This is a genomic window from Staphylococcus devriesei, from assembly GCF_002902625.1.
Lineage (GTDB): Bacteria > Bacillota > Bacilli > Staphylococcales > Staphylococcaceae > Staphylococcus > Staphylococcus devriesei.
In genome coordinates, this window is sequence record NZ_PPRG01000027.1 from 1 (window position 1) to 45,996 (window position 45,996).

A 45,996-nucleotide genomic window follows, 5' to 3' on the forward strand; every position below is an offset into this window, starting at 1 on the left:
CCTATTTATACTCAAAATTTGATATTTTTAAAGAAAATAGTTAATAAATTACTGCTAAATTTGATAATTCATAAACTTTTGTATAATTTAAAATAATTTGGGGATGTGAGAAAGTGAAAACGTTTAAAGCGGTACGCTTCCAAATCATAAATGAAAATGGTAGGGTAACTGAATTTGAATTAGAAGATGGCGTTATTATTAATAAAGAAAATAGTGGCACTGGCTGGCTATTAGAAATTGTAATTTCAAATGCCCATTATGAAACAATGCAGAAATACTACGATGAACAAACATTATTAGATATACGAGTAGTTATCACAAGACCTTCTAATGATCCAGCCTTATTTGATGCTACAATTAGAAATATCTCAACTTATGAGAAAACAATGTCGATTGTCTTTGACTGTCATATTTATACTTTACGCCAAGTTTATGCTGAAAGTTTATTAGAACAATTGATTGATGAAGGTTTGTCAGGTGAAGAATTAAAAGTTACTTTCAATCGCATGATGCAATCTAAACCTAAGCTAAAAGAAGAAAAATTTGATCGAGAATAACATTAATTAAGCCTTAGCCATAAAAAATGGCTAAGGCTTAATTTTAGCTTATAACTAGTTAAAATCACTCTAATTAGATACATTTATGCATCTTGAATAGCAAAAGTAAGTTCACAACTACACGCTAGTTGTCCATCGACTGTTGCTTTAGCTGTACCCTTACCTATAGGTCCTTTAATTTTAGTAATTTCTACTTCTAGCATTAAAGTATCCCCTGGAGTAACTTGTCTTTTAAAACGGCATTTATCAATTCCAGCAAACAAAGCTATTTTACCTTTATTCTCTTCACTATTAAGCATTGCTACAGCTCCTGTTTGAGCTAATGCTTCTGTAATTAGAACACCGGGCATTACTGCATAGTCAGGAAAATGACCTTGGAAGAAAGGTTCGTTACCTGAAACTTGTTTTAAACCCACGCAACGCTTTCCTTCTTCATACTCAACAACTCTATCGATTAATAAAAAAGGTTGTCTATGCGGGATGATTTGTTTGATTTGATTATAATCGAAAATTGTTTCCATAAATAATAACCTCCAAAAGTAGAGGATGAGACGTTTAAATCATATTCTAGGTGTTGATCCAAATTGCCTCAACCTTTTTCTAAATCATATATTTAAGCATTATGCTCATTAGAATTAATCATTTACTCTTTGAATATCGGCACCTAGCGATTTTAATTTTTCATGGAAATTAACGTAACCACGATCTAAATGCTTTAATTCAGTTACTTGAGTAGTGCCTTCAGCTACTAATCCAGCTAAGATTAAGGCCGCTGCTGCTCTTAAATCAGTCGCTTTTACTTGAGCACCTTGAAGTTGGCTCTTACCTTCAATCTTAGCGCTTCGTCCTTCGACAGTAATATTAGCGTTCATACGTCTAAATTCAGCAACATGCATAAAACGATTTTCAAAGACTGTTTCCGTAATCACTTTATGACCTTCAGCAGTAAGTAATAAAGCCATCATTTGTGATTGCATATCAGTTGGAAATCCTGGATGAGGAAGTGTCTTAACGTCTACAGGTTTTAATTCATCATCAACCGTTACACGCACGCCTTCCTCTTGAAAATCTAATTTAACACCCATTTCTTCTAATTTGTAAATTAGACTAGTCATATGTTCTTTAACAGCATCACGTACAAACACATCGCCTCTGGTAATCGCAGCTGCAATGATTAATGTTCCGGCTTCAATTCTATCTGGAATAATAGAATGCTCAACGCCTTTTAATTTTTCTACACCATGAATGGTAATCGTATCAGTACCAGCACCAGTCACTTTACCACCCATTTCATTAATGTAATTGGCTAAATCAACAATTTCAGGTTCTTTAGCAACATTTTCAATAACTGTTTTACCTTTAGCTAGTGATGCGGCCATAATAATATTTTGAGTAGCGCCTACACTAGGAAAATCTAAATGAATACTTGCGCCTTTTAAGCCATCTTTAGTGCTAGCATAAATATTTCCATTTTCTAAATGGATTTCTGCGCCTAATGCCTCAAACCCTTTAATATGTTGTTCAATAGGACGAGCACCGATTGCACACCCTCCAGGAAGCGCAACGATAGCGTGGCCTAAACGAGCTAATAAAGGTCCCATCACTAATACACTAGCTCTCATTTTACTAACATATTCATATGGTGCTTGCTCGTTAAGTGTTGAAGAGGCGTCTACTGTTACAGCGCCATCCTCTTTATGGTATTCAACTTTAGCATTTAAAGTTTTTAATACATTATTAATTGTTACAACATCGCTTAAATCTGGAACGTTTGTTAATTTGCTTGTTCCTTCAGATGCCAATAATGATGCAGTTAAAACAGGTAATACTGCATTCTTTGCACCTTCGACTTTAACTTCTCCAGTAAGGCGATTGCCTCCATTTATTACTATTTTATCCATTTTAATCCTCCACTTTAACTCCTATTACTTCTATCATTTCCCATTTTTCAAATAATTATTTACTAATTATATCCATTTTTTAAATTATTTTACAGTTATCAAAATAAATATTTTACTTGTGTAGAATACTGTAATAAATCAACTAAAAAGTTGGTTACTGCTGTTCCTAATAAGATTGCTAAAAAAATCAAGCAAACTTGAACTTGAGTAGTATACCCTTTTTTAAAGAGATTATCCAACTTAAGAGAGTTTAATGCCCAATAAGCAATACAAATACAAATCACATATAAAATTAAACGTATAACTGCAAATTGTCCAATATAATCCATATCTTACTCTCCTTAGAGATTACTGTATTATATTGTACCTTAAATAGGTAGAGAATGATACTAATGATAATCATCAAACATACAAAAAAAGCGAGATAATTTCTATTATCTTTTCGTGAGTTTTGTAGTCTAATCTTAGTTATTTGGATTTAATAAAAGGTAAATTGGAGTTTCAACGCATAGGGAGTTTATACAATTATTTACATACTAAAAAGAGACTAAGCCACTTTATATAAATGACTTAGTCCCTTTATTTATTGGCAATAGTTGATTGAAACAAAGAGAAGTTCGAGTATCTCTTTCTTTACCTCTATTCAACATTGCTAGTGCGAGACTATGAAATCTTTAAAAATTTATAAAGTTTCTGTCTCGCTCTTTTATTTAATTTATTTCAATTCAGCTACACGTAAGCGATTTTCAGCTCTGGCTAATGCTCGCTGAGCTCGGTAAATATCACTGTTATCTTCATCTTCCAAATGAGATTTTGCTCTTTGACGGGCTAATTTTGCTCTTTCAACATCAATCTCACTAGCAGTTTCAGCTGTTTGGACAATAACACTTACTTTATGATGTCTAATTTCAACAAAGCCACCACTAACAGCTATATATTCAGTGCCATTTCTAAAATTAACTTTTACATGGCCTGTTTTTAATGCGGCAACTGTCGGGATGTGTCCACTCATGATACCCATTTCACCAGCTGTTGTTTGAAAGACAACTAGTTCAACTTCATCTTTTTCGTAGACTGAACCATTAGGAGTGACAATATCAAGATTTAATGTACTCATTATCTATACCTCCTAATTATTTTAGACTTCAACACCCATATCTTTTGCTTTAGCAATTACATCATCCATGCTTCCTACTAAACGGAACGCATCTTCTGGAATGTGGTCGTATTTACCATCTAAAATATCTTTGAAATTAGCTACTGTAGTTTTAACTGGCACGTATGATCCTTTTTGACCAGTAAACTGTTCAGCAACGTGGAAGTTTTGAGATAAGAAGAATTGAATTCTACGTGCACGACTTACTGTAAGTTTATCTTCTTCAGATAATTCGTCCATACCGAGAATAGCAATGATATCTTGTAATTCTCTATATTTTTGAAGTGTAGATTGAACGTCACGAGCAACCTCATAATGTTCTTGACCAACAATTGATGGTTCTAAAGCTCTTGAAGTTGATGCTAACGGATCTACCGCTGGATAAATACCCATTTCAGTTAATTTACGCTCTAAGTTAGTAGTTGCGTCTAAGTGGGCGAATGCAGTTGCTGGCGCCGGGTCAGTGTAGTCATCTGCTGGTACGAATACTGCTTGGATAGACGTTACAGAACCTTTATTTGTTGATGTAATACGTTCTTGTAATTGACCCATTTCAGTTGCTAATGTTGGTTGGTAACCAACGGCTGAAGGCATACGGCCTAATAAAGCTGAAACCTCAGAACCGGCTTGAGTAAATCTGAAAATATTATCGATAAATAAAAGTACGTCTTGGCCTTGTTCATCACGGAAATATTCAGCCATTGTTAATGCTGATAAAGCCACACGCATACGAGCACCTGGTGGCTCGTTCATTTGGCCGAATACCATTGCTGTTTTCTTAATTACACCACTGTCTTTCATTTCATAGTATAAGTCATTACCTTCACGTGTACGTTCTCCGACACCTGCGAATACTGAAATACCACCATGTTCTTGAGCGATGTTATTAATTAATTCTTGAATTAAAACGGTTTTACCAACTCCGGCACCACCGAAGAGACCAATTTTACCACCTTTAATGTAAGGTGCTAATAAATCTACGACTTTGATACCTGTTTCAAGAATTTCTACCTCTGTAGATAATTCGTCAAAATTTGGTGAAGGACGGTGAATAGGATCACGTCTAACAGTAGTATCTAATTCTCCATCTAAATCAATAGTATCTCCTAAAACATTAAATACGCGACCTAATGTTACTTCGCCTACAGGAACACTGATATCTTTACCAGTGTTCTTAACTTCCATACCACGTTGAACGCCGTCTGTTGAATCCATGGCAATCGTACGTACCACGTCGTCCCCTAATTGTAAAGCTACTTCTAATGTTAATTCGAAAGTGCCATCTTCTTTAGGTACGTCAATGATAAGGGCGTTGTTTATTTCAGGTATTTCATTATGTTCAAAGCGAACGTCAATTACAGGACCCATAACCTGAGTTACACGGCCAATACCCATGTTGTTTCCTCCTTTAAATATTAATCAAATGCTGCGGAACCACTTACAATTTCAGTAATTTGTTGTGTGATTTCGGCTTGTCTTGCTCTATTGTATTTTAATGATAAGTCATCAATAAGTTCAGTTGCATTATCAGAAGCATTTTTCATAGCAGTCATACGTGCTGCATGTTCACTAGCTTTTGCGTCAAGAATCGTTCCATAAATTAAACTTTCAACATATTGTGGAAGAATAACACTTAGGATTGATTCTTTATCTGGTTCAAATTCGTATGAAGACATTTGACCTTTACCTTGGCTAGAATCTTCTTGAGATAATGGAAGAACTTGTTTAGTAGACGGTTTATTTTCAAGAACACTAACATAATGACTATAGTAAATCTTCAATTCATCAATATGTTCTTCACTGAAAAGGTCAACTGCATGTTTTGCAACAGCTTGTATTGATTTAAATGAAGGTTGATCAGGAACATCAACAAGTGAATTCTCTATTTCATAACCTCTATTTTTAAGGAAATCAACACCAGTTTGACCAAGCACAATAATGCTATATTCATCACTACTTGAATGTTTTTCTTTAATATCTTCAATGAGTCGTTTGAGTACATTTGAACTATATGCACCTGCTAAACCTTTATCACTTGTAATGACTAAATAGCCACTACGTTGAACTTGTCTAGGTCTTAACATTGGATGACTAGAGTTTTTACTTGCTCCAGCTATAGCTGTAATAGCATCTTGCATCTTTTCCATATATGGTTCAAATTGATTAGTATTCTTTTCAGCTCGACGTAATTTTGAACTTGATACCATGTTCATTGCTTTGGTAATTTGTTTCATCTTTTTAGTCGATTTAATACGACCATCAATTTCTTTTAGAGAAGCCATTATCTCACCACCTTTTCGATTTAAAGTTTAATTATTCAGATTTGCTAAAACTTTTCTTGAATTCACTAAGCGTTGCATCAAATTTATCGTCAGATGGTAAGGCACCAGTTTCTCTGATTTCACTTAATAAGTCTGAACCATTTGATTTAGCCCAACTATTTAGTTCTTCTTCGAAACGGCTGATATCTTCTACTGGAATATCATCTAAGTAACCTTTAGTTAATGCGTAAATAATTAAAACTTGATTCTCAACTGGTAACGGTTTGTTTTGATCTTGTTTTAAGACTTCAACCGTACGTTTACCACGTTCTAATTTCTTAGCAGTAAATTCATCTAAATCTGAACCGAACTGAGCAAATGATTCTAATTCTCTGTAAGAAGCTAAGTCTAAACGTAGCGTACCGGCTACTTTCTTCATAGCTTTAATTTGTGCTGAACCACCTACACGTGATACAGATTGACCTGCGTTAATGGCTGGTCTTACACCAGAGAAGAATAAATCAGATTGTAAGAAGATTTGACCGTCAGTGATAGAAATAACGTTAGTAGGAACGTATGCTGAAATATCTCCAGCTTGCGTTTCAATAATAGGTAATGCAGTAATTGAACCGCCACCTAAAGAATCATTCAATTTAGCCGCTCTTTCTAATAGTCTACTATGTAAGTAGAATACGTCACCTGGATAAGCTTCACGACCTGGTGGTCTACGTAATAATAGTGATAATTCACGGTAAGCAGCCGCTTGTTTAGTTAAATCATCATAAACCACAAGAACATGTTTACCATTAAACATAAATTCTTCGCCCATTGTTACTCCTGAATATGGAGCAATATAAAGCAATGGTGATGGTTCTGATGCTGATGCTGAAACAATAATTGTATAATCTAGCGCACCAGCTTGACGTAACTTTTCAACATTAGCTCTAACTGTTGAATCTTTTTGACCAATCGCAACATAAATACAGATTGTGTCTAAACCTTTTTGGTTTAAGATAGTATCAATACCGATTGTTGTTTTACCAGTTTGTCTATCCCCAATGATTAACTCACGTTGACCACGGCCAATTGGTACTAAGGCATCAATTGCTTTAATACCTGTTTGTAACGGTTCGTCTACTGATTTACGAGCCATTACTCCAGTTGCTTTCTGTTCAACTGGACGTGTTTTAGTTGTATTGATTGGTCCTTGACCATCAATAGGTTGACCAAGTGGGTTAACTACACGACCGATAAGTTCTTCACCTACTGGTACTTCCATGATTCGTCCAGTACGTCTAACTTCATCGCCTTCAGTAATTTCACTATAAGGTCCTAGAATAACTACACCCACATTTGATTCTTCAAGGTTTTGTGCTAAACCAAGAACACCATTTGAGAACTCTACAAGCTCACCAGCCATACAGTCGTTTAATCCGTGAATTAATGCAATACCGTCACCAATTTGAAGAACGGTACCAACATCAGTTACAGACATTTCAGACTCATAATTTTCAATTTGTGAGCGTAGTAAAGCACTGATTTCTTCAGCTTTTATGGCCATCTATGTCACTCCTCTTTTATTTTAGTTAACTCTTTTAAATTTACGTTCAATTTGTTCTAAATCTTTTCTAACACTACCATCTAGTACCGTTGTACCGACTTTCACTCTAAATCCACCAATTAGATTAGGATTAATTTTAGTCGTAATATGTACTTGAGCTAGTTTTGTTTTATTAATGATTAATGCTTTAATTCTTTCAAGTTCTTCGTCGCTTAGTTGATAAACTGATTCAACAATAGCCGAGTCTTGATTGTAATGTTCATTATATAGACTTTTAAACTCTTTAAAGATTGAATTAATAAGTTCTAAATGACGGTTGTTAGCAAGAATCATTAACATATTTTTTAAATAGCCATTCGCCTCGCCAAATACATGCTCAACAAACTGACGTCTTTGAGATGCCGGTTGATTAGGATTTGAATCTATGGCTTTTAAATCTTTAGTATAGTCTTGAGTAGCATGATTCACTACTTCTAATTCTTCATACATTAAATCCAAGTTTTCTTTCTTAAGAGATACGTCAAATAATGCTTTAGCGTATTTATTTGCTACGTTTGCCATTATTTATCGCCTGCCTCTTTAAGATACTTATCAACTAGTGCTTTTTGATCTTGTTCAGAAATTTCTTTTTGTAAGACTTTAGAAGCGATCAATACTGATAATTCAGAAACTTGGTTATTAATATCTGCAAGTGCTCTTTCTTTTTCACTATTGATTTCACTCTGTGCTGTTTCAATCATGCCGTTTGCACGAATATTAGCCTCATGTAGAATATCTTCTTGTTGCTTACGTGCTTGCACTCTAGCATCTTCGAGAATACGTTGAACTTCATCTTGTGTTTCTTTAAGTGTCTTTTTATTTTCTTCTTCAAGTTTTTGAGCGTTAAGTTTTGCTTCTTCAGCTTCATCAATATCTCTATTAATATCACGTTCACGTTTATCCATTACTTCTTTTAATGGACCCCAAGCAAATTTCTTTAATAACGCTAATAGAATAATAAAGGTAGCTAAAGTAACGAATACTGTACCCCACTCAACGCCACCACTTGCTGCGCCTAAAACGAATGAATTAGTTAATGCATTCACTGGTATATGACACTCCTTTCATTATTAATCATCACTATGTCATTAAATAAAACGAACGGCGAAGGTCCAAGAGACTTCGCCATGAAATTTTCTTATTGGAAAAGTGTCATGAATGCGATTACAACACCGATGATTGGAAGTGCCTCAACTAAACCAATACCAATGAACATAATACTCATTAATTGACCACGAGCCTCTGGCTGACGTGCTACACCTTCAACTGTTCTAGATACGATAAGACCGTTACCGATACCTGCGCCTAGTGCTGATAAACCGATTGCAATTGCTGCTGCTATTAAACCCATATTAATAATTCCTCCTAAATTTTTTTAAATTAATGTGTGTCCGCTACTTTGTGGGACATGTAAACCATTGAAAGCATAATAAAGATATATGCTTGGATTGAACCGACGAAGATTGAGAAACCTTGCCATACTAATAAACCTGGGATACTAATTATCCAACCCCAGCCGCTTTGGAAAAATAAGCCTGCTAGTAATGAAAGTAATAATTCGCCGGCGAAAATATTACCATATAAACGTAGACCAAGCGTTAATGTTGAAGAAAACTCTTCAAATACATTAATAATCGCTAATGGCCAGAAAGGTTTAAAGTAATTTCCTACATATGCTTTAGTACCACGCATTTTCACACCGTAATAATGTGTCAGCAAGATCATCATTGTTGATAATGTCAATGTTACCGTCGCATCAGCGGTCGGTGATTTCCACCATAAATAATGATCATGCGTCACTATAGCAAAGGGTAAACCTAGCATATTTGCTACAAAAATGAACAGAATCAATGTGACCGCTAAAAAGTGGAACTGACCACCCTTTTTCCAAGCCATATTACTTTCAATAATTCCTCTTACAAAGTCAAAGATCCATTCAATAAAGTTTTGTTTACCTGAAGGTCTCTTTTGCAAATTACGCGTACAAATAATAGCAATTAAAAAGACTATAACTGCAGTAATGACTAACATTAGGATACTTGCCATGTTGAAAACAATATCAAACCCGAACAAATTAAAACTTGTGAGTGGTGATTTGTGATCCATATACTCACCTCTTTCTTCATAGAATTTTACTCCCTGTGTAATAAGGGCCGTACAATGATTATTACATAAGAAATCATGAGACCAATAATTATTCCAATAATATTCACATAATCTTTAAAGAAAAACCATATTAAGCACGCAATAATTGCGACTAAGTATCTCCAAATATTGCCCGTAGAAATATGTAGATTATCAGGTTGTTTAGCCCGAGATAAGTAAAGCTCAAAGATGTATGTATTAATTAAAGAGCCTAATGATCCTATTATTAATCCCAATATGAAAGGATTAGGAATAATAACGTACAAAACAGCCAATAATATTATAAAGTAAATATAGTATTGAATGAATTGTTTAAATATGATGCTGAAACGCCCCATTATTTATGCCTCCAAATTTACTTATGACAACCACGTAAACCGTCCCACTCATACAATTTCAATAATAATATAGGGGATATAGTGTGTCAATTTTATTCAAGTTATTGCACAATTTAAAAGCTATTTCGTCACAAGTTGTTCTTATTTTTAATTAGCTTTTATCCTTTAAATTCTTTAGGTTGTTTATTTGAGAGGCCTAAATAATATTTAATACTATCACATATTCTTGTTGAAGCTTCCCCATCACCATAAGGATTTTGAGTCATCGCCATAGTTTGGTAGATAGATGTATCATCTAATAATTTCTTAGTTTCAGAGTAGACACTATCTATGTTTGTACCTATTACTTTTAACGTGCCCGCTTCAACACCTTCAGGTCTTTCAGTAACATCCCGAAGCACTAGTACTGGTTTATTCAGTGATGGTGCTTCTTCTTGAACTCCACCTGAATCCGTCAAAATTAGATACGCTTTACTAGCAAAATTATGAAAATCAACTACATCTAAAGGTTCAATTAATTTAATACGTGAGTGTTCACCAAGGAATTCTTTAGATAATTCTCTTACTTTAGGATTTAAATGGATGGGATAAACTACCACTACATCCTCATAATCATCTACTAATTTTCGAATTGCTTGAAAAACATTAATCATTGGTTGCCCAATGTTTTCTCTGCGATGTACTGTTAATAAAAGAATCCTTTTATTATTGTGTTCATCTAATACTTTAGAATTATAATCATCTTTTATTGTTAGATTTAAGGTATCGATTGCTGTATTACCGGTAACTATGATTGAATCTTGAGGTTTTTGTTCATTAATTAAATTCATCGCTGCACGAGCAGTTGGAGCAAAATGTAAGTCAGCGATGTTACTCACCATTTGGCGATTAATTTCTTCAGGAAAAGGTGCGTACTTATCTCTTGTTCTTAATCCTGCTTCCACATGCCCTACTGAGACTTGGTTATAAAATGCAGCAAGCGCTCCGGAAAATGTAGTTGTTGTATCTCCATGTACTAATACCATATCTGGTTGTTCCTCTTTGATAATTAGTTCAAGCTGATTCATTGCTCTAGATGTAATTTCTGAAAGTGTTTGCCCTTTTTTCATAACATCTAAATCATAATGAGGTTTGATATCAAACGTTTGAAGTACAGAATCTAACATTTCTCGATGTTGAGCAGTTACAACAATCATTGGCTCCAACACTGAATCATTTTCTAGTGCTTTTACCAATGGTGCCATTTTAATCGCTTCTGGTCTTGTACCAAAGACTGTCATAATCTTTCTCATATCTTATTTCTCCTAACACTATTTAGTGCCGAATAGTCTGTCTCCAGCATCACCCAATCCAGGTGTAATGTATGCTTTATCATTAAGTTTCTCATCTAGTGCTGCTATATAAATATCTACATCGTCATGAGCTTCTTTCATTTTTTCTACGCCTTCAGGTGCTGCAATTAGGCACATGAATCTAATGTTTTTAGCGCCACGCTTTTTAAGTGAATTAATCGCTTCAATTGCTGAGGCTCCAGTTGCTAACATTGGATCAACTACAATAATTTGTCTTTCGTCAATATCTTGTGGAAGCTTCGCAAAATATTCAACGGCTTTTAAAGTTTCAGGGTCACGGTATAGACCAATATGACCAACACGTGCTGCTGGAACTAAGCTTAATACACCATCCGTCATTCCTAAACCTGCTCTAAGGATAGGCACGATAGCGAGTTTTTTACCTGCTAATCTTTTAGCAGTCATAGTAGTTACAGGGGTTTTAACTTCAACGTCTTGTAGTTCTAAATCTCTAGTTACTTCGTAAGCCATTAGCATGCCTACTTCGTCAACGAGTTCTCTAAATACTTTAGTCCCAGTATTTACGTCGCGAATATAACTTAATTTGTGTTGAATTAATGGGTGATCAAATACATGTACTTTGCTCATTATTACTTTTCCTCCAATTTAAATACAATTATTCATATAATGGGTGTTTCGAAGTTAAACTAGTTACTCTTTCTCTAGCTTCTTTTAATTTTGAGTCATCATTTGGGTTTTTCAATACTAGACTAATAATACGCCCAACTTCTTTAAAAGCTTCTTCATCAAAACCTCTTGTAGTTGCAGCTGGAGTACCTAATCGGATACCACTTGTAACGAAAGCTTTTTCTTGGTCAAATGGAATAGTATTTTTATTGCATGTTATACCAATCGAATCTAACGTTGCTTCCGCTTCTTTACCAGTTACATTAACAGAGTTTTTAACGTCAACTAATAATAGGTGGTTGTCTGTTCCGCCAGAAACAATTCTGAAACCTTCTTCTTGTAAAGTTTCTGCTAAAACTTTAGCGTTTTTAATAACTTGTTCTTGGTAAGCTTTAAAATTTTGTTCTAACGCTTCACCAAACGCTACTGCTTTGGCAGCTATAACATGTTCTAAAGGTCCACCTTGGATACCAGGGAAAATTGTTTTATCAATTTCTTTTTTATATTTCTCTTTACAAAGAATTAAGCCACCACGAGGCCCTCTTAATGTTTTATGAGTAGTTGTTGTTACAAAGTCAGCATATTCAACCGGATTAGCATGTAAACCAGCGGCAACTAAGCCAGCTATATGTGCCATATCGACCATTAATTTAGCACCAACTTCATCAGCGATTTCTTTAAACTTTTTAAAGTCTAATTCTCTTGAATAAGCTGAAGTACCTGCAACGATTAGTTTAGGTTTGTGCTGTTGTGCTAATTTACGTACTTCTTCGTAGTCAATTCTCTCTGCTTCTTTATCTACACCGTACTCTACGAAATTATAAAATTTACCACTAAAATTTACTGGTGAGCCGTGTGTTAAATGGCCTCCATGGCTTAAATTCATACCTAGTACTGTATCGCCCATTTCTAATGCTACTAAGTAAACTGCCATGTTAGCTTGAGATCCTGAATGTGGTTGTACGTTAACATGTTCAGCTCCAAACAAAGCTTTTGCACGTTCAATCGCAATTGTTTCAGAAACATCTATATAGCCACAACCACCATAATAACGACGTCCAGGGTAGCCTTCAGCATATTTATTAGTCATTACAGAACCTTGCGCTTCCATAACTGCTTCAGAAACAAAGTTTTCAGATGCTATAAGTTCGATATTATTGTTTTGTCTGTTGTACTCATTTTGAATGGCCTCATAAATAACTTTATCTTGATTTTTGATATATGACATAAAAATTCCCCCTATTTTTAGAAACTACTCATATTTAGCTCGTTCACCGCCGACTTTTTTAGGTCTAGAAGTGGCAATAGTAACAATAGCTTCGCCCACTTGTTTAACACTAGTTCTAATCGGCACGCAAACATGTTTAATATGCATTCCAATTAGTGTTTGGCCAATATCAATACCCTTAGGAACAGTGATATGCTCAACAACTACTGGATCTTTCATATGTTGATACGCGTATGTTGCAAGACTTCCACCAGCATGAACATCGGGAACAACTGTGACTTCTTCCATCGTTAACGGATTAAAATCTTCTCGTTCAATAGTAATTGATCTATTGATATGTTCACAACCTTGGAATGCAAAAGAGACGCCTGTGTCTTTTTTTACCTTTTCTAGTGAATTAAAAATATCTTTAGCAACATCCATTGAACCAACTGAACCAATTTTTTCACCTATAACTTCAGAAGTCGAACATCCAATTAGGCAAATTTCACCTTCTTTAAAAAATGATTGTTCTTTCAATTCATTTAACAAAGTTGTAAGTTCTTGCATATTCATCTCTCCCTTGATTACATATTAAAAGAAGCATAGCAAACTAACTATACTTCTTCATTATAACGTATTTAGGACGTTACATATACTATTTGTATAATATTTCGCTTTATGAAACATGAGTTAATCTATCAATTAAGTAATATAATTGATTAAAGGTTTCCCGATACGTATCAATACTACCTCCGAATGGGTCATCAATGTCCATTGATTCCCCAACATATTCACTTAGTTGATATATATGTTTTTGATTTCCATAGAGATGTTGCAACTGTAATTTATGATTTTCTGTCATCGTAAGAATTAAATCACTTTGCAAGTCGTCTTCACTAAACTGTTGTGCTGTTGAAGGTTCTGGCAAGTCATTTTTCAAAATAACTTCCAATGCTTCGGGAGTAATTGCTTGACCATTAGAAGCAAATAATCCTCTAGAATTAACTTCGTCGTTCTTCAATAATCTCTTTGCTATACTTTCAGCAATCGGACTGCGACAAGTATTACCGGTACATACAAATGTTATTTTCATAAATCTTCACCTCTAACTATATGATTACCTGTAGCTTTGGTCATACGATTCATAATTGCTTCTGATTCAATTTCATCGTTAAAAGCATAAATAAACGCCCTATGAATTAAAGGATTCTCATCAATAATATGAAGAATATGATATAAATTATGATTAGCCTCTTTAACGTCAGTTTCGTCCTCGCATAAAGGAATGAAGAAAGCCTCTTGCGGAGCAAATTGTTTTAAGGTTCTCGGCAAAATGAAAGCTACATTACTCCAATTTTCACCATTTTCAATGGGGTGGGCTATGTTGGTCACCATAGAAATAGGTGTTTCTGGAGAATAATGCTTATACTTCATGCCTGGTGCAATCGGTTTATCGATAGAATTATAATCATAATAAATAACACTATCAGGTATGACTTCATTTAACATAGCTTGAGTAATCGCTCCAGGGCGCGCGATTTTAAAAGGATAACGGGTACAATCAAGCACTGTACTTTCTAAACCTTCTTCGCTTTGATCGCCATTTACAATTCCTTCAATCTTCTCATTGAGATCATTATACACATGTTGAAACGTCGTAGGTGATGGTCGGCCGCTTAAGTTAGCGCTAGGAGCAGCGATAGGCAAGTTAACATACTGTAAAATAGCTCGCCCAATGGGATGACTAGGCATACGCACTGCTATAGAGTCTAATCCTCCTGTGACTTTTTCGCACAAATAGCCTTTTTTTAGCGGTAAGATAAATGAAATTGGTCCAGGCCAAAATACATCCATAAATTTCTTTGCTTCTTCAGGAATCTCAGCCACAAAATCCTTTAATTGTTGTTGACTATGTATATGTACAATTAATGGATTATCTGATGGTCGCCCTTTCGCTTCATATATACGAGATACCGCTTGCTCATCTCTAGCATTGGCTCCCAGTCCATATACTGTTTCAGTGGGAATCGCAACTAAACCGCCATGGTTATAAATTTCTTTTATAGTTTTTAATCCTGCAAATGTTAATGGCATGTCTTTATATTCACGCATATCCCAAATCATTGTTTTCATATTTTGCGCTCCTTTCCTCACATATTGTTAATTAATATAACAAGAAGTTACTCACCCAACCTTTTCAATTAGATAAGTAACTTCACTCTGTTTACCATTTAAATGACACAATTCTGTCGATGCCATTAATATCTTTAATCACGTTCACAGTAATATTTGGATATTTATTTAAAATGATTTCTTTTAATTTCTCGCCTTGATTGTAACCAATCTCAAATGTTACATAAGCATTGTCATTTAATACTTGTGGTAAATCATCTAGTATCGCTTCATAAATAGCATAGCCTTTATTTTTCGCGAATAAAGCCACATGTGGTTCATATTTAACTACTGTATCGACCATATCATCTTTGTCATCAAAATTAATATAAGGGGGATTGGAAATTAAACCATCTAATTTAATGTTGCGCTTAATCAATGGTTTTAGTGCATCTCCCTTTAAAAATTCAACATCTACATTTAAATGGTAAGCATTATCTATTGCTAAGTCTAACGTCTCTTGAACTAAGTCTGTGGCAATAACGTTTAAACTAGGGTTTAATTTTTTTAAAGTAAGCGCTATTGCACCACTTCCTGTACCTATATCAGCTATAGTCGCTTGATCTTTACAATTTTCAAGAAAATGAAGCATTACTTCTTCAGTTTCTGGACGGGGAATTAAGCAATGTTGATTCACTTGAAATTGATAGCCATAAAATGATTGAAATCCAACGATATATTGTATAGGCTCACCTGTTAACATACGTTCTAAAGCAAGTGAAAACTTCGCTTCTTCAGCTTTAGTCATTTCATCATACATATGAATCAAATAGTCAGTTCTAGACCATCCAAATAAATCTAGCATTAACCATTCTGCTCGAGCTTGTTCATAACCTTTTTCAGTAGCTAGATCAATGGCTTGATGCAGTTTATCTTTAAAGCTCGCCATTATTTAGTTCTTTCAATTTATCAGTTTGTTCTGAAAGTGTTAATGCATCAATAATTTCATCTAACTTACCTTCCATAATTTGATCTAACTTTTGTAATGTTAATCCAATACGGTGGTCTGTTACACGACTTTGTGGATAATTGTACGTTCTTACACGTTCAGAGCGATCACCTGTACCTACAGCTGACTTACGTTGTGCGGCATATTTCTGTTGTTCTTCTTGTAATTTCATGTCATATAAACGTGCTTTTAATACTTTTAATGCTTTTTCTCGGTTTTGAATTTGAGATTTTTCAGATGATGTTGCAATAACGCCCGTTGGTAAGTGGGTGATACGTACAGCAGAGTCTGTTGTGTTGACGTGCTGACCACCCGCACCGCTAGAACGATACGTATCAATTTTTAAATCTTCATTGCGAATTTCAATTTCAACATCTTCAACTTCAGGTAATACCGCTACTGTAGCAGTTGATGTATGAATACGGCCACCCGATTCAGTTTCAGGTACACGTTGTACTCGATGTGCGCCATTTTCAAACTTTAGCTTACTATAAGCGCCGTTCCCAGAAACTGAGAAACTAATTTCTTTGTAACCGCCATGATCACTTTCAGCCGCTTCTACAATTTCTGTTTTGAAATTTTGAGATTCAGCGTATTTTGTGTACATTCTTAATAAATCACCAGCAAAGATGGCCGCTTCGTCTCCACCAGCTGCTGCTCTAATCTCAACGATAACATCTTTGTCGTCATTAGGATCTTTAGGAATTAATAAGAATTTAAGTTCTTCTTCTAACTCAGGAATAGCTGATTTCAAGCTTGAGCTTTCTTCTTTTAACATATCAATTTCTTCTTTATCGTCTGTTTCATTCAACATTTCTTCTATTTCTTCAAGCTCTTCTTTTTTACTTTTATAATCTCTATAAACATCTACCGTTTTTTGAAGATCAGCTTGTTCTTTAGAATATTTGCGTAATTTATCAGAATCATTAACGACCTCTGGGTCACTTAACATTTCATTTAGTTGTTCATATCTTTCTTCAACAATATCTAGTTGATCAAACACTATAATTCCTCCTCATCGTTAGTACTTGGTGCAACAATATGATGTGCTCTACATCTAGGTTCATAACTTTCGTTAGCACCAACTAAAATTGTCGGATCATCTATTTTAGCAGGTTCTCCATTGATTAATCGTTGAGTTCTACTTGAAGGAGCACCACACACGGCACATACAGCTTGTAACTTAGTAACTTGTTCACTGACGGCCATAATTTGTGGCATTGGTTCAAATGGTTCTCCGCGGAAATCCATATCCAATCCAGCTACAATTACTCTATGTCCATCATCTGCAAGCTTTTCAACTATATTAACAATTTCTTTATCAAAAAATTGAATTTCATCTATACCTATAACATCTACATGAGCTAAATCATGAAGCAAAATATCTTTTGCAAATGAAATATTAATGGCTTCTAGCTCATTACCATCATGCGAGACTACTTTTTCTTTATGGTAACGATTGTCGATAGCCGGCTTAAACACTATTACTTTCTGTTTGGCATAGATTCCTCTACGTAATCTGCGAATCAACTCTTCAGATTTACCACTAAACATACTTCCAGTAATGCATTCAATCCAACCTGAATGGTAAGTTTCATACATTATAAGTTCCACCTTTATCAAAACATAATCGCTTAATTATATCATATTTCTATATATTATAAATTACTTTATGTATAACTCATTCAGACCGAAAATATAATAAAATAAATTGAATATTTTAACTTAGCATATTTTTATAGTTACATAATGCTTTCAAACAAAAGTATAGAAAATAAAAAAACTGCCTACACAATTCTATATACAATAGATTAGGCAGACAGTTTAAACTTACAATTAATTGTTGTTTGATTTGAGACCAAACTTTTTGTTGAAACGTTCCACACGACCATCCGCCGCAGCGAATTTTTGACGTCCAGTGTAGAATGGATGTGAATCAGAAGATACGTCTAAACGAATAACTGGGTATTCATTTCCATCTTCCCATTCCATAGTTTCTGAAGATGTTTTAGTTGAACCACTTAAAAACTTAAAGTTAGTTGTAGTATCTAAAAAGATTACTTTGTGGTATTCAGGATGAATTCCTTGTCTCATTTTATTTTCAGCTCCTTTGCCCTGAACCATCCGGAACAGAGTTGTTTGTGAGTTTTTTACCCAATACTTGGTAATTATAATCGTTATTACTTTAAAACGCAACCCTCAAACCGATATTCATTAGATAATCGGTTTGCCAGTTTTAGTACTTTCTTTTGCTGCTTTTTGTAACTGTTGGAAAAATTCTTTATTATTTTCTGAACGTTTTAATTTTCTAATAAATCTTTCAGTAAAGTCTGTAGAATCAGTGAACATGTTTCTTAACTGCCATAGTGATTCAAGCTCAGATTTACTAATAAGTAATTCTTCTTTACGTGTTGAACTTCTACCAATATCAATTGCTGGGAAGATACGGCGTTCTGACAACTTACGATCAAGATGAAGTTCCATGTTACCTGTTCCTTTAAATTCCTCATAAATCATATCGTCCATACGAGAACCAGTTTCTACTAAGGCAGTCGCCAAAATAGTTAAGCTCCCTCCAGCTTCAATGTTACGAGCAGCCCCAAAGAATGCTTTAGGCTTATGTAGTGAAGCTGGGTCTAATCCTCCTGATAAGGTTCTACCACTTGGAGGAATAACAAGGTTATAAGCACGTGCTAAACGTGTAATTGAGTCCATTAAAATAATTACATCTTGGCCTATCTCAACAAGACGCTTAGCTCTTTCAAGTAATAACTCCGCTACTTTAACATGGTGTTGAGGTGGTTCATCAAACGTAGAGTGCACAACTTCGGCTGATTCTACTGAACGTTCAATATCAGTTACCTCTTCAGGACGCTCACCAACTAATAGAATAAATAATTTTGCATCCGGTTTATTGGTACTAATAGCATTGGCAATTTCTTTAAGTAGTGATGTTTTACCGGCTTTTGGAGGAGCTACTATAAGTCCACGTTGACCGAGACCGATTGGAGTTACTAAATCCATAATACGTGTTGAATAATTTTGGGGATCTGTTTCTAATACGATTCTTTCCTCAGGATAAAGAGGTGTTAAAGCTTGGAAGTGAGGACGTTTTTTGACTACTTCTGCATTTTCGTCATTTACAAAGTCAACTTGAAGCAAGCCATAATATTTCTCGTTATCTTTAGGCTTACGTACTTTACCAGTTACTTTATCTCCTCGTTTAATTTCAAAACGTCGAATTTGGCTAGCGGAAATATAGATATCTTTTTCACCTTTTGAATAGTTTACAGTTCTTAAAAATCCGTAGCCATCAGGTTGAATATCATCTAATACGCCTTCCATATAGTAATTTCCATCTTTTTCCATCTGCGCTTCCATAATAGCTAGAACAAGTTCACTTTTATTCAATTTACTATAGTTTGTAAGCTTTAGTGATTTTGCTTTTTGTGTCAGTTCTTTAGTTGTGTAGTTTTTATATAATTCATGAAACGATTCATATTGTGGAGATGTACGTTCTTTTTCAGGCATAAACTGCACCCATTTCTTAGTTTTTTCTAAAGACTTATTGATAATTCAGTAAGTGTTTATTCTAATTGTCTTTTTATGAAAATGCAAAATCGAATAACGCACAGTACGATTTTTTAATTATTAAAAGTCTTAAATACTAGAATTAATATAGCAAATTTTCAATTTAAATACAAAATGATTTTAATAAATTTCAAAAAATAAAACAGCACATGGAACTATTTAGGTCCCATGCACTGTTATATTTGATATATTAATTAATTGCTTAAATTATTTAAAATATCCAGCTATTGATTTTACTTCTAAGAATTCTTCAATACCATAGTCGCCCCATTCACGACCAATACCTGATTGTTTATAACCACCAAATGGTAAGTCAGGTTGAGCAGCAGCTTCATTAATTTCTATTCTGCCTGCTTCAATCGAACGTGCTACTTTTTGAAGTGTTTCTTTATCTTTACCAATGACATAACCAGCTAAACCATATTCTGTATCATTAGCGATTTCGATTGCTTCATCTAAATCGTTATAAGTGATAACTGAAGCAACTGGTCCGAATATTTCTTCTCGCGCAATTGTCATATCATTATCTACATTGACAAAGATTGTTGGTCTTGCAAAGTAACCAGTATCTAAGCCCTCTGGTTTACCTGGGCCACCATAAAGTAATTCAGCACCTTCTTCTATACCTTTATCGATATAAGATTGCACTGTATCGAATTGTTTTTTACTTATAATTGGTCCTACTTGCGTACCTTCTTCACGAGGATTGCCAACTTTAACATTACTAAATTCTTCTTTTAATGCTGATAAGAATTCTTCTTTTTTGCTTGCTGGTATTAAAATACGTGTACCAGCTGTACAAACTTGTCCAGTATTATTAACTACTTTTCCAGTAGTTGCTTTCGCTGCTTCTTTGACGTCAACATCGTCTAATACGATATATGGAGATTTACCACCTAATTCAAGTGAAACTTTCTTGAAGTCTTTAGAAGCTTTCTCCATAATCTTAGAACCTGTACGGCCTGAACCAGTAAATGACATCATTCTTACTTTAGGATGTTCACTTAAAGGATTTCCTACACCTTCGCCATCACCATTAACTAAGTTAAAGACGCCTTTAGGCACGCCTGCTTTATCAAAGATTTCTGCTAAAATAACTGCCGCAAATGGTGTTTCTTCAGAAGGTTTAAGTACAACCGGACTACCTGCTGCAAATGCCGCCGCAAGTTTTAATGATGTTTGGTTAGTTGGAAAGTTCCATGGTGTTACTAAACCTGCTACTCCAATAGCTTCTTTAGTTACTAGAGCATCTCCACGTCGTTCTTCAAATTCAAATGATTCTAAAGCTCTACTAGCTTCTTGGAAGTGATTTAAGCCCATTTGATAGTGCACACTTTCAGACATGCTAAGTGGTGCACCTAATTCATCTGTAATTGCTTCAATAATATCTTGTTTTCTATTTTTATATTCTTCTACGATTTTATCTAATAATTCTTTTCTTTCTTTAACTGAACTATGGCGAAATTCTAAATATACATCATTAGCTGCTTCAACTGCTTTATCTACATCTTTTTCATTACCTTTAGCTACTTTACCAATAACTTCTTCAGTAGCCGGATTAATAACGTCTATTGTTTCTCCACTCTCGCTATCAATCCATTCGCCATTTATATATTGTTGAGTATAATTTCTCATCAATTCTTCACTCCTTAAGAATCGTTATATTCTATGTGTATCCTTTCTGTTAAAAATTAAACATAGCATTTTAATAAGGAATAAGAATAGTAATAGTTTAAAAACTTAGGAAGCAACGATTAAAATAAAGAAAGAGAAAGTCGAATGCAACTTCATTTTATATAACTACTGACAATACTAAAGGCTGAGACACTTAATCAAAATGTCTCAGCCTTAATAATCTATTATTTAGACTTTACTTCTTCTTCGAGAGTAACGTATTTTCTAGCCCATTCTTCCATAGGCGCTAAAGCTTCCGCTAATGCCTTTCCTTTATCGGTTAATTCATAAATAATGGATACTGGACTAGTTGAAACTACTTTCTTCTCTACTAATCCCCATTCACCTAGATCAGTTAGTTTTATGCTTAATGCACGTGGAGTAATCGTCTTTAAATCCCTTTTCATATCGGAAAAGTGCGCAGTATAATCAGTGCATCGAGATAGATAATTAATGATTAAACCGTTCCAACTTCTACCAACAATTTTAAAGGTTTCTTCAAGATATGGACAGATTTCCATTGTCTTCACCTCTATTCAAAACATCTTAAACATGGTAGGTACTACAGAGGTTAGAGTATAGTTACACACGTTTAACTATTATTCGCCAACCTCATTTAGTATCTAATATAATTATTATATCAGATATCTTTATATTTGTTCAGTCCAAATATCTGCGCCTAATGTTTTTAAATTTTTAACGATATCTGTATATCCTCTATAGATATGTTTTACATTGTATACTGTTGTAATGCCTTCAGCTAATAAACCAGCTGTAATTAAACACGCCCCCGCACGTAAATCACTTGCATAAACTTCTGCACCATTTAATTTGGAAGGTTTAATTGTAGCTGTTCCTAAAGTCATGTCCGCTTCAATGTTTGCGCCCATTTTTTTCAATTCTTCTACGTGTCTGAAACGTGCAGGATAAATTGTTTCTGTTACAAACGATGGGCCGTCTGTCATAAATAATAACGGCGTAATTGGTTGTTGTAAATCCGTGGCAAATCCAGGATAAACTAACGTTTTAATATCAACATTTTTATATGTTGACTGACGTTTAATAGTTACTTTTTCAGCATCGCTATCAACTTCTATATCGGCACCTAATTCTTTTAATTTCATTGTTAAAGCTTCGACATGTTTTGGCACGATATTATTAATCGATATCTCTTTACCCACCGCAGCAGCGATACACATATATGTTCCAGCTTCAATACGATCAGGTATGACACTATATTCAGTGCCATGTAATTCTTCTACTCCACTAATTTTTAATGAACTTGTACCTGCACCTTTAATTTCCGCACCTATACTATTTAAAAAGTTAGCAACATCTACAACTTCTGGCTCTTTTGCTGCATTTTCAATGATTGTTTGACCCTTAGCGTGGACAGCAGCAAGCATAATGTTGATTGTAGCCCCTACACTTACCATATCAAGAAAAATATTAGCGCCATGTAATTCTTTAGCCTCGATTTTCATAGATGTCTCGCTTGACTCATCAATTTCAGCACCTAAAGCTTTAAAACCTTTAATGTGTTGATCAATTGGACGAGGTCCTAATGGGCAACCGCCTGGCAAGCCAATCACACATTTTTTAAAGCGTCCTAACATTGCCCCCATCATATAGTAAGATGCACGTAAGGACTCTACTTTATTATTAGGTAGCGGTGCATTTTGAATTTCAGTAGTATCGACTTCTAACTGTTTGCCATCTAAACTCACTTTTATATTTAAATCCTCTAACAAACTGATTAGTGTCTCTACATCAGAAATTTGTGGTAAGCCATCTAACTTCACTTGACCTTGGGCTAGTAGCGTTGCTGGAATAATCGCTACAGCACTATTTTTAGCACCACTAATTGTGACTTCTCCTTCAAGCGTCTGACCACCTCGGATTTTTATTACCTCTTGAGTCATAAGTCTTTTCTCCTTTGTTTCTCATTTTTAAAATTATATATTATTAGCATTATAAGATAAAAAATCTTTATTTGTAAAACGTTAATCATGTCGACACGTAGATGCATTTAGTTTTTCAATTTAACGTAAAAATTCTATTGAATACTAATAAAGTAAGATATATAAATATTATAAAACATTTTTAGAAAATAATTAATCAAGAGTTCTTGGATTGCTAAAAAATATAAATTAAATCATAATTTATATTTAAAATCTCGCACCTTTCTTTCGAAGTTATTCTATACTATAAAGATTTCATTTGAGTATTTACCACAACAAAAACAGCCTAAGACATCTATTTGAGTCCTAGGCTGTTACTAAACAATTTATCTAATTATACTATTTAGCGCGGTTTGAAGTACCAAATTCTCTGATTTTACCTTTAACTGTTTCTTTAATTGCTTCACGAGCAGGACCTAAATATTTACGTGGATCATATACGTCTTGATCGTTATTTAAAACGTCTCTTACAGCTTTAGCAGAAGCAATTTGGTTTTCAGTATTTACATTGATTTTAGCTGTACCATAAGGAATAGCTTTTTGGATATCTTTAGTTGGGATACCAGTTCCCCCGTGTAATACTAATGGTAAGCCAGTTGATGCACCGATTTCTTCCATTTCTTTAAATCCTAATTTAGGTTCACCTTTGTAAGGACCATGAACTGAACCTAAAGCAGGTGCTAATGTATCAATACCAGTTCTTTCAACTAATTCTTGGCATTCTTTTGGATCAGCATAAATAATACCACCAACTACATCATCTTCTTGTCCGCCTACTGTTCCTAATTCAGCTTCTACAGATACACCATGTTGGTGTGCATATTCAACTACTTTTGAAGTAATTTCAATATTTTCTTCAAATGGACTGTGTGAAGCATCAATCATTACTGATGTGAAACCAGCATCGATAGCTTCTTTACATTTGTCAAAGCTTGAACCATGATCTAAATGAATAGCTACTGGTACAGTAATGTTTAAGTCATGCATTAAACCTTCAACCATTTTAACTACTGTATAGAAGCCGCTCATATAACGTGCAGCACCTTCAGATACACCTAAGATAACTGGAGCATTCTCTTCTTGAGAAGCTTCTAAAATAGCTTGTGTAAATTCTAAGTTATTTAAATTATATTGACCAACCGCATAACCATTCTCTTTCGCGTCGATTAACATTTCTTTCATTGAAACTAATGGCATGAAAGTTCCTCCTTGTGTGCAAGTGCACGATTTTTAAATCATTATATCAGAAAATTTTTTTAATTGCATGTTTATACTCATTTAAAATTTAAAACTTAAATTAGGTAGAGCATATTAAGCCACTTAATTAAGTAATTAGGTAATAATAGGACATTGCATTACACGTTATGTTTCATTACAATACTTATGAAATGGAGGATAATCATGTCTAAAATATTACATACTCAACTTATCGGTGTATTTAACCGATTAGAAAATCAAGCACTTGATATACAAATGGCCGGCCAATGTCTAATGCAAGCAATTGGTGGCGAAGGTTACGTCTATGTCAAAGGTTATGGTGATTTAAAATTCTTTGAATCATTTATTTTAGAGAGTGAAGAAAAACTCAAATCTAGTAAAAAATTATCATCACTTCAAACTTTTAGTGAGATAGATTCAACTGATCGTGTTTTTCTTTTTTCACCATTTTATACAGAAGAAGTTGCTCAAGATGTCAAGGCGTTAATCGCTAAAGACATAGATTTTGTATTAATATGTAATCATCCTAAAGTAGATGATTTTCCTGAGCAATTTATGCATTTCGTTAATTTATCAACGCCACGTCCGATTGTTTATACGGAAGACTATGATAAAATTGTGCAACCTCATACAATGGCATTTAATTATATTTATTATGAGATATACACACAAATGATAGAAATGACTCGTGATTTAGATTTATAACATAATAAAATAGAGGTTGGAACATTAGCAGTTTATACATAAATCATAACCGCTTTGTTCCAACCTCTTATATTTTATTTATTTTGATGTTTGTATGCTGCTTCAACAAAAGCTTTAAAAATAGGTTGTGCTCTGTTAGGTCTTGATAAGAACTCTGGATGGAATTGACAAGCTAGATAGAAATCATTTTCAGGAATTTCTACCATTTCAATCAATCGACCATCTGGGCTTGTACCTGAGAAGACCATGCCATTTTCTTCTAATTGTTCTCTGAATTCATTGTTAAATTCATAACGATGACGATGTCTTTCTTCGATACTTGTTTCACCGTAGATACGGTGTGCTAACGTACCCTCTTTAATAGCACAAGGATATAATCCAAGACGTAACGTACCACCTAAATCTTCGATATCTTTCTGTTCAGGAAGTAAGTCTATAATCGGATATGGTGTATTTGAATCTAACTCTGCTGAATGCGCACCTTCTAAACCTAATACATTACGTGCAAATTCAACTGTTGCTAATTGCATACCTAAACAGATACCGAAGTAAGGCACATTATTTTCGCGGGCATATTTTATCGCTGAAATTTTACCTTCACTTGCTCTAAAGCCAAAGCCACCTGGGACTAAAATACCATCAACGTCGCTTAAGTGATCAGCTACATTTTCATCAGTAACTTCACTTGAATCAATCCATTTAACCACTACGTCTTTTTTCAATGGATAACCAGCGTGTTTCAATGATTCAACTACTGATAAATACGCATCTTGTAAGCTGACGTATTTACCTACTAAACCGATAGTAATCGTGCCATCTAATGAATTCACTGTGTCTAATAAATATTGCCATTCATCTAATTGTGTATCATATTTAGCATCTAAATCTAAACGTCTAATCACAATATCATCCATATCTTGAGCGCTTAATTGTAATGGAATTTCATATAAAGAAGATGCATCTCTACACTCAATAACACATTCTTTTTTAATATCACAGAATAACGCAATTTTATCTTTTAAATCTTGAGTCATTTCATATTCTGTACGTACGACAATTAAATCTGGTTGAATACCTAAGCCACGTAATTCTTTAACACTGTGTTGTGTTGGTTTAGTCTTCATTTCACCAGCCGCTTTTATGTATGGTAATAATGTACAATGTACATACATCACATTTTCACGACCAAGGTCACTTCTAATTTGACGAATAGCTTCTATAAATGGTAAAGATTCAATATCTCCAGTTGTGCCACCAATTTCAGTGATAACAACATCGGCATTTGTACTTTCACCAGCTAATAATAAACGCTCTTTAATTTCATTAGTAATGTGTGGGATAACTTGGACTGTTCCCCCTAAATAATCGCCACGACGTTCTTTTTTTAAAACATGTGAGTACACTTTACCAGCTGTAACATTAGAATATTTATTTAAATTAATATCAATAAAACGTTCATAATGTCCTAAGTCTAAATCAGTTTCAGCGCCATCGTCTGTAACAAACACTTCCCCGTGTTGATACGGACTCATTGTACCTGGATCCACGTTTAAATACGGGTCGAATTTTTGAATTGTTACTTTAAGACCTCTATCTTTTAATAATCTTCCTAAAGAAGCGGCAGTAATACCTTTACCTAATGAAGACACTACTCCACCTGTTACAAAAATAAATTTTGTCATTTCTTGACCTCCTAGTTTATAAAGGGATGCTTCCTTGCTCAACAATTATTTACATTTAAAATTTATTAAATAAAAAAATCGCTCCCTCTCACATAACTGTAAGGGGAGCGTATAGAATTTATACACGTGTCCTATTTAAAGGAGCCCGAATAAAATTCTATCATCTTTTTAATAAAAGTCAATCAAAACTAGATTTTAGTTATTAAAATCTTTATCTTCTTCATCGTCATCTAGTTCATCTTCTTCATCATCAAGATCTTCGTCATCTTCTTGAATGACAAGGTCAGATTCAGCAATTTCATCTTCTACTTGCTCATCTTCACTATCATCTAACGTTTCTTGATCATCTGTTTGAGCAGGAATATCGGTATCATCATCCATCTCATCTTCGCCTAATAATTTAAGATTTTTATCTTCTTCGTCTTCGTCATCAAGGATATCAAATTTTTGAATCGTTGGTGCGATTTTTTCTTCAATATCATCAACTGAATACCAATCACGTAATCCCCATTGATTCTCTCCAACGTTTAAAAAGCGTCCATCAGTATTTAAATCTGTGTAGAATTGAACCACACGGTTTTCAATTTCTTCGTATTCATAATGACCAAGGTTTCTAAATTCATCGATAATATCGTATAAATTCATTGTAGTGCCTTTATCATTTAATAAAGTATAAGCCATGTCGATAAATGATTTCTCATCGACCATTTCTTTAGTATAATCTTGGATCTTCATTATATTTATACTTCCTTTCAAAGGATTTTCTTAATACATCGCTAATTTTCATTAATTAATAATAACAAAGATAAATTATAAAGGACAATAGATGATTTCGCAATTGCTATTACATTAGTAATTTAGATATTTTTCAAAAATTATTAAATCATCTGATTGATCTATTTCTACAAATCCACTGTTACTACATAATGATTTAAGCTCATTATTTTCACCAAATAATGTGATGCTTAATGTATTTACTTGTTTAAAATGTTTGCGTACATATGTAGCTAATTGTCTTAACGCGCTTTCAGCAATGCCTTCTTTTCGTTGTTCTTTATAAACTTCAATTGCTGCTATATTAACATTGTTACCATGTTGTTCAAGTGCAATAAATCCTACTTTGTTGTTGTCTTTTAATAAATCAACAATATTGTAAAACGCAATGCTAGAATGCGTATTCCTTACTAATCGCAATGAAGATACATGTTTCAAATCTAAATCTAAATAATATAAACGTTCTTTACCTATTGGTCCTTCTTCTTTTGTAGCTGCGTGCATAAAACCCGCACGTTCATATACATTCCAAGCACCTTTATTTTCAGCATCTACTACTAAATATAAATGATTGATTTCCGGAAAGACTTCTTGCACATATTGCGGTAAATGCATCATCATAGTAGTTCCATAGCCATTTCCTTGAAACTTCTCATTAATAGATAGCGATCTTACATAGACGACATTTTCGGGTGTATCATACCCTTCATGTTGATAATATTGATGTAGTACAAAGAAACCTACTACGTCCCCTTCTTCATTAATTGCAATATTAGCAATTCTATTTTCATCATTAAGCGCTTCCTCTAAAACTGACTTAGGTAATGATGAATATACTTGTTGTCGCTCACTTAATTTGAAATCTAAAACATCTTGTCTATACCGTTCTTCAAATTCTTGAATAGTAATATTATCATATTGTTGATTTACAGTCATAAAAGTTATCCCCTATACTTTTAAAGTTATTTAGTAATATTATAATTGTTTTTTTACACTTATCAAATTATAATTCACTCATAATAAATCTTGTATGAAAAAAATTCTGCTTTTTAAAATTAATCTATTGTAATTCAATCAATTTCCTTTACTATAAATATGACATATAAAATCTAGAGGTGAATAAGAATGAAAGTCGGTATTGACGCGGGAGGCACTTTAATAAAAATTGTGCAAGAATCTAAAAATGAACGTACGTACCATACTGAATTAACTACTGATATACATAAAGTTATTAAATGGTTAAATGAAAGCTCTTTTGAATCAATCAGCTTAACAGGAGGCAACGCAGGCGTTATTGCTGAAAATCTTAACACAACCACTAACACATTTGTAGAGTTTGATGCCTCATCGAAAGGTTTAAGTATATTACTTAAAGAGCAAGGACATGATATCACTGATTATATCTTTGCTAATGTAGGGACCGGTACTTCTTTACATTTCTTTGACGGTAAGCAACAACGTCGTGTCGGAGGAATTGGCACTGGTGGGGGCATGATCCAAGGACTTGGTTTCCTTCTTACTCAAATATCAAATTACGAAGACTTAACAAACTTAGCACAATCTGGCGATAGAGATGCCATTGATTTAAAAGTAAAACATATTTATAAAGATACTGAACCACCTATCCCTGGTGAACTAACTGCAGCTAACTTCGGAAATGTACTCCATCATTTAGATGTTGAGTTTACAGCAGCCAATAAATTAGCCTCTGTAGTTGGTGTGGTCGGAGAAGTTATTACAACTATGGCTATCACCGTCGCCCGTGAAAATAACACTGAGAACGTTGTATATATTGGCTCATCTTTCAACAATAACCCGTTACTACGTGAAGTGATTGAAGATTATACAGTATTAAGAGGATTTAAACCATTCTATATTGAAAATGGCGCATTTTCTGGTGCGTTAGGTGCTATTTATTTAAGTTAAATTCAAACTAACTTATCACGTGTAACTAAGGTTAAGTAACTAAAGTTAAGTAGCATCTATTTCATATTCTATTACAAACTAAAATAAACTGGGGCACTTCATATGAAGTGTCCCAGTTTATTTTAATAATATACTCTTAAAAAGTAAGTTCATCAGAAAGTCTTTGAGCTGAAATCACTGTCCCTACAACTCCAGGTTTTAAATCAATGGCTACTGCTTGATCATTATCACGTAATTTATCGAGCCAGTCACTAAACACACCACCTTCAATTTCAATTAATTCACATTCTTCGAAGTCTTGATCACGTACTTTACGAGCACGACTTTTCAAACTCCAAACTGGCATAATATGAGGTTTTTGATGTTTATCATCACTAATTAAGATGAAATGTTTCTCTCCATGACGTGTTAAACCAAATACTTGGTCCTCTTTAGCTACATCTTTTACAAATTCCTTAGTTCGAATCTTATCAAGTTCAGACATTAATTGGTCACTCATGCCTACTACATTAACAAGTGCTCCATTTTCTTCAGAAGTTGAATTAATAATAATTTGATCATTCTCATCAAATATATCGTCTAATTCATAGGTTACAAAAGTGTCAATATCGATTTCAATTATTCGATCATATGAAATCTCTGAATTATTCAAATAACTTTCTGCCTGTTCTTTTTGAGTCCAAACGGCTATATACGTATTATCTTTCGCTTGAAGACGTACTAACTTTTTATTCTTACTCGCTACATAAATGACCTCATTGATTAATATATCTCTAAAGTAGTCAGTATTTCTATAAGACATGTTCAACCCTCTATTCCTGTATTTTTATCACTTAAAATACTAAATTAATAACTATTTGTCGTCAAATGAATTATACAGGATAGCAAAGCACTAACAATTATGTTCTTCTTTAATACTAGTTATTTTTAAATTCCGAAATAAACGCTTTCTCTAACTGTTCAACTTCTTCTTTCGAATTAGCATGCCATATACACCCAAAACGAGAGTTAACTTCATTCTTGCCATACCAATCTCCATCATAATAAGAAAGCGGATAGAGTACTCCCTGTTTTACATATTTAAGAATGGTATTAAAGAATTTCTCATTATCTCCTTTTGAAAAGTAACTATAAAACTTTTGATAATTTGGATTTAGTTCATCTTGTAGTAGCAACATACTAGTTGAACCATTTTGCCTAAAGTTTAAATCAATTGCAAACACTTCACCGTGTTCATCTAATAATAAATCAAAACCTGCAACACCAAAGAATCCTAATTTAACACCATTTTCCATGATTTCTCTGCCAGCATCTATTACGTGTTGTGGAACATCATGAACGTTTTCATTTCCAGCGTAAAATCCATATTCATCCGTAATTTGATGAGCCGTACCTAAATATTTAATTCCAATCTCTTCAGAATATGCGTATTGCACGCAAAAATTTTTAACCGCTTCAATTTTTTGTTCAATAATCAAGTTATCCGTTGCATCACTAGCTTCGAATATTCGCTGTGTAGCATTTTCTAAATCTTCTTCATTATAGCAAATCATCACGCCGTAGCCGCCTGCGGTAGGTAAGTCATCTCCTGGCTTAATGACAAATGGAAATGACCAATCTTTAACACGTGCCTTAAAATCATTAATTGAAACTATTTCCCGTTCTGGTAAGTATTTATGATTTGTCCATTCCGGGATACGCGCTTTATTATTTAAAGCAACAAATACCTCTTTATCTACAGCGTAACAGTCATCAGTTATTATATCTTCACTATGAATATATTGAAAATATATTTTTTTCTTCTCTTTATTAACAATTTGATTAAAGGCTTCTTCATATGTTTCTCGATCATGAAATTTATATATATGGCTTGGAATTGATTTTCCTACAATTTCAAATAATTGTTGCAATCTATCAGTAATACTTGCTTCATGCACAATCATAGGCATTTTATTTGAGATAATCATTTCACGGCCCGTTAAAAAGTTCGACTGGTGTTCTTCTGGTTTCAGCCAAGGATTAGAGACGTATGAAGGTCTTGAATTATAAACTATTGTCTCATCATATAAATCACTTAAGGTTAACGTTGATTTTTTTGAGTTTTCTGTCATTATTTTGTTTGCCCCTTTATATGAGAATGTTGTTGAACGATCTCATCAAACAATCCCTTATTTTCAATTAATTCCAATCCCATTAAAGCAATGATTTTAGCGCCGCGAATTAAAGCTTGGTCACCGTGTACACTAGCAGCTGCTTCTCTAAAACGGTGTGTATGACCAACTAAGTTTCTAGAACCAATCTTCACATGTGGGTGGATAGTAGGTACTATATGACTGACGTTACCCGTATCTGTAGAGCCAAAACCAAAATCATCATGACTCACTTCTTCGCCGACACTTTTTGCATATTTTTCAAAAAGTTCATCAAGTTTAGGTGTTTTTATAAATTCATTAACCCCATTTTGAATTGGTCCAAATTCATAGTCACACCCTGTTTGAATTGCTGCACCTCTAGCAATTTGGTTTACTTTTTCCGTTAAAACATCTAATTCTTTACGCGATGTTGCACGCGTATAAAATCTAGCATGTGTAAAATCTGGAATAATATTTGCTGCTTTACCACCGTCTAAGATAACCCCGTGGACTCTTTGGTCTTTTTTAATATGCTGTCTGAGTTGAGCTACGCCATTGAAATAAGAAATCATAGCATCTAATGCGTTTAATGCTTCGTCAGCATTTTCAGACGCATGAGCGCTCTTACCATAAAATTTAATATCTAAGACATCTACGGCCAACGTGTTAATAGTAGGATATGTTTCATTACCTGGATGTATCATTAAAGCTACGTCTATATCATCGATGACACCTGCTTTAACATAGGAAGCTTTCGCACTACCATTTTCCCCACCTTCTTCAGCTGGGCATCCAAGAACTACGATCTTGCCTCCAACATTATCAACGACTTGCTTTAACGCGATGCCAGCCATAACACTAGCTGTTCCAATAATATTGTGACCGCAAGCATGTCCTAAACCTGGTAATGCATCGTATTCAGCTAAATAGCCGATAGTAGGCCCTTCTTTTTCTGAATTATACGTTGCTATAAATCCTGTCGCATGACCAGCTATATCACTTTCAATATTAAAGTCATTCTCTTTTAATTTATCTATTAAAGTTCTTGATGCAAAAATTTCTTCGTTCCCTAACTCGGGGCGTTCATGTATACGATGACTAATTTCAACATAATCATACTTTTTATTTTCAATATAATCTAAAATCCCTTGTGTATTGCTCATAAATCATAACTCCCTTTTACACTCATTAACTAATCTTACTTTCAAAAATTAGGTTGTCTTAGCCATTCGTCAAATTATCCAAAATTAATTATTACCTATTTTATCGGATTTAAAAGAGGTTGTCATTAAATTTCGTCTTATTTACAAAATTTTCTAACAATAATTTATCTACCCGGTTTATCCTCTTTTAACTCGATATTTTAAATTGTGAAAAATTGTAAATAAATAAAACTCTTGTTACAATCAATTTATTGATTTAGCATAGAGTTAGGAGCTATCTAAGGAGGATGTCTTATGACAAAAATGAACGTTGAAAGTTTTAATTTAGATCATACTAAAGTAGTGGCACCATTTGTACGATTAGCGGGCACAATGGAAGGTTTAAATGGCGATGTTATTAAAAAATACGATATTCGCTTTAAACAACCAAATAAAGAACATATGGAAATGCCAGGGTTACATTCACTTGAACATTTAATGGCTGAAAATATTAGAAATCATACTGATAAAGTAGTTGATTTAAGTCCTATGGGTTGTCAGACAGGTTTCTATGTTTCATTTATCAATCATGATAATTATGATGAAGTATTAGATATTATTGAAAAAACATTAAACGATGTTTTACAAGCTACTGAAGTACCAGCTTGTAATGAAGTTCAATGTGGATGGGCAGCTAGCCATTCTCTAGAAGGTGCAAAAGAAATTGCACAAGAATTCTTAAATAAGCGTAACCAATGGAATGATATCTTTGGTGATAATAAATAATCTCACTGTTTAACACGCTATATGCAAGTAAATTGGAGGTAATCCATAAAAAACTCGAAGACGATTTCTCACTGTAACAATGAAATCGTCTTCGAGTTTTTTACATTCTATATTTTATGTGATTCGTTTAAGTCTACGTTAAACCTACAAGATTATAATTTTTTAATTAGACCCATTAATACAAATTGCATAGGTAATCTTAAGTACAATGCCCACTTGGGAACTTGTTTATCACCTAACGGTAATTCTTTACGCGCCATATAAATGTTAGCTGGGAACACTGCGAGTAGGAATAGATTCATTCCTTTTTTCAACCAACTAGCAGGACGTTTAACGAGCAACATCGCTCCAAAGAATATTTCAAATACACCTGTAACTAGGACAGCTGTTTTTTGTAATGGTAAATAATCTGGCACAATATTTCTAAATTGACGCTCATTAGTAAAATGAAGCACACCTGCTGTACCAAAACCTAAACCAAGTATATATCTCATTAATTTCACTTATGCTCAACTCCCATTTCTTTTAGATAACTTTTACCAAATTCTGGTAATTCCACGTTGAAATTATCAGCTATTGTAGCTCCAATTGAGCTAAAAGTAGTATCTCCTGATAGTTCATGATAATCTTTAATTTTCGGACTGAACATTAGGACAGGGATGTACTCTCTTGTATGATCGGTACCATCTGCAATTGGATCGTTACCATGATCTGCAGTAATGATTACTAAATCATCTTCTTGAAGGTTATCGATTAATTCTGGTAAACGTTCGTCAAAATCTTTAATAGCTTGAGCATAGCCTTCTTTATCACGTCGATGACCATATAATGCGTCAAAATCTACTAAATTTAAGAAGCTGATGCCGCTAAAGTCCTTTTTAACCACATTAATAAGTTGATCCATGCCGTCCATATTACTTTTTGTACGAATTGCTTCAGTGACACCTTCACCATCATAAATATCATTAATTTTACCAATAGCAATGACGTCATAATCATTATCTTTTAACGTATTCATAACAGTTTTACCGAATGGTTTTAAAGCATAATCGTGTCTATTAGATGTACGCGTGAAATTTCCAGGTTCACCAACATATGGTCGAGCAATGACACGTCCGATTAAATATTTAGGATCTTTCGTTAATTCGCGGACTTTTTCGCAAATATCATAAAGCTCTTCTAGCGGAATGATTTCTTCATGTGCCGCAATTTGTAGAACTGGATCAGCACTAGTGTATACAATTAAATCGCCAGTCTTCATTTGATGTTCACCTAGTTCATCAATAATTGCTGTTCCTGAGGCTGGTTTATTTGCAACTACTTTACGACCAGTTATCTCTTCAATTTCTTGAATTAATTCGTCTGGGAAACCGTTTGGATAAACCTTAAATGGTTGCATGATATTTAAACCCATAATTTCCCAATGCCCAGTCATTGTATCTTTCCCTACTGAAGCTTCACTTAATTTAGTATAGAATGCCCCAGGTTGGTCAACTTTCTTAACTACTGGTAATTCTTCAATATTGCCCAATCCTAAACGTTCTAAATTAGGCAAGTCTTGTTTAAAGCCTTCTAATGTGTGTTTTAAAGTATGTGAACCCTCATCATTAAAAGCTGCTGCGTCTGGGCCTTCACCAATACCTACTGAGTCCATAACAATTAAATGCACTCTTTTAAATGGTGTAGTCATATTTACCCGCTCCTACTCTGTAATAATTTTATGAATTAACGTCGGTGCTTCACTGTGTTCTTGTATAGTAATACTTTGGTCAAGTTTATCGATAACATCATCCACATTTTGACGATTACTATGAATAGTTAGTAAGGGCTCTCCAATCTGAACCGTGTCACCAACTTTTTTATGCAACACAATACCTACACTTAAATCAATCTCATCTTCTTTTGTTTGTCTTCCAGCACCTAACATCATTGAGGCAACGCCAATTTCATTGGCAATTAATTCAGATACGACACCATTTGATTTTGCTTTATACTCAATTTTATATTGAGCAGTTGGTAATTTATCAGGATCGTCTACTACTGTTGCATCGCCACCTTGTTGTTCTAAGAAGACTTTAAATTTAGCTAAAGCTGAGCCGTCTTTTATTGCATTTAATAATAATTGGCGTGCTTCATCTAATGTTTTAGCTTGTTTAGCAAGTACAACCATTTGTGAACCAAGTGTTAAGACCAATTCAGTTAAATCTTCTGGCCCTTCACCTTTAAGTGTATCAATAGCTTCTTTTAATTCTAATGCATTGCCTATAGCACGACCAAGTGGTTGGCTCATATCTGAAATAATCGCCATTGTGTTTCTACCAACATTGTTGCCGATACTTACCATAGCGTGTGCTAGATTTTCAGCATCTTCCAATGTTTTCATAAAGGCGCCATTACCTGTTTTAACATCTAAAACAATTGCGTCTGCACCAGCAGCAATTTTTTTACTCATAATAGATGAAGCGATTAATGGAATTGAATTTACTGTTCCAGTGACATCTCTTAAAGCGTATAACTTTTTATCTGCCGGTGTTAAATTTCCAGATTGACCTATCACAGCAACTTGATTTTCATTAACTAGTTTGACAAACTCATCTTCAGAAATTTCAACGTGAAAACCTTTAATAGATTCAAGTTTATCAATCGTACCACCTGTATGACCTAGACCTCGGCCACTCATTTTCGCAACTGGAACGCCAACCGCTGCAACTAACGGAGCTAACACAAGCGTTGTCGTATCACCTACACCGCCAGTTGAATGTTTATCTACTTTGATTCCATTAATAAGTGATAAATCAATGACATCGCCTGAATTTACCATAGCCATAGTCAGATTAGCACGTTCTTCTTCATTCATATCTTGGAAATATATTGCCATTGCTAAACTAGAAGCTTGATAATCTGGAATATCTCCCTTTGTATAACCATTAATGAAAAATTCTATTTCCTCTTGCGTGAGTGCTTTACCGTCGCGTTTCTTTTCAATAACATCTACCATTCTCATAACTCTGAACCCCTCTCGATTTAAAAGTTATTTCAACTGCTGTGATAAGGTTAATAGTCGGAGTTAGATTCTAACCCTTGAATAATTTGTACGCCAGCGCTAGCACCAATACGTGTAGCCCCTGCTTCAATCATTTTACTAAAATCTTCAAGATTACGGACTCCTCCAGATGCTTTAACTTCTAGTTCATTTCCCACTGTGTCTTTCATTAATTTCACATCTTCTGGCGTAGCTCCCCCACCAGCAAATCCAGTAGATGTTTTCACGAAGTCAGCGCCTGCCGCTTTTGCAAGTTCACAAGCTTTAACTTTTTCTTCATCAGTAAGTAAAACTGTTTCGATAATTACTTTTACAGTTTTACCATTAGCAGCGCCTACCACGCCTTCGATATCTTTTTGAACGTCTTCATATCTTCCATCCTTAAGCGCACCTACATTGATTACCATATCTATTTCAGAAGCACCATTCTTAATAGCATCTTCAGTTTCAAATATTTTAACTTCCGTAGTAGTTGCCCCTAATGGAAATCCAATAACTGTACATACTAAAACATCTGAATCTTTTAATTCTTTAGCAACGTACATTACATGTGTCGGATTAACACAAACCGACTTAAAACCATATTCCTTAGCCTCATCAACAATTTTAGTAATTTGTTCGCGTGTAGACTCAGGCTTTAATAACGTGTGATCAATCAATTTTGCATAATTCATTATAGAGTCCTCCAATATGTTGTTTAAATGTAATAAAATTCAACTTTAAACTATTTTATATTTAATTTTAATATAGTCCTTTCACTTATATAGTACAAAAATTCGCAAAAAAGTTAAACAAATGTTATCTTAATTTTAAATATGAATGTTAAGGAGAAGATTTTTATGACAAATGGCACACCTCATATTCAACCTAATGGAACAAAAATTGCAAAGACAGTTTTAATGCCTGGAGATCCATTACGTGCTAAGCATATCGCCGAAAACTTTTTAGAAAACGTTGAACAGTTTAATGAAGTTCGAAATATGTTTGGTTACACTGGGACATATAAAGGTAAAGAAATTTCAGTAATGGGTTCAGGAATGGGTATCCCAAGTATTGGAATCTATTCGTATGAATTGTATAATTTCTTTGATGTAGAGACGATTATCCGTGTGGGTTCATGTGGCGCATTACAAAAAGATGTTAATTTATATGATGTAATTATTGCTCAAGCCGCTTCAACTAACTCTAATTATGTCGAACAATTTAATATTCCTGGTCATTTTGCACCTATTGCTGACTTTGAGTTAATCACTAAAGCTAAAAAAGTTGCTGATGAAATCGGGGCAGTGAGTCACGTTGGTAATGTATTATCTTCAGATACTTTCTACAATGCTGATGCAACCTTCAATGATAGTTGGCATAAAATGGGCATCTTAGGTATCGAGATGGAATCAGCTGGTTTATATCTAAACGCGCTTAATGCAGGTAAAAAAGCGCTAGGCGTGTTTACAGTAAGTGATCACATTTTAAGAGATGAAGCGACATCTGCCGAAGAACGTCAAACTTCTTTCACTCAAATGATGGAAATTGCTTTAGAAATAGCTGATTAAAAATATCATTAAATAAAAAGAAATATCAAAAAGGTCGGACAAAATTTTGTCCGACCTTTTAATATCACTAGATATAACTAGCTATTATTAAACTAAATATGATTTAAACATCCAGTTGTGTTTATCTACTGATGTTTGCATTCCAATGAACATATCTTCAGATACATCATCTTTTGCTTCACCAGCTACTTCAATAGCAGTTTCTAATTGTTTAGAAATATTTGTTAAGTCTTTTGAAAATTCTTCAACCATTTGTTCGGCAGTATAATTTTTTCCTGCTTCTTCAACGATAGAAATTTCTAAACTTTCTTTTAAAGTACCAACTGGGTTACCACCCATTGCTAAAATACGTTCAGCTAAGTCATCGATATATTGGCTTGCTTCATTATATAATTCTTCAAATTTTTCGTGTAAAGAGAAGAAATTAGGCCCTTTAACATACCAATGGAAATTGTGTAATTTGGTAAATGCTACTATCCAGTTTGCAACTTGTTGATTTAATTCTTTTACTACATCTTGTTGAGTCATATTATTCGCTCCTTAAAATAGGTTGTTTCTCTTATTTATATTATTCATTATATTATAATTATTATAATCTGTAAACGGAAATGCACGTTTTTAATTTATAATAACTATAATCTAAATAATTACTTATTACCGTTCTAAACCGTTACATGAATATCGCAATTAACTATTTTTTCAATAATAACTTTTTATTATCAATAAATGTAAAATATGTTATCAATTACTTTGTTATTTTATCAATTAACGCCGGTCATCATCAATGAAGAAAGATTTTTCATATTCATTAGGTTGATGCCAATGCGTTTTCCACATTCTATTACGGTTATCAGCAAATAAATTATAAAAGAAGTCTCTAATTGGACGCGGTACAATTTTAATTAGCATACCTAACCATTTATAATTTGGTAGGGTATTAATCAATGTAGCTATTGCAGTTGATTTATATTCTAAATGATTCCCTTTTTGTAAGATGACGCTATTTTTATTTTTAGCCTCTGGATATTGCTCAAAGAAGTTTTGCGCAGTTTGACCTTTTAAGGTTGCAATTTCATAACTTTTTGGTAATCCATGTTGAATTAACCAAATACAACAGTTATAACAATACACACAATTTCCGTCATAATAGATAATTGGCATTCGGTGTCACCTTCCTATATATTTCTTGTATATACGTTATATTCCTTTTAACCTATTCTTCTAAACACAAAAACACTACCATAAGTCACAATACTATGACTTTTGATAGTGCTTGATATATACATTAATTATGTTTTACCTTTACAATACGTGTATATTTTAAAAATTGTTCTGAATATTTTCCTTTAATATCTTCGAGAGAATCATATGTTACGCCTATAATATGCCAGTTAGGATTAAAATGATAATAAGAATCTTTTTCGCGTGACCATTTAACCATATTGCCTTCTTTATTATATCTTGGCAATGTAACTTCGTATCCTTCTAAAACATTAATATAGGTTTGAAAAACATCTGGATCGATTCTATTGAAGTTATCGATAACTAAATAACTTTTATCATTTTTAGGCATTAATTGTGTAATGAATCCTTCACGATAATAAAGCGCTCCAGCCTCATTTGGTAGGTATTTACCATATAACATGTCTTCTGTAAAATCAGGATGTCCTGTAGTGATGACTGGATTGGCATTAGTTTTTTGTAATAAATTACTTGCTGCTTTTAGTCCTTCTTCTCGTTTATCTACCACTAATAAAATAAAAGGTTTAATGGTTTCCTCATTGTCCTGTGAGACAAGTTCTGATTTATTAATTGTTTCAAACGGAGATTTAACGCCATCATTTTCACTCATATCGAGAATTGCATCATATTGAGTCTGACTCAAACTAGCAATTGCTTGTTTTGCATTTTCTTGTAAAAAATATAAATTTTTCAGTTTGGGGTGTTTATTTAATGAACCTAATGTGACGGGAGTAATATCTTTATCGTAGTAAATTTCAATTGCAGTACTATTTGTACGCCCAGCAACAGGTGGTTTTTCATGTATATGACGTGATACCTCTCCAATACCTACGACAGATTGCTCATTATTTTTATTATAGAAAATAAGGTTATCACCCACTTCTAATTGATTATAGAAATGATAGCCATTACGCTTTATACCATTATAGGTATGAGTGTAAATAGTATAATGTTCCTTAGGTTCAAAATCTTCACTTTCAGATAAGAAGAAGTAACGTGGAAGTTTTTTCTCGCCTTTACCTAGAGCAACGATAAGCTCAAATTCTTCATGAGTAAGTTGATTAATTAACGTTTCACGCATATTGTTCATACGAAAATCTAATACTTCACTCCTTTTTAGATAATCAGTTGTTAATGGTTTTAATAAGTCATTAAATTTAAATTCAACTCTGATTTTATTTTGTGCACCAGTTTGTACACTAGTAATTTCCCCGAGGCCTAGTAATCCAGTATCTGTTTGGACTTGATAAAATATAACTTGATCGCCGGTTTTAGCTTTTTTAAAAGCACGAAAGCCTTGAGTAGGATTAAATTGGGCTCCTGATTCAAATAATGTTGTTTGTCCTACTAAAGGTTCGTTGTGGTTCCATCTTGTATAACCACAGTTGAGCCAAAAGTAATTCACTTCTTCTACCATAGTAAATCTCCTTTTAAATTCTTAATTAAAGACTAATTCGAATATGTATAGTGAGGTTAGACTAACAGATTTAAAATTGAGCAAAACTAGTGAAGAATATATTTATTCTTATAGTTATCTCAACATAGGAAATATCTTAGAATGTTATCGATTTTGTCCACCTAAAATTTAATAAGTTATGCTTTAAATGTTAACATATCAATGCTAGATTAGCTTTTATTTTTCTACTTATTCTATCATATTTTTTAGACACTTTTATTCTTATTTTTTAATAATTTTATTGATTTCAGTTTTTAGAAAAAAATAGAACAAGTCTTTATAATTCACTTTAGTTCTAAGCTAATTATGAACACTTGTTCTAAATATTATTGTTGGGAGACTAGTAAACTTCCTAACAAAGGCATTAAATTTATCATAATACCTCCAAGTTTAAGTAGCCCACTTATGTCTTTGTCTTTAAAAGTGATTATAACACTTATCATACCAATAATTGAAACTAATCGTGGAATAAAGGGTGTCGGATATTGTGGCATATTGAAGAAAATTCCCGCCCCAGCAATGACACCACAAACTAAAGATATATATAGAAATTGCTTCATTTGTGACACTCCTAAACTATCATGTTACTACACTACTTATTTTTTAACTTCCTCTTAAATGTAGCTAATAATTAAGGTGAAATCTCCTTCGAACACACTATCTAAATCTTCAGATGTTAGAATAAAATTCGATCCTTTTTCAATCTTGAAAATTTCGCCATCCGTAATGATATGACCTTCGCCTTCTAAAACGGAGACTAAACAAAATTCTCTAGGTTTCATATAATTTAAGGTTCCATTTATTTCCCACTTAACCATAGTAAAAAAGTCATTTGATACGATATGACTACATTTATGGTTTTCGATAATCTCATTTTCAGGACTTATATTAGGTATATCCGCTGTAAATTGAATGACATCTAACGCCTTATCGATATCGAGTGAAGGATTGTCACTACGTTGACGCTCATAATCATATAATCTATAGGATATATCTGACGACTGCATCGTTTCATAAACCATTACGCCAGCACCAATTGAATGAATCGTTCCAGCAGGTATAAAATAAAATTCGCCTGGCTTCACTTTAATGGTCCTTAATGATTGCAATAAATTGTCTTGATCAAGTTGCTGTTGTAAGTCTTCTCTATTATCGATAGACGTTCCCATGATAATTTCAGCATCTTCTTGCGCATCAATAATATACCAACATTCTGACTTACCATATTGGCCACTTTCATATTCATATGCATAAGAGTCATCTGGATGAACATGAATAGATAATGGTTCATTGGCATCGACTATTTTGCATAATAAAGGAAAGTCTTTACTTGGAAAATCACCAAACAATTCTCTATGATCTTGCCACACTTGATCAAGCGTTTGGCCAGCATAGCTACCATTAGTAATAATATTTCTTCCATTAGGGTGCACTGATATCCCCCAACATTCTCCAGTATGTTGGCTTGGTATATCATAATTAAATCGAGTTAATTTGTTACCGCCCCAAATTTTTTCATGAAAAATAGGCTTTAAAAATAACGGCATAGTTGCACCCCCTGAAACCGGTTATAGCTTTATTCTCTATTTTTAAAGTTTATTTAAAATCTTCAACTTAAGTATGTATTAAATAACGTTACTTTCTTACTTATCACTTAAATACTGACAATCTGTATTTTAGCTCTAAAAAAATATAAGAATTATTTACAAATAAAATTTCTCATAACATTATTCTATCAATTTTTATATCGTATTAATAGAAACTATTTTTATAATAACAAGAAAGCGGAACAGAAATCTAATATGAGTACTTAGATTTCTTGGTTCCGCCTTAGCTTATATCATATAAATTATTAAATTATTCAAATCGTGATAGTGCGTCTTGAACCGTATATTCACCAGCTACAACTTGGAATTCTTGGTTCTGATATTTATCTTTTGTAGTGACAATTTGTTTTAAAACACTAGCAACATCTTCTCTAGGAATTGCTCCTCTACCTTCGAAATAAAGGTCCGCTTCAATTTTTCCTGTACCTTCTTCATCTTGTAGCATACCTGGGTGCACAATAGTATATGTTAGATTTGATTCTCTTAAATGATTATCGGCATAATGTTTTGCAATAGTGTAAGGTTTTAAATCACCACTTGCATCAAATGCTTCACGTCTTGAATCATAAGTTGATACCATGACAAAGTGATTTACATTAGCTTTTTTACTTGCTTCAATTGCTTTTACTGCTCCATCTAAATCAACAATAATTGTTTTGTCAGCACCAGTACTACCGCCAGAACCTACTGAAAAGATAACTTTATCGAAATCATTGAATTTTTTAGCTAAGTCTTCAATTCCATCAGTTTCAACGTCAATTAATGTCGCTTTGATATCTTGGCTTTTTAACTGTTCTACTTGCTCTTCTTTACGCACGCCTGCAGTAAAATTAACGTTGTCGGCTTTTAATTGATTAACTAATTTAGAACCTACGCCGCCATTAGCACCTATTACTAATATACTCATAATATAATGACCTCCTCATTTTTATCCTAATGATTAAATACCACATTTAAATTCTCTTAAACTCTACTAATCTCTTTGACATACTGAGAAAGTTATTATATATTAATACATGAAAATATATTCATATATTAATGAAAGGGCTAACTATGACACATCATTTTCCAGAACAAATAGAAGATCAAACATTAATACATGTAACTGAAATTTTTAAAGCATTAAGTGATTATAATAGATTAAGAATTGTGGAATTTTTACAATATGGCGAAGCAAGTGTGGGTCATATTACTCATTCTCTAAATTTAACTCAGTCGAATGTATCTCATCAACTTAAGATATTAAAGCAAGCACAAATTGTAAAGTCATCAAGACAGGGCCAATCTATGATTTATTCTATTGATGATACATACATTTCTAATTTATTTAAACAAGCTATTTCTCATTCTACACATCTAAGAGGTGAACATTAATATGACTAATCATTCCCATTCACATGCACATCATCACGTGCATATAAATAACAAAAAAACATTAGCAATTTCTTTTACTATTATCGGTTTATTTATGATTGTTGAAATAATTGGGGGCTTCATTGCTAACAGCTTAGCATTATTATCTGATGGTCTTCATATGTTTAGCGATACCATTTCACTTGGTGTCGCGTTAATTGCTTTTATGTATGCTGAAAGAAATGCGACGACAACTAAAACATTTGGGTATAAACGTTTTGAGATACTTGCCGCCCTCTTTAATGGTGTCACATTATTTGTTATCAGTATCATTATTATTATTGAAGCGATTAAACGATTCTTTGTTCCTTCTGAAGTACAATCTACTGAAATGTTTATTATTAGCGTTATCGGATTAGTGGTTAATATTATTGTTGCATTTATAATGTTTAGAGGGGGAGACACCTCTCATAATTTAAATATGCGTGGTGCTTTTATTCACGTACTTGGTGATTTATTAGGTTCTATGGGCGCAATTATTGCAGCTTTATTAATTTGGGGTTTCAATTTTACAATAGCCGATCCAATTGCTAGCATACTTGTATCTCTTTTAATTTTGAAAAGTGCTTACGGCATTACAATGTCATCTTTAAATATTTTAATGGAAGGTACACCAGCAGACATCGATTTAGACAGAATTATAAATGCGATTATGAATTATAAAGAAATTCAAAATGTACATGATTATCATGTTTGGACTATTTCTAATGACATGAATGCTCTAAGTTGTCATGCGGTCGTTAGTCCGGGACTCACTGTTGATAAATGCGAACAAATTTTAGAATCTATTGAACATGATTTGCTCCATTTAAATATTCAACATATGACAATCCAACTTGAAACACCTAAACATAATCATGATGAATCTATTTTATGTTCAGGCGTTCATCACCATCATGACGATCATCATCATCACTAAAGTGATAACAATAAAGCCGATTGGAGTATCTACGCTCCAATCGGCTACACTTATATTATAAGAAATTATCAAAGATAAATTGTTTTGCTGGTACTTGCTTTTCTTCAAATCCTTGAAGGTATTCCTCATTGTCATACGGGAGTTTTACCCTTTCTACTGAGCAACCATTTTCAGTGATGGTAACTATGCCATATATTGCATTAGCACCATTGTTAAGTCCTACAGCACCTGGATTAAAATAAATTGTTTCATTGTCATCGTATAAATGGAGTTGATGATTATGTCCAAAAGCAATTAAATCTGCCTCTTTATCTTTAAATAATTCAATAATCGCTTCCTTACTATTGCTAGCAATTGAACTGAACGGTTGATTTTCAATTCCACTATCTAATTTATCATTTTCAATTTCATAATGAATAAATAATATTTTTTTACCACAGATTGTTTTTTCAATATACCTTGGAAGAAGATTAATTTGGTCATAATAGTCTTCATCCATATGACTTTCAATCCATTGATGATGCTCGTAGAATTTATCTTTTAAATCTTGAGGGTAAGGAGTGTCATTAACGATTGACATGACTGCTTCATCATGATTTCCAGCAATAATTTCCATATCATCACGATCAAAAATTAAATCTAACACTTTGTTTGTCTCATGACCAATTCCGATATTGTCCCCTAAGTTATAAATTTTATCGATATCTTCTCTATTATCAATATCTTCTAAAACGGTTTGTAACGCATCAAAATTACCATGTACATCTGTTATAATCGCAAATTTCATGATGATGCCTCCTTTCAAATTTTAGTCATTAGCATATTTTAACACTTAATTCATCAATATGTTAGATATTGTTTTAAAAAAATCATAAATTTTGATATTGTATTTATATTACAGAAAAGG

Annotated in this window: 51 protein-coding genes; 7 read left to right on the plus strand and 44 right to left on the minus strand. The window is 33.5% G+C overall.

Features of this window, described 5'->3' with window-relative positions; all coding sequences use genetic code 11:
* Positions 1–113 precede the first annotated feature (113 nt).
* The gene (locus CD147_RS04245) at positions 114–557 is read left to right on the plus strand and encodes a YwpF-like family protein (protein WP_103166202.1); all 444 of its coding nucleotides are present in this window, start codon (positions 114–116) and stop codon (positions 555–557) included.
* Positions 558–640: 83 nt separating this feature from the next.
* Here the strand turns inward: CD147_RS04245 and fabZ are convergent, their stop codons facing one another.
* The 27 genes from fabZ to fdaB form a co-directional block, all read right to left on the minus strand.
* Positions 641–1,078: a 3-hydroxyacyl-ACP dehydratase FabZ gene (gene fabZ, locus CD147_RS04250; RefSeq protein ID WP_103166203.1), complete on the minus strand. Its 438-nt coding sequence runs from the start codon at positions 1,076–1,078 to the stop codon at positions 641–643.
* A gap of 114 nt (positions 1,079–1,192) precedes the next feature.
* On the minus strand, positions 1,193–2,458 hold the full coding sequence (murA, locus tag CD147_RS04255; protein ID WP_103166204.1) for a UDP-N-acetylglucosamine 1-carboxyvinyltransferase: 1,266 nt from the start codon (positions 2,456–2,458) through the stop codon (positions 1,193–1,195).
* Positions 2,459–2,556: 98 nt separating this feature from the next.
* The gene (locus CD147_RS04260; RefSeq protein ID WP_103166205.1) at positions 2,557–2,787 is read right to left on the minus strand and encodes a DUF1146 family protein; all 231 of its coding nucleotides are present in this window, start codon (positions 2,785–2,787) and stop codon (positions 2,557–2,559) included.
* Between the two features lie 386 nt (positions 2,788–3,173).
* Positions 3,174–3,575, minus strand: a complete 402-nt coding sequence (locus CD147_RS04265; RefSeq protein ID WP_103166206.1) for a F0F1 ATP synthase subunit epsilon — start codon at positions 3,573–3,575, stop codon at positions 3,174–3,176.
* A 21-nt stretch (positions 3,576–3,596) separates the two neighbouring features.
* Entirely contained in the window at positions 3,597–5,009 is a 1,413-nt protein-coding gene (gene atpD / locus CD147_RS04270) for a F0F1 ATP synthase subunit beta (protein WP_103166207.1), read from the minus strand.
* A 20-nt stretch (positions 5,010–5,029) separates the two neighbouring features.
* Positions 5,030–5,896 (minus strand): ATP synthase F1 subunit gamma, encoded by an 867-nt coding sequence (atpG, locus tag CD147_RS04275; RefSeq protein WP_103166208.1) that lies wholly within the window; start codon positions 5,894–5,896, stop codon positions 5,030–5,032.
* A 31-nt stretch (positions 5,897–5,927) separates the two neighbouring features.
* A complete protein-coding gene (gene atpA / locus CD147_RS04280; protein ID WP_103166209.1) occupies positions 5,928–7,436 on the minus strand; it encodes a F0F1 ATP synthase subunit alpha in 1,509 nt (502 codons plus the stop codon).
* Between the two features lie 21 nt (positions 7,437–7,457).
* Positions 7,458–7,997 (minus strand): F0F1 ATP synthase subunit delta, encoded by a 540-nt coding sequence (locus CD147_RS04285; protein WP_103166210.1) that lies wholly within the window; start codon positions 7,995–7,997, stop codon positions 7,458–7,460.
* On the minus strand, positions 7,997–8,527 hold the full coding sequence (locus tag CD147_RS04290; protein ID WP_174694349.1) for a F0F1 ATP synthase subunit B: 531 nt from the start codon (positions 8,525–8,527) through the stop codon (positions 7,997–7,999). Before CD147_RS04290 ends, CD147_RS04285 begins: the two co-directional genes overlap by 1 nt.
* Positions 8,528–8,613: 86 nt before the next feature.
* A complete protein-coding gene (gene atpE / locus CD147_RS04295) occupies positions 8,614–8,826 on the minus strand; it encodes a F0F1 ATP synthase subunit C (RefSeq protein WP_011275238.1) in 213 nt (70 codons plus the stop codon).
* A gap of 29 nt (positions 8,827–8,855) precedes the next feature.
* Positions 8,856–9,581 carry a F0F1 ATP synthase subunit A gene (gene atpB, locus CD147_RS04300; protein WP_103166212.1) on the minus strand — a complete coding sequence of 242 codons (726 nt, stop codon included), beginning with the start codon at positions 9,579–9,581 and terminating at the stop codon, positions 8,856–8,858.
* A gap of 26 nt (positions 9,582–9,607) precedes the next feature.
* A complete protein-coding gene (locus CD147_RS04305; protein WP_103166213.1) occupies positions 9,608–9,958 on the minus strand; it encodes an ATP synthase subunit I in 351 nt (116 codons plus the stop codon).
* 158 nt (positions 9,959–10,116) lie between these two features.
* Positions 10,117–11,250 carry a non-hydrolyzing UDP-N-acetylglucosamine 2-epimerase gene (gene wecB / locus CD147_RS04310; protein ID WP_103166214.1) on the minus strand — a complete coding sequence of 378 codons (1,134 nt, stop codon included), beginning with the start codon at positions 11,248–11,250 and terminating at the stop codon, positions 10,117–10,119.
* Positions 11,251–11,268: 18 nt separating this feature from the next.
* Positions 11,269–11,898, minus strand: coding sequence for a uracil phosphoribosyltransferase (gene upp / locus CD147_RS04315; protein ID WP_103166215.1), 630 nt, complete (start codon positions 11,896–11,898; stop codon positions 11,269–11,271).
* A gap of 28 nt (positions 11,899–11,926) precedes the next feature.
* Positions 11,927–13,165: a serine hydroxymethyltransferase gene (glyA, locus tag CD147_RS04320; protein ID WP_103166216.1), complete on the minus strand. Its 1,239-nt coding sequence runs from the start codon at positions 13,163–13,165 to the stop codon at positions 11,927–11,929.
* 24 nt (positions 13,166–13,189) lie between these two features.
* Positions 13,190–13,714: a TIGR01440 family protein gene (locus tag CD147_RS04325; RefSeq protein WP_103166217.1), complete on the minus strand. Its 525-nt coding sequence runs from the start codon at positions 13,712–13,714 to the stop codon at positions 13,190–13,192.
* Between the two features lie 109 nt (positions 13,715–13,823).
* Positions 13,824–14,240, minus strand: a complete 417-nt coding sequence (locus tag CD147_RS04330) for a low molecular weight protein arginine phosphatase (protein WP_103166218.1) — start codon at positions 14,238–14,240, stop codon at positions 13,824–13,826.
* Positions 14,237–15,280 carry an L-threonylcarbamoyladenylate synthase gene (locus tag CD147_RS04335; protein WP_103166219.1) on the minus strand — a complete coding sequence of 348 codons (1,044 nt, stop codon included), beginning with the start codon at positions 15,278–15,280 and terminating at the stop codon, positions 14,237–14,239. The genes CD147_RS04330 and CD147_RS04335 overlap by 4 nt, the downstream gene beginning before the upstream one ends.
* Positions 15,281–15,371: 91 nt before the next feature.
* Positions 15,372–16,208, minus strand: a complete 837-nt coding sequence (gene prmC, locus CD147_RS04340; protein ID WP_103166220.1) for a peptide chain release factor N(5)-glutamine methyltransferase — start codon at positions 16,206–16,208, stop codon at positions 15,372–15,374.
* Positions 16,195–17,271 carry a peptide chain release factor 1 gene (prfA, locus tag CD147_RS04345; RefSeq protein WP_103166221.1) on the minus strand — a complete coding sequence of 359 codons (1,077 nt, stop codon included), beginning with the start codon at positions 17,269–17,271 and terminating at the stop codon, positions 16,195–16,197. Before prfA ends, prmC begins: the two co-directional genes overlap by 14 nt.
* Complete coding sequence (locus tag CD147_RS04350) at positions 17,271–17,870, minus strand: thymidine kinase (RefSeq protein WP_103166222.1); 600 nt, start codon at positions 17,868–17,870, stop codon at positions 17,271–17,273. The genes prfA and CD147_RS04350 overlap by 1 nt, the downstream gene beginning before the upstream one ends.
* Positions 17,871–18,104: 234 nt before the next feature.
* Positions 18,105–18,362, minus strand: coding sequence for a type B 50S ribosomal protein L31 (locus CD147_RS04355; protein ID WP_103166223.1), 258 nt, complete (start codon positions 18,360–18,362; stop codon positions 18,105–18,107).
* 120 nt (positions 18,363–18,482) lie between these two features.
* The gene (gene rho / locus CD147_RS04360) at positions 18,483–19,799 is read right to left on the minus strand and encodes a transcription termination factor Rho (protein WP_103166224.1); all 1,317 of its coding nucleotides are present in this window, start codon (positions 19,797–19,799) and stop codon (positions 18,483–18,485) included.
* A gap of 267 nt (positions 19,800–20,066) precedes the next feature.
* The gene (locus CD147_RS04365) at positions 20,067–21,494 is read right to left on the minus strand and encodes an aldehyde dehydrogenase family protein (protein WP_103166225.1); all 1,428 of its coding nucleotides are present in this window, start codon (positions 21,492–21,494) and stop codon (positions 20,067–20,069) included.
* Between the two features lie 224 nt (positions 21,495–21,718).
* Positions 21,719–22,054: a winged helix-turn-helix transcriptional regulator gene (locus CD147_RS04370; protein ID WP_103166226.1), complete on the minus strand. Its 336-nt coding sequence runs from the start codon at positions 22,052–22,054 to the stop codon at positions 21,719–21,721.
* Between the two features lie 129 nt (positions 22,055–22,183).
* Complete coding sequence (locus CD147_RS04375; protein ID WP_103166227.1) at positions 22,184–23,455, minus strand: UDP-N-acetylglucosamine 1-carboxyvinyltransferase; 1,272 nt, start codon at positions 23,453–23,455, stop codon at positions 22,184–22,186.
* 378 nt (positions 23,456–23,833) lie between these two features.
* Positions 23,834–24,691, minus strand: a complete 858-nt coding sequence (gene fdaB / locus CD147_RS04380) for a class IIb fructose-bisphosphate aldolase FdaB (protein WP_103166228.1) — start codon at positions 24,689–24,691, stop codon at positions 23,834–23,836.
* Between the two features lie 204 nt (positions 24,692–24,895).
* Here fdaB and CD147_RS04385 point away from each other — a divergent pair, with 204 nt between their 5' ends.
* Positions 24,896–25,417 (plus strand): DUF2529 family protein, encoded by a 522-nt coding sequence (locus CD147_RS04385; protein WP_103166229.1) that lies wholly within the window; start codon positions 24,896–24,898, stop codon positions 25,415–25,417.
* A gap of 74 nt (positions 25,418–25,491) precedes the next feature.
* Here the strand turns inward: CD147_RS04385 and CD147_RS04390 are convergent, their stop codons facing one another.
* The 3 genes from CD147_RS04390 to CD147_RS04400 all read right to left on the minus strand — a co-directional run bounded on the left by CD147_RS04390 (position 25,492) and on the right by CD147_RS04400 (position 28,809).
* A complete protein-coding gene (locus CD147_RS04390; RefSeq protein WP_103166230.1) occupies positions 25,492–27,099 on the minus strand; it encodes a CTP synthase in 1,608 nt (535 codons plus the stop codon).
* Positions 27,100–27,294: 195 nt separating this feature from the next.
* A complete protein-coding gene (gene rpoE, locus CD147_RS04395) occupies positions 27,295–27,834 on the minus strand; it encodes a DNA-directed RNA polymerase subunit delta (RefSeq protein ID WP_103166231.1) in 540 nt (179 codons plus the stop codon).
* A gap of 114 nt (positions 27,835–27,948) precedes the next feature.
* A complete protein-coding gene (locus tag CD147_RS04400; RefSeq protein ID WP_103166232.1) occupies positions 27,949–28,809 on the minus strand; it encodes a GNAT family N-acetyltransferase in 861 nt (286 codons plus the stop codon).
* A gap of 189 nt (positions 28,810–28,998) precedes the next feature.
* On the opposite strand from CD147_RS04400, the gene coaW reads away from it, so the two are divergent.
* On the plus strand, positions 28,999–29,799 hold the full coding sequence (gene coaW, locus CD147_RS04405; RefSeq protein ID WP_103166233.1) for a type II pantothenate kinase: 801 nt from the start codon (positions 28,999–29,001) through the stop codon (positions 29,797–29,799).
* Between the two features lie 136 nt (positions 29,800–29,935).
* Here the strand turns inward: coaW and CD147_RS04410 are convergent, their stop codons facing one another.
* The 3 genes from CD147_RS04410 to CD147_RS04420 all read right to left on the minus strand — a co-directional run bounded on the left by CD147_RS04410 (position 29,936) and on the right by CD147_RS04420 (position 33,094).
* Positions 29,936–30,601, minus strand: a complete 666-nt coding sequence (locus tag CD147_RS04410) for a DUF2750 domain-containing protein (RefSeq protein WP_103166234.1) — start codon at positions 30,599–30,601, stop codon at positions 29,936–29,938.
* A 115-nt stretch (positions 30,602–30,716) separates the two neighbouring features.
* Positions 30,717–31,910, minus strand: coding sequence for an L-aspartate--L-methionine ligase LdmS (gene ldmS, locus CD147_RS04415; protein WP_103166235.1), 1,194 nt, complete (start codon positions 31,908–31,910; stop codon positions 30,717–30,719).
* A complete protein-coding gene (locus CD147_RS04420; RefSeq protein ID WP_103166236.1) occupies positions 31,910–33,094 on the minus strand; it encodes a M20 family metallopeptidase in 1,185 nt (394 codons plus the stop codon). The genes ldmS and CD147_RS04420 overlap by 1 nt, the downstream gene beginning before the upstream one ends.
* Before the next feature lie 294 nt (positions 33,095–33,388).
* On the opposite strand from CD147_RS04420, the gene CD147_RS04425 reads away from it, so the two are divergent.
* Positions 33,389–33,859 carry an S-ribosylhomocysteine lyase gene (locus tag CD147_RS04425; protein ID WP_103166237.1) on the plus strand — a complete coding sequence of 157 codons (471 nt, stop codon included), beginning with the start codon at positions 33,389–33,391 and terminating at the stop codon, positions 33,857–33,859.
* Between the two features lie 152 nt (positions 33,860–34,011).
* Here the strand turns inward: CD147_RS04425 and CD147_RS04430 are convergent, their stop codons facing one another.
* The 4 genes from CD147_RS04430 to deoC are packed head-to-tail and all read right to left on the minus strand — an operon-like array spanning position 34,012 to position 37,576.
* Entirely contained in the window at positions 34,012–34,353 is a 342-nt protein-coding gene (locus CD147_RS04430; RefSeq protein ID WP_267919645.1) for a DoxX family protein, read from the minus strand.
* A 5-nt stretch (positions 34,354–34,358) separates the two neighbouring features.
* Positions 34,359–35,549, minus strand: coding sequence for a phosphopentomutase (gene deoB / locus CD147_RS04435; RefSeq protein WP_103166239.1), 1,191 nt, complete (start codon positions 35,547–35,549; stop codon positions 34,359–34,361).
* Positions 35,550–35,561: 12 nt separating this feature from the next.
* The gene (locus CD147_RS04440; protein WP_103166240.1) at positions 35,562–36,863 is read right to left on the minus strand and encodes a pyrimidine-nucleoside phosphorylase; all 1,302 of its coding nucleotides are present in this window, start codon (positions 36,861–36,863) and stop codon (positions 35,562–35,564) included.
* Positions 36,864–36,913: 50 nt separating this feature from the next.
* On the minus strand, positions 36,914–37,576 hold the full coding sequence (gene deoC, locus CD147_RS04445; RefSeq protein ID WP_103166241.1) for a deoxyribose-phosphate aldolase: 663 nt from the start codon (positions 37,574–37,576) through the stop codon (positions 36,914–36,916).
* Between the two features lie 165 nt (positions 37,577–37,741).
* Here deoC and deoD point away from each other — a divergent pair, with 165 nt between their 5' ends.
* Positions 37,742–38,452, plus strand: coding sequence for a purine-nucleoside phosphorylase (gene deoD / locus CD147_RS04450; RefSeq protein ID WP_103166242.1), 711 nt, complete (start codon positions 37,742–37,744; stop codon positions 38,450–38,452).
* Positions 38,453–38,539: 87 nt separating this feature from the next.
* Here deoD and CD147_RS04455 read toward each other — a convergent pair whose 3' ends face one another.
* The 6 genes from CD147_RS04455 to CD147_RS04480 all read right to left on the minus strand — a co-directional run bounded on the left by CD147_RS04455 (position 38,540) and on the right by CD147_RS04480 (position 43,664).
* On the minus strand, positions 38,540–38,980 hold the full coding sequence (locus CD147_RS04455) for a Dps family protein (protein WP_103166243.1): 441 nt from the start codon (positions 38,978–38,980) through the stop codon (positions 38,540–38,542).
* Between the two features lie 237 nt (positions 38,981–39,217).
* On the minus strand, positions 39,218–39,613 hold the full coding sequence (locus tag CD147_RS04460; RefSeq protein ID WP_103166244.1) for a thiol-disulfide oxidoreductase DCC family protein: 396 nt from the start codon (positions 39,611–39,613) through the stop codon (positions 39,218–39,220).
* Between the two features lie 124 nt (positions 39,614–39,737).
* Positions 39,738–41,111, minus strand: a complete 1,374-nt coding sequence (locus CD147_RS04465; protein ID WP_103166245.1) for an EVE domain-containing protein — start codon at positions 41,109–41,111, stop codon at positions 39,738–39,740.
* Between the two features lie 365 nt (positions 41,112–41,476).
* Positions 41,477–41,710, minus strand: coding sequence for a hypothetical protein (locus CD147_RS04470; RefSeq protein WP_103166246.1), 234 nt, complete (start codon positions 41,708–41,710; stop codon positions 41,477–41,479).
* A 54-nt stretch (positions 41,711–41,764) separates the two neighbouring features.
* The gene (locus CD147_RS04475) at positions 41,765–42,697 is read right to left on the minus strand and encodes a type I phosphomannose isomerase catalytic subunit (protein ID WP_103166247.1); all 933 of its coding nucleotides are present in this window, start codon (positions 42,695–42,697) and stop codon (positions 41,765–41,767) included.
* 310 nt (positions 42,698–43,007) lie between these two features.
* A complete protein-coding gene (locus CD147_RS04480; RefSeq protein ID WP_103166248.1) occupies positions 43,008–43,664 on the minus strand; it encodes an SDR family oxidoreductase in 657 nt (218 codons plus the stop codon).
* Between the two features lie 146 nt (positions 43,665–43,810).
* Here CD147_RS04480 and CD147_RS04485 point away from each other — a divergent pair, with 146 nt between their 5' ends.
* Together CD147_RS04485 and czrB are read left to right on the plus strand one after the other, a co-directional pair.
* A complete protein-coding gene (locus CD147_RS04485; RefSeq protein WP_103166249.1) occupies positions 43,811–44,131 on the plus strand; it encodes an ArsR/SmtB family transcription factor in 321 nt (106 codons plus the stop codon).
* A gap of 1 nt (position 44,132) precedes the next feature.
* Complete coding sequence (gene czrB / locus CD147_RS04490) at positions 44,133–45,089, plus strand: CDF family zinc efflux transporter CzrB (protein ID WP_103166250.1); 957 nt, start codon at positions 44,133–44,135, stop codon at positions 45,087–45,089.
* A 55-nt stretch (positions 45,090–45,144) separates the two neighbouring features.
* Here czrB and CD147_RS04495 read toward each other — a convergent pair whose 3' ends face one another.
* Positions 45,145–45,876, minus strand: a complete 732-nt coding sequence (locus CD147_RS04495; RefSeq protein ID WP_103166251.1) for a metallophosphoesterase family protein — start codon at positions 45,874–45,876, stop codon at positions 45,145–45,147.
* Positions 45,877–45,996 lie beyond the last annotated feature (120 nt).

Coding starts and splice junctions, on each gene's coding strand:
- fabZ (WP_103166203.1), bottom strand. CDS start 1,078: ATGGAAACAATTTTCGATTATAATCAAATCAAACAAATCATCCCGCAT.
- murA (WP_103166204.1), bottom strand. CDS start 2,458: ATGGATAAAATAGTAATAAATGGAGGCAATCGCCTTACTGGAGAAGTT.
- CD147_RS04260 (WP_103166205.1), bottom strand. CDS start 2,787: ATGGATTATATTGGACAATTTGCAGTTATACGTTTAATTTTATATGTG.
- CD147_RS04265 (WP_103166206.1), bottom strand. CDS start 3,575: ATGAGTACATTAAATCTTGATATTGTCACTCCTAATGGTTCAGTCTAC.
- atpD (WP_103166207.1), bottom strand. CDS start 5,009: ATGGGTATTGGCCGTGTAACTCAGGTTATGGGTCCTGTAATTGACGTT.
- atpG (WP_103166208.1), bottom strand. CDS start 5,896: ATGGCTTCTCTAAAAGAAATTGATGGTCGTATTAAATCGACTAAAAAG.
- atpA (WP_103166209.1), bottom strand. CDS start 7,436: ATGGCCATAAAAGCTGAAGAAATCAGTGCTTTACTACGCTCACAAATT.
- CD147_RS04285 (WP_103166210.1), bottom strand. CDS start 7,997: ATGGCAAACGTAGCAAATAAATACGCTAAAGCATTATTTGACGTATCT.
- atpE (WP_011275238.1), bottom strand. CDS start 8,826: ATGGGTTTAATAGCAGCAGCAATTGCAATCGGTTTATCAGCACTAGGC.
- atpB (WP_103166212.1), bottom strand. CDS start 9,581: ATGGATCACAAATCACCACTCACAAGTTTTAATTTGTTCGGGTTTGAT.
- CD147_RS04305 (WP_103166213.1), bottom strand. CDS start 9,958: ATGGGGCGTTTCAGCATCATATTTAAACAATTCATTCAATACTATATT.
- wecB (WP_103166214.1), bottom strand. CDS start 11,250: ATGAGAAAGATTATGACAGTCTTTGGTACAAGACCAGAAGCGATTAAA.
- upp (WP_103166215.1), bottom strand. CDS start 11,898: ATGAGCAAAGTACATGTATTTGATCACCCATTAATTCAACACAAATTA.
- glyA (WP_103166216.1), bottom strand. CDS start 13,165: ATGTCATATATCAAAAATCAAGATAAAGTTATTTATGAGGCCATTCAA.
- CD147_RS04325 (WP_103166217.1), bottom strand. CDS start 13,714: ATGCAAGAACTTACAACTTTGTTAAATGAATTGAAAGAACAATCATTT.
- CD147_RS04330 (WP_103166218.1), bottom strand. CDS start 14,240: ATGAAAATAACATTTGTATGTACCGGTAATACTTGTCGCAGTCCGATT.
- CD147_RS04335 (WP_103166219.1), bottom strand. CDS start 15,280: ATGAAAACAATGATTTGGGATATGCGTGAATATAAAGACATGCCATTA.
- prmC (WP_103166220.1), bottom strand. CDS start 16,208: ATGGCGAGCTTTAAAGATAAACTGCATCAAGCCATTGATCTAGCTACT.
- CD147_RS04350 (WP_103166222.1), bottom strand. CDS start 17,870: ATGTATGAAACTTACCATTCAGGTTGGATTGAATGCATTACTGGAAGT.
- CD147_RS04355 (WP_103166223.1), bottom strand. CDS start 18,362: ATGAGACAAGGAATTCATCCTGAATACCACAAAGTAATCTTTTTAGAT.
- rho (WP_103166224.1), bottom strand. CDS start 19,799: ATGCCTGAAAAAGAACGTACATCTCCACAATATGAATCGTTTCATGAA.
- CD147_RS04365 (WP_103166225.1), bottom strand. CDS start 21,494: ATGAGAAATTATACTCAACAATATATAAATGGCGAATGGATTGATAGC.
- CD147_RS04370 (WP_103166226.1), bottom strand. CDS start 22,054: ATGGAAATCTGTCCATATCTTGAAGAAACCTTTAAAATTGTTGGTAGA.
- CD147_RS04375 (WP_103166227.1), bottom strand. CDS start 23,455: ATGACTCAAGAGGTAATAAAAATCCGAGGTGGTCAGACGCTTGAAGGA.
- fdaB (WP_103166228.1), bottom strand. CDS start 24,691: ATGCCATTAGTTTCAATGAAAGAAATGTTAATCGACGCGAAAGAGAAT.
- CD147_RS04385 (WP_103166229.1), top strand. CDS start 24,896: ATGTCTAAAATATTACATACTCAACTTATCGGTGTATTTAACCGATTA.
- CD147_RS04390 (WP_103166230.1), bottom strand. CDS start 27,099: ATGACAAAATTTATTTTTGTAACAGGTGGAGTAGTGTCTTCATTAGGT.
- rpoE (WP_103166231.1), bottom strand. CDS start 27,834: ATGAAGATCCAAGATTATACTAAAGAAATGGTCGATGAGAAATCATTT.
- CD147_RS04400 (WP_103166232.1), bottom strand. CDS start 28,809: ATGACTGTAAATCAACAATATGATAATATTACTATTCAAGAATTTGAA.
- coaW (WP_103166233.1), top strand. CDS start 28,999: ATGAAAGTCGGTATTGACGCGGGAGGCACTTTAATAAAAATTGTGCAA.
- CD147_RS04410 (WP_103166234.1), bottom strand. CDS start 30,601: ATGTCTTATAGAAATACTGACTACTTTAGAGATATATTAATCAATGAG.
- ldmS (WP_103166235.1), bottom strand. CDS start 31,910: ATGACAGAAAACTCAAAAAAATCAACGTTAACCTTAAGTGATTTATAT.
- CD147_RS04420 (WP_103166236.1), bottom strand. CDS start 33,094: ATGAGCAATACACAAGGGATTTTAGATTATATTGAAAATAAAAAGTAT.
- CD147_RS04425 (WP_103166237.1), top strand. CDS start 33,389: ATGACAAAAATGAACGTTGAAAGTTTTAATTTAGATCATACTAAAGTA.
- CD147_RS04430 (WP_267919645.1), bottom strand. CDS start 34,353: ATGAGATATATACTTGGTTTAGGTTTTGGTACAGCAGGTGTGCTTCAT.
- deoB (WP_103166239.1), bottom strand. CDS start 35,549: ATGACTACACCATTTAAAAGAGTGCATTTAATTGTTATGGACTCAGTA.
- CD147_RS04440 (WP_103166240.1), bottom strand. CDS start 36,863: ATGAGAATGGTAGATGTTATTGAAAAGAAACGCGACGGTAAAGCACTC.
- deoC (WP_103166241.1), bottom strand. CDS start 37,576: ATGAATTATGCAAAATTGATTGATCACACGTTATTAAAGCCTGAGTCT.
- deoD (WP_103166242.1), top strand. CDS start 37,742: ATGACAAATGGCACACCTCATATTCAACCTAATGGAACAAAAATTGCA.
- CD147_RS04455 (WP_103166243.1), bottom strand. CDS start 38,980: ATGACTCAACAAGATGTAGTAAAAGAATTAAATCAACAAGTTGCAAAC.
- CD147_RS04460 (WP_103166244.1), bottom strand. CDS start 39,613: ATGCCAATTATCTATTATGACGGAAATTGTGTGTATTGTTATAACTGT.
- CD147_RS04465 (WP_103166245.1), bottom strand. CDS start 41,111: ATGGTAGAAGAAGTGAATTACTTTTGGCTCAACTGTGGTTATACAAGA.
- CD147_RS04470 (WP_103166246.1), bottom strand. CDS start 41,710: ATGAAGCAATTTCTATATATATCTTTAGTTTGTGGTGTCATTGCTGGG.
- CD147_RS04475 (WP_103166247.1), bottom strand. CDS start 42,697: ATGCCGTTATTTTTAAAGCCTATTTTTCATGAAAAAATTTGGGGCGGT.
- CD147_RS04480 (WP_103166248.1), bottom strand. CDS start 43,664: ATGAGTATATTAGTAATAGGTGCTAATGGCGGCGTAGGTTCTAAATTA.
- CD147_RS04485 (WP_103166249.1), top strand. CDS start 43,811: ATGACACATCATTTTCCAGAACAAATAGAAGATCAAACATTAATACAT.
- czrB (WP_103166250.1), top strand. CDS start 44,133: ATGACTAATCATTCCCATTCACATGCACATCATCACGTGCATATAAAT.
- CD147_RS04495 (WP_103166251.1), bottom strand. CDS start 45,876: ATGAAATTTGCGATTATAACAGATGTACATGGTAATTTTGATGCGTTA.